The following is a 57,671-nucleotide window of genomic DNA, read 5'->3' as shown; positions in this document are numbered from 1 at the left end:
CGTTGTACAAAAATGGCTTCACCGTGCCATACGACTACATGGTGACGCAAAATAAGTACACCAATTTCATCCAGTACTTGGTCAGCCACCGCACCGGAGGCAGTGCGGCCGCATCGAATTGGTCGAGGTTTACCGCTACTGGCGTTGCGTACGCCAAACCCGACCCCAGCCGACAAATTAATTCACATTACCCACCTCCCTTCTATGTCGACTGGAACGGCATTCCGCAACCTTCGAAATCGGTTATCAAGGAGGACGACTTCGTCAAAAACATTCAAAACAGCTACGTACTGAATTTTCAAATAAAATCTGCGAACGAGATCGAAGCCGATGATTTCATCGATATCTACCTGTACATTAACGGCTATGAATACAAGAGCGATGCGCGCAATTCAGGCGTCGTGTTCCTGGGAAGCCACCGGTACGGTGATTTGGAAAACGGTATCTTTTCAATTCGCAAGAGCCTGGTGAGCCAATATTGCCAGAGCCTTTGGGACGATCCCGGTTCGCTGCTGCTGACCTATCAAGTGAACAACGCAGCATGGTCTTCAAGCAAATTCTGGCGGACCGAGTTCACCGGGGACTGGAGCAGGAAGGCGAATAGGATGAGCGCATAGCGCGCAGCAAAGACCGCCGGGCTACCCGCGCAAACGCGCAGGCCCGGCGGTGCGAAACGTTGGAATCAACGATGTTCTGCTTCGAGAGTGCGGACGCCGTCGCGTCCTCATGCGTTACCAGACAACCCGCACGCCTCCCGTACCACGCCAACTCTGACGGTAAGGCCCGGCGATACTGGTGAGATAAGAAACGTTGGCCCACAGGCCGACACGCTGCGTCAAAGGCGTCACGAGGCCAGCCGTGAATTCGGCCGTCGTCAAATTCGTTCCGCCGGACGCCAGCGCCTTGTCGGCAAAAAACGTCTTGTCCGTCCCAACGAATTCCTGCCAGATATTAGTGGTCAGATAGGGCTTGAAAACATAGCGCCCGAGCGGAAAGGAGCCGGCAAGCCGCACCCCGATGCGCGCCGAGACGGCATCCGGCGTGCCGTAGGAAATGCCCGAAAAGCGATCGTGCGTGGTATCGAAGCTCAGATGCTGCCAGATGAGTTGCGCCTGCGGTTCAAGCGTCAGCGACCGGCCCAGCACGATTGGATAGCCCGCTTCCAGCGAGGATGTCACCGCATAGCCGCTGATCTTCGCACTGACCCCTCGGTTGGAGGACGGCGTGCCGTCGTATTGCGTGCCCATCAGCACCGCATCGGCGTACCAGCCCGAGCGATGCAAATGGGTCCAATTGACACCGACCGAATAGGCATCGAAGTTCAACTTGCCCGCATCATAGCCTTGCTGGCCAAGCGCAAAACCGCTGACCTCGCCTTGGCTGTGTCCATAGGCGAAAAAGGCGCCGATGCGATCCTGGCTGCCGTTCGCGCGTTCGCGCCGATAAAAGTCCGCACCGGTCTGCAAACCCGTGGTGGAGCCATCGTAGTTCGGCGATAACGGGCCGCCGATCGAGATCTTCGTGCTCTGCCCGATCAGGCGCCCCCATGCACTGGGCAGTTCACTCAGTTCACTCAGGTCACTCAGCTCACTATTGCCGAACAGCAACGCCTGATTGCCGACTCGCTCGTCGAACGTGCCCAGCATCGCCATGTTGAGCCGGCGCGCCACGCCCGGCAGGGCCGTAAAGATCGGTACCTCCGGACGGTACATCGGCGTGGGCGGTGTCGGCGAGTTCCCTTGGGGGGACACAGACGAGAGGAACCAATTATTGGCTTGAATCGGATCGGACACGCCCCATTCCGATCCGCGGTAAAGCCGATATTCGTAAGGGCCGGCAGCCGCCGGAGCGCCGAGCGCGAAAGCGTGCGTGCCGGTCGTGCCGCCGTGCGTGACCACGACAACGGGGATGCTGTCTTGCAGGCTGGGAGTCAGTGCTCCGTTTCCTCCTACCGTGGTGACGAATACTTTGGTTTTCCCGCTGGCCGTCGCGCCGTCGATGACAAGCCGATCGACGACGGAAGTCCTGCTGTCGTTCAGGCTGCCCTTGAGCGCTAACGCACTGCCGCTCTCGCCGACATAGCCGCCTGCGATCGTCAACGTGTTGCCCGGTGTGGCGGAATGGCCCGGCGCTACGGTACCGAAATTGTCGACCGCTCCATAAACGGTGCCGCTTCCGCCGAGGGTACCCGCCGCAGCCACCGTGGTAGCCGAGTCGATGGTCCCATCCACCGCCAGTGTGCCGGCGGAAATCGTGGTGGGGCCCGCATAAGTATTCACACCCGTCAGGTCGAGCGTGCCCGTACCTGTCTTCGTCAAGCCGCCCGCGCCGGCAATCACGCTCGAGACTTGCGCGTCGAAGCCATTCGTATCGAACGTTCCACCGCCTCCGGCGATCGTAACAGGCGTCGACAAAACAAGATGATCGGCCCCGGCCTGGACCGTACCGCTGTCTAAAGTGAGCGCATCGAGGCCGGTGGGGTTGGCGGTCACGGTCCAGATTCCGGCATCTTGCAACGCCACGTCGATGCCCGAGTCGCCAATGGTCGTGCCGGTCCAATGCGCCACGCCAGCCAAGCCGACCTGTGCCGAAGATCCTCCTTGCACAGTCAGATCGCCCTTCCATGTCGTGCTGCCATCGAGGTTCATCGTCAACGCCTGGGCGCCATAGGCAGTAGGCGCTTCAACCAGGGCCTGGCCCGACAGGGTGGAATCCGTGGCGTTGAAGTGCAGGCTTCCCTCGCGAGGGCTGGCAGACAACGGGTTGGACCTCGCGACCGAGAGCAGCGAGCCAGGGGCGGCGCTGTCGAAGGGAGTCAGAACGGAGCGGTTCAAGGTGACGAAGGCGTCGGCACCCTCAACGCCGATGACGGAGCCTGGCGAGCCCATCGTGATGGAACTGTTGATCATTGACACATTCGCCACCAATGTGGCTACGTTGTCCGCCTGCAGAAGGAAGCCGTTGCCCGTACCGACGCCCGTATTGCGATAGTCGACCGTCGTATCCTTGAGAGCGAACCTGCCAGCGTCATTCACCCAAAAGGCCGCCATCGATGCGATGGCGTTATCGCCGTTGGTCGCAACATCGATAGTCATACCGTTCAGTAGGGCTGCCGCCCCGAGCGATGTTTTGAAAACCGCTGATGTGCCGGCCGGCGTCGTACCTGCGATCGTTCCGCCGCCGTTGAAGGCGACTTGGGTTGCATCCGTGCCGGTGTACACCCCACCCACGACCCCCGAGAGATCGGCAATGGTGACGCGACCATTGAATGTGACCGAACTGCCGGCAATGGCGGTGTTGATGAACCCGCTGACCGTGCCTCCCCCCGTGCCCATAAATTGCAGCGTCGTCGGATTATTGATCGTAATCGTGCCGCCGTTGGCGTTGACGGCATAGCCCCCCCAATTGACCAGATCGAGCGTCAGAGGCGGCTCGGTAGGCGTGCCTACTCCGGCTGTGATGATCCCGCCGATGCCCACGGCAAGATCGGATTGCCCGGTGATGACTCCGCCCGCCGCCAGGGAGATGACGCCTTGATTCCGCGCGAGAAATGCCGTTCGGTTGCCGGCGTTTAGATTGACCGACTCACCCACGTTGCTGTACCAGCCGTCTCCTGGCTGAATGGCCTCATAACAAGGCACCGTGACGGTGGTGCAAGCGGGAGTGGGGAAAGGAATGTGCTGATTGGCGGCAAGCGCCGATTCCGGCCTGCCAACGATAAGGAACCAAGCTGCAACGGGGGCAAAACGCCGGAGTGGCGTGCAGCCCCCGTGTCGTCGCACAGAAATCTCGACATCTACTCGGGCGAAGTAAAGAGGTTGCAATGCGACAAACAGGCTTTTTAACCTACGTTTCATTTTTTCGGCCTCTCCCACTTGAATTCTGAGTTTTTGATTTCCATGGCGATTCATGAGACACCAACAAGATCAATTGGCGCATGGGTGCGTAAATGCCGTAGAAAAACTCAGCACCAAGTGAAAGATTTTTCATCGCGACTCGCAGGCAACATCGCGCCATCCACGATGATTGTGGATAGGATTTCGCCACGCTTCTGCCCGAATTTTCCCAAAATTCAGCGCGTTCTCACGCGAACCGACGACAACCCATTTCAAGGCAGAAGATCGCATCATCGGCTGGCGATTAGCCGATATTTGCCTTCACGGTATATATTTTTAGATTCAAGATAAATATGTATGGATCGTATAATCCACCGGCCTTTTTTACTTTGCAAGCACTTGCCAGCAATGGACTGTACACGTGGCAACCTGACGCTTCCGGTTTCCCAATTGTTTGGAATTCAGCGCCGACAGCGTCGGAATTGCCTCATTTCACTTCGCGGTCGGCCAGGGCAAGCCGTGAAGCAATTCCTGTCACGCATTTCAGGAGATCCTTACGCGTTCGGTGCTGAAAAGAACGGCCCGTGCATCCGTTAACGATGGAGGATGCGCTGGTGCAATGCGGACGCTTGCATGTTCGAGCAAACGTTTGCGGCCCTGCCTCCGGCGCCCTCTCCGGGCGTACCGGCTGCGTCCCACAGAACGGCGCATGGCACATTCATTCGCCGATTCAACATTCGAGTCACGCCCCAGCAACCCAAAAAACGGCATATGGACAACGACAAAACCACACTCAACGAGCGCAGCGTCGTCGCAGCAGGCATGTCGCGGCGTACCTTCTTACATGGCCTCGGGGCGCTCACGCTGAGCGCTTGCGGCGCGGGCGGCGGCGGGGGCGGCACGACCGCCGCGAGTCGGTCGATCTCGACATCGATCAATGCGGCAACGGTCGTGCTGCCCAGCGCGGGGACCGGCGCAGCGAGCGTATCCACGAGCGGTGCGTTCGTGCATCCGGGCCTGCTGCACACGCAAGCCGACTTCCAGCGCATCGCGCAAAAAGTCGCCGCCCAAGCACAGCCCTGGTATGCCGGCTGGCAAAAACTGACGAGCAATGGCCATACGAGCCTGAGCTGGTCGCCTCGCCCCGCCACCACGGTCTATCGCGGGGGCACGGGACCGCAGAACTATCCGCAGCTCTACGGCGACATCGCGGCCGCCTACGCGTGCGCGCTCAACTGGATAGCGACGGGCAACACGGCGTATGCCGACAAAGCGGTGCAAATCATGAACGCGTGGTCGTCGACGCTGCAGGGTCTGGCCGGCGACAGCAACGTCGATCTCGCGGCGGGCATCTACGGTTACGAGTTCGCCATCGTCGGCGAGATCATGCGCGGCTATTCGGGGCTGAGCGCGGCCAACCTCTCGGCGTTCCAGTCGATGATGGTCAACTGCTTCTATCCGATCAACATCGATTTTCTGAATCGCCACAACAATACGGATATCACGCACTATTGGGCCAACTGGGATCTGTGCAACATGGCGTCGATCATGGCGATCGGCGTGCTGACCGACGACCATGCGATGTTCGACGAGGCAGTCAACTACTACCTGAATGGTCTCGGCAACGGCGCGATCGCCCAGGCCGTCTACTACCTGCACCCGGGTTATCTGGGTCAGTGGCAGGAGAGCGGCCGCGACCAAGGGCATAACAATCTCGGCATCGCGCTGTGCGGGGCGATCTGCGAGATGGCCTGGAACCAGAACATCGACCTCTACGGCTACGACAACAACCGCTTCCTCGCGGGTGCGGAGTATGTGGCGAAGGCGAACCTCATACAGCCCGACGGGACGTACCTCGCAGTGCCGTATGAAAGCTACGCGAACGTCGATGTGACGCAATCGGTGTTCTCGACCGCCTCGCAAGGCGATATCCGCCCGATCTGGGCGCTCGTCTATAACCACTACGTCAATCGCAAGGGGCTGGCCGCGCCATGGTCCGAGAAGTTCGCGCTCTCGATTCAGCCCGAAGGTGGCGGCGGCAACTACGGCACGACGAGCGGCGGCTACGACCAGCTCGGCTACGGCACGCTCGTCTTCACGCGCGACCCGGTCACGGCCGCTGCCGCGCCGAGCGGCGTCACCGCCTGGCCCGCGGCCGGCCAAGTCGTGCTGTCGTGGTGGGGCGTGGCGAACGGCACAAGCTATAACGTCAAACGCTCGGCAACCTCTGGCGGCCCATACACGACCGTTGCGAGCGGCATCGCCGATCCGCTGACCTACACCGATAGCCCCGGCTCAGGCACGTGGTACTACGTTGTCAGTGCCGCGACGGCATCGGGCGAAAGCCAGAACTCGAACGAAGTGCTGGCCGTTACATCGGTTCAACTGCATACGCAATTGACGTTCGACGAATCGAGCGGCACCACCGCAGCTGATGCAACCGGCAACGGGCATACAGGCACGCTCACAGGAGGCGCATCACGCACGGCAGGCAAGTCCGGCAATGCCGTGTTGCTCGACGGCTCGACCGGCTATGTGAGCTTGCCGAACGACATTGTCGCGGACGTCTCCGACTTCACGATCGCCGCGTGGGTGTTCCGCAATTCCGCCGCCACGAAGCAATGGGAGCGCATCTGCGATTTCGGCACGGGCACCGGCCGATATCTGCTGCTCACCCCCTGCGGGACCAACGGCAATGTGCACTTCGCGATCACGCTGAACGGTTATCACAACGAGCGGCAAGTCACCGGAACTGCACCGCTGCCGAGCGGTCAGTGGACCCACGTCGCCGTGACGCTCTCGTGCACGACGCTCACGCTCTACGTCAACGGGGGGCAGGTCGGTCAAACCACCGGCGTGGCATTCGCACCGTGGCGCCTCGGCCCGACGGCGCAGAACTGGATCGGCCGGTCGCAGTTCCCGGCAGACCCGCATTTCAATGGGGCGATCGACGACTTCCGGATCTACCGCGGCGCGTTGCCGGCCGATCAGATCGCGACACTGGCGCAGAGCTGATCGTCGGTACCTGCGGCGAGCGCGCGCTCGATCAGTTGCCCCACCGTACCGTCATGCCGGAACCCCAATGCCGCCGCACGGCTGTCCGCCAGCGGCGGCTGGCACCCGAACAGCCGTTCGATGGCCTCCACCGGCGCGTAGTCGATCTGTGCCTCGCCGAAACGCCGCGCCAATGCATCCACTACGGCAGTCACCGTCAGATGCAACACGGGCGGCGTCCAGACCCGCGCACCACCCAGGCCCTCGATGGGCAGCCGAGCCGCATGCAGCAGGTTATCGATGCAACATGCTTGCGACATCCACCATGCTGTGGCCGAAGGAGAAACCGGACAGGTATAAGGCTGGCCTTGTTGTGCGGCGCGAAAAATCGCGCTCATGAACGCCGAACCGTGACCCGCGGAGAGCCCGGGCCGCGCCACGATCCCCGGCAGGCGCAACGAGCGCCCATCGAGCAGACCGCGCCGCGATGCATCCCCGAGGAGCTGTTCGCCGATCAGCTTGTGTACACCGTAGCTGATCGTCGGATGCGCCGCTGTGTGCTCGTCCACCCGCTCCGGCAGCCGCCCGCCGTACACGGCGACACTGCTGGCGAATACGACGCGTGGCGCTCGAGATCGGCGTTTCGTCTGCTGCGCGAGCCTATCGAACAACGCGAGCATGCCGTACAAATTAACTTGATCGCCCAGATCCGGATCGGCTTCCGCCTGTGCGCCCGGCACACTGGCCAAGTGGAAGACGAGATCGACAGGCTCGGCGAGCGCTTCGTCCAGTGTTTGCGGCGCGCCAAAATCGCCACAGATGGCCTGCACCCGATCGTCCTCGGGCATCGCGTCGATGCGCCGATCGAGCAGCAGGAGCGTCTTCACGTCACCAGCGGCCAGCACCCCCTCGCTCAACAAGCGCCGAACCAACGCCGCACCCACGAAACCATTGGCACCCGTCACCAGTACTCTCATCGCGGCGTCTCGTCCACGTGGCTGACGCCGGCGCACACGACTTGCTGATCGATGACACCGAACGGCTGCGTACCGTCCGCGTCCCGCGCCGCCATCCTGACCCGATCGCCGAAGCGCATGAACGCCGTCTTGGCCCGTCCCTCGTCGACGATCTCGATGACGCGCCGCTCGGCGATGCAAGCCGAGCCAGCGCTGCGGCTCGCATTCGACACCGTACCCGAGCCGACGACGGTACCTGCCGACAAGCGGCGCGTGCGCGCAGCGTGCGCAATGAGGTCAGCAAAGCTGAAGTTCATTTCGCTGCCGCTAGGATGACCGAACCATCGGTTATTCCATTCGACATGCAACCGCAGTTGCACACGGCCGTCACGCCAATTCGAGCCCAGCTCATCGGGCGTGACAGCGACAGGAGCAAAGCTCGTGGACGGCTTGGCCTGCAGGAAGCCGAAGCCGGTCTTCATTTCACGCGGGCCGAAACCGCGCAGGCTCCAGTCGTTGATCTGCACGATCAGGCGCACATAGTCCAATGCCCGTTCAGCCGGCACGCCCATCGGCACGCCACCGACTACCACACCGAACTCGCCCTCGAAGTCGATACCCTCTGCCTCGTCGGGCAGCGGCACATCTTGCGAGGGCCCGAGAAAATCGTCGCTCGCCCCTTGGTACATCACGGGAATCGTGTCGAAATCGGGAATCGGCGGCGTATTGAAAGCGCGCTCCATCAGCCGGCCATGGTTCAGGAACGCAGAACCGTCGCACCATTGCGGGCTGCGGGGCAAAGGCGCCCGGCAAACTGCGGGATCGAACGCAAAAGCATCCGCGGCCCGCCCCGCATTGAGATCGTCGTAGCGCGCCTGCAACTGAGGCGCAACATCATCCCAGCGCTCAAGCGCATCGATCAACGTGGCAGCGATCGGCGCCGCGTCCAACGCGAACCGAAGATCGCGCGATACCAGCACGAGACGGCCATCGGCTGTCGTGCCGGGCAAAGTGGCGAACTTCATGATGCCTCCATGCGAGTGCGGATTTGCAATGCCTCGGCAATGCGGGGATCGTAGACGCCGTCGATCAGCACGAACAGCATCCGGCAAGGCCGCCCCGATCGGTTCGCCCAAGCATGATTGGTGCCGCGTTGAATGACGACGCTGCCGGGTTTCAGGGGCACCTCCGAATCGTCGAGCACCAGCGTCATCTCACCGTCGATCACCACGCCATAGTCGATCGATTCCGTACGATGCATGAGCGGGTGCGGCGAATCGGCACGAACGGTCGAAGCCTGTGCATCGCCTGCCTGGATAAACGCTTCTTGCATCTTGGCCGCACCGTGCGCAAGGAACTCCGATGTATCCGGCGGGATATCGACAAAACGAAAACGCGTGCCTTGCTCGGGCGGCGGCAACGTCAGCGCGCCCAGGGTCGGGTCCGGGCCGTTATCGATGGCGGGCCGATTGCCCGACGTACTCCACACCTCATGGAAAACCGTGCCCGGAATGGCGGCAAGCTCCACCACGTTCGGCAGCGGCCCTTGCGAGACGATCACCGCACGCCCCTGTTCGTCATGACCGGTCACGATCCGTTCAATGGCGGGAAAGCTCATACGCGGTCCTCGGCGGCGTCAAAGATGGCCACCGCGCGCGTCCAGCCGGCGGACGCGCCGCGAATCTTATGGGGAAAACAGCTGATGAAGAAACCGTTCGGCGGCAGAGCTTCGAGATTGTGCAGCTTCTCCAGATGGCAATAGCCGATATCGCGCCCGGCCTTGTGCCCTTCCCAGATCAACGACGTGTCGCCGGTCTCGGCTATTTTCTTAGCGGTATACGAAAACGGTGCATCCCAGCTCCACGCGTCGGTGCCGGTCAGGCGCACGCCCCGCTCGAGCAGATACATCGTGGCCTCGTATCCGATGCCGCAGCCAGCGTTGACGTAATCGTTGTGCCCATAACGCGAACCCGCCCGCGTGTTCACCACGACGATGTCGAGCGGCTGCAGCGCATGACCGATGCGCGCCAATTCCGCTTCCACATCGGCGGCTGTGACGACGTAGCCATCGGGCAGATGCCGAAAATCCAGCTTCACGCCCGGCTGGAAACACCACTCCAGCGGCACCTGATCGATCGTGATCGAAGGCTTCGCCTCGCCCAGGGTGGCATCCATTGTCGAATGGAAATGCCAGGGCGCATCGAGGTGCGTTCCGCTATGCGTCGTCAGCGTGACCCATTCGGCTGCTGCCGCTTCGCCATCGGGGTAGTCCTCGGGCTTCGTGCCGGGCAGCATGGCCATGAACTCGGGCAGCGTATCGGCGTGCTTCTGATAGGTGATCTTCGGCGCGAGCGGCGGCGGATCGGAGAGTACGTCATTCTCGAGATAGATCGAAAGATCGACGAATCGGCGAATGGGCTTCATGGTTGAACTCCGGACAAAGACGGGCGGCGCGCGAGGCGCGAGAAGCACAGTACCGCCGCGAGCGCGATCAGTACCGCGGCGATGCCGAGGCTGCCGTAGCCGGCCTGCTTGACGAGCGTGCCACCGAGTACCGGACCGATCGCCGCCCCTGTCATCAGCATCGCAGGCGTGGCGGCGACAGCACGGCCCGTTTGGTCGATACGGGCCAGCACGCCGAACGCGAATGTATGGGCAAAAATCATGATCGCGGCGAAGACAGCGGTAGCCGCCGCATACGGCACGAACGTGCTGCTTTCCGTGATGATCAGGGCGATCGCGGCCTGTACGACGGGCGCCGTTTGCAGCACGGTGCAGGCCGGCAGCCGCGTTTCGAGCAGCCCCGCAATGGGCGCTGGAAACAGATTGACGAGGCCGCAGGCGACAAGCGTTGCAGTCACGGCATTGAAGGCGAAGCCACGGTCCAGGCCAATACGCTGGACGAAGCTGAACAGCATGGCCTGCGTCAGCGCCATACAGGCGACCCCCAGCATCCCGAACCATACGGCGCGCTGGAAACGGGGCTCGTCGGCCTTCGCCGTACTGTGCTGACGGCCGGGCGCCGGAAACGCGAATGCGCAGGTCATCGTCGCGGCGCCCATGACGCCCGCAAAAACGCGGAACAGCGTCGGGCCGCCATGCGCCGCGATAAGCCCAGGCGCCGCGCCCATAAAGGCGATGGCGAAAGTACCCAACGCGAGCCCGGCGATCGCGAACAGGCCATGGGGATTGCGGCTGCGCCCGATCGTGCCGTGCGTGAAGCTCAGGCCGCATCCCACGGCGAGCCCCGCGACGCCGTGCAGCACCGCCATCGCCGGATAGCCGCCGATCGACACGACGCCGAGAAACGCGAGCGCCGCGATGCCAAAGCCGGCCGTGGCCATCGCGCGAGCCGGCAAGCGATTCAGACGCGGCGAGAAGAACAAGCTGCTCAGGACGGCGCCGGCCAGAAACAGCGTGGCCAGCAAGCCCGCTTGCTGGGGGTCGAGCCGATACGAGCCGATCAGCGTGCCGACCCAAACCGGCAAGGCAACCAGATCGACCATGCCCGCGCAATGCGCGACCATCAACGCACCGGTGCCGAGCACGCCAAGCGGTGCAGCGATAGAGGATTCGGCAGCCGAATCGGCATACGCCGGGCTCGGGCGGGAAAGATTCGTTTCCATCGTGCCTCCGCTCAGGTCAGATCGGCTGCGCGAGTCGCGTATGCGTCTCGTGCATGATCCGCGTGTGTTCCGCTTTGTCGCCGCCGGCAATCTCGATCTCGCCGAGACGCCCGGAATTTTCCACGACTATGCGGCAGCGTTCCCAGCGACGCGCCTGGAACGCTTCCAATGCGCCTTCCATCGTCGCGCTCCGCCCCAGTTCCTCGGCAAGCACGATCCCATCCTCGATACCGATGCCCGCGCCCGCCGCCATATGCGGCGTCGTCGCGTGCACCGCATCGCCGACGAGCACCACGCGCGAGTTGAACCAGGGCTGAGGCAGCAGCAGGCTTTCCAGCGGGCGATAGTTGCAACGCGATTGCGGCCCGAGTTGCTCGCGGATCGATTGGAGCAACGGCACGCCGAACGGCGCCAGCAGATCCGACAACATGCGCGGCCACGCGGCGGGATCGATGTGTTCGTTGGTCGGCCGGTCCTCGGTGACGAAGAGATACATCTCATCTTGAGAAACCGGATTGACGCCGGCCTTGACCTTCTGCCCGAGCCACATCGTCGCGCAGACGATGTCCGCAGGCCGCGGCACCACGGCGCGCCACACGCCTTGGCCGGTGTAGCGCGGCTTGGGCGAATCCGGGAACGCCGTTTCCCGTACTTTCGAATAAAGACCGTCGGCGCCGACCACGAGGTCATAGTTGCCTTGCGTGCCGTCCGTGAATGCGACGTGAACATGGGCGTCGCGCTGTTCGATCTGCGAGAACGTGCAGCCGAGCCGCACGTTCACTCCGGCCGCCCGCGTGGCCTTGGCAAGCATGTCGGCCAACACCGGGCGCATGATCGCGCCGCCTCCCGGCACCTCTTCCCCAGCTATGCGCGGCGTCGGCAAGGTGCCGATCGGATGGCCGCCCGCGGTGAACAGGTTCACGCCGTCGCCGCCGTAGCCGCGCTCCAAGAAGGCGTCGAGTACACCGATCGTACGCAACGCGCGCAGCGTCGGGCCGCCGATGCTGATGCCGGCGCCATACGAGCGCCAGCCCGGGTCAATCTCGACGAGCTCGACAGCCAGGCCGAGCTTCGCGCACTGGATCGCCGTCGCCATACCGGAGAAACCTCCGCCGATGACGAGGACGCTTTGAAGAGGGGCGATCATTTTGGTGTCTCCTTCCTACATCCGGTTCTGATTCTGGTGTGGGGTTGTCACGTTGCGATCAGCATGATGTCGCCGTCGCTCGTCACCTCGATTGCGACCGGCGTGAGCCGCTGGCCGAGGCAAGGCCCGAGTAGACATTCCCCGCTCGCGATGTCGAACTGCGCACCGTGTGCGTGACAGACGATGCGGGTGCCATCGCCGTTCAGATAGGCGTCCTTGCGCCAGGCCATCGGCGTATCGCCGAAGTGAGGACAAGCGTTGCGATACGCGCGAAGCTCGGTGCCGCGGCGCACGACGAACAGCGTGTCGCGCCCCGTTCCTTCGGGACCGAAGCCTCGCGCGCCGGGATCGCATAGATCGTCGACATGAGCAAGGCGAATCGCGGAGAGTCGCTCCGACATGGCTGCAGGGCGCGCGATCAATCAGCCTTGGCGCCCGCCGGCGGCGGACCGCCCGGCGCCCATTTCTCGCGGTGCTGGAACAGGAACAACTGGGACGCATCGGCGCCCATCGGCACCTCGCGCGCGGTCCACGCCTCGTCGTGCAGGTCCATATCGGCGTCGTACTCGACATGGCAACCGAGCGGGCTGTTGAAGTACCAGAACCAGTTCGAGCCGAAGCGATGGCGCCCCGGTCCCCAGAACGACTGGTAGCCCTTCTCGGCGAAGCGCGTACCGGCTTGCAGGACTTCGGTCGGCCCACCCATATGGAACGTGAAGTGTTCGCAGCCCTTCATGAACGGCGGCGTCTGGATCATAAAGAGCGTGTGATGATCGAGTGTGCCGGCCGGCTGCAGGAACGGGCCGACACCCGTAAAGCGATCTGTGCAGCGAAAGCCGAGACGGTTCACATAGAACGCCTCAGCCTTGGCGGCGTCGGGCACGAAGTAAACGACGTGCGAAAGCGTGCGTGGCGTGAGCACTGCATCGTCTCGCACGGCCACGATGTTCGGCTCACGTTGCGCCGGCGCACCCGGTGCGTTCACCGGCTCGGCCGGCAGGGATAGCGACCGGCGTACGGTGACTTGGAAGCCAATCGCGAAGCCCGCGTCGTCGACCGATTCGATCGAACCGTCGGCGAGTTTGCGCACTTCGCGGTCGCGCAGCAGTTCATCGGCGATCGCATCGAGCGTTGCGGTGTCGGCGACACCGTAGATCGTCTTACGCAACATGCTCGCCGTGCCGAGCGGGGGCGGCAGGCTCGCGTCGTCGCGGTGGGCAATGTCGATACCGGTGCCGTCGAGCGCCTCGAAGCGGCCGCCCGTATCGTCGCAACCAACCGGCAGCAGTCCATAGTCGATCAGATACTGGTAGCAGGCGGCGACATTGTCCACGCCGAAGACGAGCGTATCGGGTCCGATGATATTCATTAGATATGCGTGCTTGAAAAAAGTAGAGGGATCAAAGCGTGGTCCGGCCGCCTAGCGTTTCGGCGATCCAGTCGGCGATGAAGTGTCCCGCGTTGATCGAGTTGTCGAAACTCGAATGCTGCACGCCACCTTCGCGCTCGGTAAAAATCTTGAGCGCTCGCTTCGGGCTGTTCACGAGCTGCTCGTAAGTGCGATGTGCCCAGGCAACGGGGATCTGCGAATCCTTCGATCCATGCGTGACGAGGAATGGCACCTTGATGCGATCGAGGACGCCGTCGAGATGCACGTCTTCGGCGATACGCATGAAGTCGTCGATATCCTCGGCGCCCCACACCCAGCAGACGTGCTTCCAGTAGTGAGGCACGGGGAAGTTGCCTTCGCGTTGCAGGCGCTTTTTCTGAACATCGCGCCAATCGTGATTGGCGCCCCACACCACGCCGCAGGCGAAGCGAGGTTCGAAGGCGACCGCTCGCGGGCAGTAGTAGCCGCCCAGCGAGACGCCCTCCATGCCGATTCGCTTCGGATCGACATCGTCGCGGCCTTCCAGCCAGTCGACGATCCGGCTTGCCCAGACTTCCGAGTTGTAGACGGCGTGCATGCCATGCAGCCGCAGCGCCTCGCCGGTGCCCGGCTGATCGACGATCAGCGAGGACACGCCACGCTCCGCCAGCCACGCCGGCAGGCCCACGAGGTACTTCATTTCCTTGGTCGAATCGAGGCCATTCACCTGCACGAGCAGCGGGCTGCGTGCACCGGCATGCTTCGCTTTGACGAGCAGGCCGGACAGATGCTTGTCGCCGCACGGGATGCGGACACGTTCGCAGTTGTCGCCGCGCAAAGCGACGCTTTTGTCGAACGCATCGAGCGAGCGCCGGTATAAATCGATGCGGCCCGGCTCATCGTGGGCCAACATGCGCTCGGCAGTGATCAGATAGATCGCGGCCCGCTTGTACTTCTCGCCCGCCGATAGCAGCCGCCCTTGCGATTCGTCCTCCACCGCTAAATCGCAAAGCCGATCGGCCGTCTTGACCCACGCCTCGCGAAACGCACGCGTGCCGTCCGCATCAGGTTGATTCGCCGCCTCCTGCAGAGGCGCGCACATGTCCGCTATCTCGCCGATACGTGCGCCCATTTCGATGGCGAGATTGACGGACAGATCCCAGACATAGTTGGTAGGAAAATAGCGAAACATGACTGATTGCCTTCGTTGAAATTGCGGATGGGCCGATGACGGCGCTCATGACGGCGCATTCACTTGCGCGGGCCCGCCACGGATTGACGATGCTCAGCCTTTGCGCCCGAAGCCCGGCCAGAGCGGGATGGCGATGTTCAGCCACACGCTGTTGCTCCTGGCCGTGTTCGCGGCATAGACGCCTTGCTGGTAATTGAGGTTGACGTTCCAGCTTCTGGCGTCGTAGACCACCGACGGACCGATGCCGAAGGTCCTCATGCGGTTGCCGACGGTCACGCCATTCGCTTTGTCGTCGCTGAACTGGTTCAGATACGCGCCGACCACGCCGAGCTTCCACGGGCCGAAGTTCCAGCCGGCGTTGAACTCGCCGACGTAGCCGTCTCCCGAGCTGTCGTTCGTCGTGCCGTTCTTCGAGTTGAGCAGCAGACGGTTGGAAAGGCCGACGTCGATGCCGTTGGGAACGTTGTAGCGCACCGAGAACACCGGTTGCACCGAGGTATAGCCCACCGCCACGCTCGCCTTGACGGGACTGTAGGAGCCCGTTTCGAACGCGAAATCGATGCCCGACGCGATCGCCAGGTTCTGCGAGAGATGCCATTGCAGCAGCACCGGCGTCAGCGTGATGTTCGAGAGACCGTTCTGCGTGCTCGACTGTCCGAATACGCTCGTATGCAAAGAGACGACAGGCACAACCAGTTGCGTATAGACGTTTGCGCCGAGCAGATGAAACGGATACGACACCAGCAGACGCGTCGTTTCCGAATACACCGAAGTGCTGAACGGAATCGGCAGCTTCTTGCCGTCGTTGCCGTACAGGCCGTTCGAGAAGGTGTAGTTGAACTGCTCCAGCGCGAACAACCCGGGGATCGGCGGCAGGTTGGCGATGTTCGTGCCGACCGCCCCCGCCGGATACGGGGAAACCCCGCCTTCGAAGGCTCGGGCTTCGTTCATCGAACCGGCGGCCAACACCGTGCAGCCGACGACGGCCGCGATCAGTTTCCTGGACATGCTGTCTCCTCAACCTAGGGGCGCGGGCGCCTCCTGGCGTCTCTCTAATAGTGAAAGCGCGGTGCGAACGGACGGCGCACCAAGGTACGTTCCGATCCGAAAGTGCCCTGACGCTGGCCTCCCGATGCGATGTCTTTGCCGAGATCGCTTCGAGATGTGGCCTAGGTTAAGATAGGCCGAGGTATCCTAAAAATGGATTCGATCCATTGCCGATATCGATAGCGTGAATACTTTCAGGCTAAACCCTGATACGCGTGACCGGAGACAGCACGCATGCGGTTCAACAAGCTCGACCTCAACTTGCTCGTGGCGCTCGACGCGCTTCTGACCGAACAGAACATCAGCCGGGCTGCAGAAAAGATTCACTTGAGTCAATCGGCGATGAGCAATGCGCTGGCGCGGCTGCGTGAATACTTCGACGACGAGCTGCTCGTGCAAGTCGGCCGCAAAATGGAGCCGACACCACGCGCCGAGGCGCTCAGAGACAATGTGCGCGACATCCTCGTTCGCGTCGATGCGACGGTGGCTGCCCAGCCCGAGTTCGTGCCGGCGCAGGCCAATCGCCTGTTCCGCATGTTCGTCTCGGACTACACGATGACAACGCTGATGCCGCACCTGTTCAAGCTCGCCTACGAGCAAGCGCCCGGCATCCGCTTCGATCTGCGTCCGCAGATCGCCTATCCTCACCGCGTACTGGAGCGTGGCGAAGCGGATCTCCTGATCATTCCCAAGGAGTATTGCTCGACCGAGCATCCGGCCGAGCTGCTGCTCGAAGAGACGTTCTGCTGCGTCGTGTGGGATCGCAGCCCACTCGCGAAGGGTGTCATGACGAGCGAGCGCTACATGGCAGCGGGTCATGTCGTCGTGCAGGTCGGCGAGGGGCAAACGGCGCTTGAAGCCTGGTTCATGCAGCGGCTAGGGGTTGTCAGGCGTGTGGAGGCGAGTACGTACAGCTTCGTATCGCCGGCTCATCTGCTGGTCGGCACAGACCGCATCGCCACCATGCATCGGCGGCTCGCCGAGGAGGCCTCGCGCAGCCTGCCGATTGTGCTGCGCGACGTACCCGTGGCCGTTCCCACGATGGAGCAGTCCATGCAATGGCATAAACATCGCACCTCGGATCCTGGGCTCACCTGGTTGCGCGGGCTGCTGAAAGAGGCCGTCGCGGCGATGGACCAAGCGTGTCATGACGCCCGCTAAGCCCGCTCGATCCGGCCCAGGCGGTCGAACCGGTCACATCGTTCTGGCTCATCACCCCGCGCCCGGCGCACCGACCATCGTCGATCCACGCTGGCTCGTGTTCCTGCAAGTGTCTACCTCGGGCAGCTTGAGCCGTGCGGCCGCGGCGCTCGACATGCCGCAATCGATGGTGAGCCGCAACATCGCTCAGCTCGAGCAGCAATGCGGCGAACGCCTGTTTCGCCGCACGGGGCGCGGCGTCGTCCTCACGGAGTTCGGCGAACAGATGCTGCCGCGCGTCACGCGTCTCGTGGCGGAAGCGGATGCGCTCGCCGACGACATCCGCAGCGCACGCGGCCAGCCCGCAGGAGAGGTGCTGCTGGGGCTGCTGCCGTCGGCGGTCAACCACTACGCCGGGCCGCTCTTCACGGCCGTGCGCGCCGAGCTGCCCGCCGTGCGGCTGCATTTGACGGAAGCGGCCAGCGCTCAACTCGACGAGCATCTGCGCGAAGGCCGCCTGGATATGGCCATCGTGTTGAAGGAGGACGAGGCGAGTATCGGTAACTGCCCTCTGCTCGCGCGTGTCCCGCTGCATTTGGTTGGCCCTCGCGGCGATCCCGTCGTCGAGCATGGCGACGTCCCGCTGGCCTCGCTATCCGGCCTTTCGCTGGTAGTACCCGGACGGCCGCACCTGCTGCGGGCGCGGCTCGACCGCCTCGCTTCGCAGCACGGGCTCACGGTGCAAGCCGCTGTCGAAGCCGATTCGGTACGGCTCCAATACGAAGTCGTGGCCGCCGGCGGCGGCTATGCGATTGCGTCCGTGCTGCCCGGCAAGCTCGATGCGCGGCTTGCCTCCGCGCGGATCGTCGAGCCCATCCTCGAACGATACGTCGTGCTCGCCGAGTCGCCCCGCCGTCCGCATACGCGCGCAACCCTCGCTGTACGGAGCTTGATTTGTCGGTTGGCCGCAGCGCTGGACGGCAGCGCGGGCGGCGCCCCGAGCCAGGGCACGAGCTATCGATCTTCGTCATAGCTGCTTTCGACGTCAGGCAGTGCCCGAAACGGGCCGCCCGTTCTATTGTGTGCCGGCCACCTACTTTCAGGCCCGCACCATGTCAGACGCCGTTACGGCTATCGCCGAATCCCCCTCTCCCACGCTTTTTCTGAGCGATGCCGACGTGGCCTCGCTCGCCGACTGGCCCTCGGCCGTCGCCGCGCTGGCCGACGCCTACGCCACGGCCCTATCGCCCGCGATGGTGCCGCCCCGCTCGATGGCTCGCGGTGACGGCATGTGGCTGCGCAGTCTGACCGCCGTCTCGCCGAGCGGCGGGCAGATGGGCTGCAAGCTGATCGCCGCGAATATGCGCTCACGGCGGGCCAGCTATCTGATCTCGCTGTTCGACCCGCAAACAACGGAATTGCGCGCACTGATCGACGGCAACCGGGTGACCGGTCTACGGACCGCGGCCACTGCCGCCCTCGCCGTCACGTTGCTCGCGCCGAGCAGACCGCTGCGTGTCGCCGTGATCGGGTCGGGCTTCGAAGCGCGCGGCGCACTCGATTGCCTGAACGCCGTGCGCGAACTGCAAAGCGTGCGTGTCTTCAGCCCGACACCGGCCAGCCGCGAGCGCTTCGTCGAAAGCTTTCGCCCCGCCCTCGACATTTCTGCCGCGGTTCACCCCGAGGCTGCCGTGAAAGACGCCGACGTCGTCATTTGCGCTACGCGCAGCCGCGACGAATCGCCGGTGCTGCAAGGGGCATGGCTGCCGCCAGGCGCCACCGTCGTCTCGCTCGGCTCGACCTTGCCCGAGCAGCGCGAAGTCGACGAAGAGACGATGGCGCGTGCTGTGTGCATCGTCGCCGACATGCCCGAGGAGGTCGAGCACGACACCGGCGACGCCCTCGCCGCCGCGAGCGCCGGTGTGGTATTCGCCGACCGGCTCGTCCCGCTGAGCGCACTGGTGGCGGGGCACCTGGTGCCGCGCCGTGCCGATGGCGACATCGTGCTGTACAAGTCGGTCGGGTCGTCGCTACAGGACATCGTCATCGCCGAGATGCTGCTGGCGCGCGCCCTTCGGCAGGGCGTCGGCGTGGCGCTTCCGGTCAGCATCGCGCCGGTCGCGAAATAACCTCGCACTCGCTCTGACTCACTCGAATTCATTCGAACCAGCTTGAATTCAGTCACCGATTCGCCGCGTTCGAAAACCTACTCAAGTACTCAATCAAGGAGCCGCCGCCTCATGGCAAGCTACAAGAAATCCGATGCCCGCGCCTGGGCGCGCGAATACCTCACCGGCTGCTCGGCCGTCACGATCCCGAGCTACAGTGCGGACCTGAAACGCCTCAACGAACGCGGCATCCGTCACGACATCGAACTGGCGATCGAATTCGGCTTTCGCTATACGTTGCTTTGCAGCGAAGTCGCGATCACACCCGAAGAAAACGCGCAGTTCACGGCATGGGCCCGCGAAACGGCCGCCGATCGGCTCGGCCTGTTCTTTCATGCCGCGTTCGGCACACTCGCCGAAAACATCGAGGCCGTGAAGCTCGCGGAAAAAGCCGGCGCCGACATCGTACTGCTCTCGTATCCGCCGCAGTTTTGGCCGATCACCGAGCAGGAGATCTATGACTACACCAAGGCCTTCTGCGACGCGACCGATCTCGCCGTGATGCTGTTCCCGATTCCACTCTGGGGTTTCGAGCGCGTGCATCCCGCCGGCATGTCGTTGGAACTCGTGCGCCGGCTGCTAGACGATTGCCCGAACATCGCCGCGATCAAATCGGAACAAGGTTTTCCGCTGCCGGCCGGCATCTGCGAGATGTACCACCATTTCCGCGACGAAGTCGTGATCAGTTGCCCCATCGAAGGCGATGCGATTCCGCTGATGAGCCTCATGAAACTCCAGTTCTCCGGCACCAGCAACACCGCGTGGATGAGCGGCTACTACCCGAAGGCGTTCGAACTCGCACGCAATGGGCGATGGGAGGAAGCGATGTCGATGTACTGGAAGGTGAACCCGGCTCGCGGCGCCAACGGTGCCGCGGCTCAAACCTATGCGGGCGGCACCGGCGTACTGAACCGCACGATGTGGAAATACCAGGATTGGCTCGCTGGCTTCAACGGCGGCCCGCTGCGCGCACCGGCGATGCGCGTGCCGGACCGCATCATGAAGACACTGCGGCAAGGGCTCGTGGCGTCGGGATTGCCCGTGACCGCCGATCCGGATTCCGCCTTCATGGCGGGCCGTTTCCCGTGTTGAGCGAGCGATAACGATGGAATCTCTACTGAGAGATGCCGCCTTGTGGCGCGAAAGCGCGTTCATCGCCGGCGAGTGGATCGACGCGTGCCTGGAAGTCCGATACCTGTGCCGGGACGGCTTTAACGCGGTTTAAACTTATGGAACCGCCGGGTTTTCCGGCGGCTGGACACGAGTCAAGCTCAACAAGGAGTCAACCCCGCTCCAACCCTCATCACCGCCGATTCGGCAAAAAACGACTCGCACTTGCACCCTGCCGACAAGAAATAAAAAGCGCGCGTCCGAGGGTCGTTTACAGCCAATTTTCGCGCGCATGACGGACGATGCGACGTCATTCCGCTCCATAGACTCGACCAGTGCGGCGCAGCCGGTCTCCATCACCGCTGCGACATGCACGGCACGATCGTGCCCCGACGCCGACTGTCGCCTCGTGCCGGTCGGCGCATGGCTGCTCCCTATCGCTCGATTTCAGGAGGTGTGAAGTGAGACATGTGCGGAACAACATCGCGACCCGGCGGCCCTGCCGCGAAAAAAGGAGGGACGCATGAGTTCGTTAGAAAAGGAAGCGGCGCTCGCCGCCGTAGCGAGCAAGAATGCAACATCTTCGGCGTTCAAACGACGCTTCATGTTGCGGATGATCCTCGTGCTGACCGGCGGGACGTTCCTGGATGGCTACATTCTCGGTATCGTCGGCCCCGTGTCAGGCAAGATGACAGCCGAGCTGGGCATATCGCCGGTTTGGGAGGGCCTGATCGCGGCCGGCGCTTTGTTTGGCATCCTCGTCGGATCGCCGTTGGGCGGGTGGGCCGGCGACAAGTTCGGCCGTAAGCCGCTTTTCATGCTCGACATGGGCATGTTCGTGATCGCATCGGCCATGCAGTTCTTCGTCGGCTCCATGCAGTTCTTCATCGATTCGCCGCTGCAACTGTTCGCCGTTCGGTTGCTGATGGGCATCGCGATCGGGGCGGAATACTCGGTCGGTTGGCCGTTGCTGTCGGAATTCTCCCCTTCGCGAATCCGCGGACGGCTCATGGGCCTCACGCTCATCGCCTGGTATGCCGGTTTCATGATTGCCTTCGTGGTGGGCTACCTGCTTGACCGCTATACGAACCTCGGCTGGCGGAACATCCTCGGCACCAGCACCTTTCTCGCGATTGCATTGTTCCTCGGGCGCCTGGGCATGCCCGAGTCGCCGCGCTGGCTGTGGAGCAAACGTCGTATCGATCAGGCGCGCAGCGTCGCTCATCGGTACATGCAGAACGCATCGGATATGGCCGACGTCGAGCACGAAACGGCCCATTCGGGGAGTGGCTTCGGGATGCTGTTTTCACGACAGTATTGGCGGGCCACGGTATTCGTGTCGCTGTTCTTCTTCTGTGTCGTGACGCCATACTTCGCGATTGCTACGTTTGCCGACAGTGTGCTGAAGAAATTCGGTCTCGGCGGCGGGCTCGCCGGAGGCGTGGGATTGTCGGCGGTGGCATTGGCCGGCAGCGTCGCCACGGTCCTGCTGATCGACAAGGCCGGACGTCGTGTGCTGACCGTACCGCCACAGTGGATCATCACGGTGATCCTCGCGATTCTCGGCGTGTGGACCGATGCGCCGGGGGCCGTCGTGCTGGGGCTGTTCCTCGCGTTCTCGTTCTTCAACGCGGGCTGCGGCACGCTGACGTGTATCTATCCGGGCGAGGTATTTCCGACGGAGATCCGCGGAATCGGAACCGGCTTCGCCGCCGCGTTCAGTCGGATTGGGGCCGGCCTCGGTACGTTCCTTTTGCCATGGTCGATGGCAAACCTCGGCGCCTCGGTCACCATTCTGATCGCTGCGGGCATCGCCGCTGTCGGCGCCGGCGTATCGCAATGGCTCGCGCCCGAAACCAAGGGCAAAAGTCTTAGCGAAACAGCGTCCGGGTTTTCGCACTAGCACGCTGGCGTTTCTGGCGAAGTATGCAATGGGGAACGGCGCGCTTGATTAAAAGGCGTCGTTCGTTTCGTTGCATACTGCCAAAGGTCTCGAGTCCCGCTGCCCCACTGTTCTTGCGCCCGCCCCTCACAACGGTATCGATCGATCCTCTCGCACCATTTTCACGAGGACGTCGGCAAGCGCACGAATCTTCGGCTGCGGGGCGCGTTGCGGCGGGTAGACGAGAAAGTAACCCATGCCATTCGGCGCCACCTGATCGAATGGCCTCACGAGCGCGCCGGTCTCAAGCCGCTCGATCGCCATCCGAGGATCGCCGATAGCCACACCGTGCCCATGGGCGGCCGCCGTGAGCGTGAGTTCGAGCGTATCGAAAACGAGGCCGCCAGCGGCGTCGACCTGCGTCGCGCCAACACGATCGAGCCAGCATCGCCATTCGTCATGACGAGGCCCCGGATGCAGCAAGGTCATACGCGCGAGATCGGTTATCGATTTCAGCGATGACGCCAGCTCGGCCGTACACATCGGCGTGAGGGTCTCCGCGAACAACGGTACAGCGTCCAGCCCCACCCACTGCCCCGTCCCCCGCACGATGATCGCGTCGATATCGGGTGTCGCGAACTCCGGCGTATCGTCGGCCGATGTCGAGATGCGCAGTTCGATGCCGCTCAGCGCCCGGCTGATATCCGGCAGCCGTGGAAGCAGCCATCGAATCGCGAAGGTCGAAGGTAACCTGAGCGTCAAGACCTGCACGCTTCCGGTATGCAGGTCGGCGTGCTGAGCCAACCGAGTCAGTACGTCCAACGCGACCGTCAGCAAGGCATGCCCTTCCGTCGTCAATGTGAGTCCAGACGCATGGCGCACGAAAAGCGCGCATCGATAGTGTGTTTCCAGCTGCTGGATCTGACGGCTGACCGCGCCTTGCGTGCGGCATAGGTGTTCAGCGGCCTTGCTGACACTGCCGAGCTGCGCCGCCGTCACGAGCGCCTGGAATGCCGCTATCGGAGGCAGCGGGCGCGTCAGATCCGCCAGCGGGTATGCAGGCGCCGCATACCCGCCTTGCGAATTTCTCGTTTGTTCGGTCATCGGTACGTCGCTATCGTATCCATACCCGGTTCCCGTTCAGTGAACAGACGGACGCGCGGGAACTCAACGTATGATCGGAGGAAGACTATGGCTTTATCGTCGGAAGCACTATACACGCGGCAAATCCAGGCTTACCTGGCGGCGCTCGAACGCGGGGAGGTGGCGGCCATTTGCGCGCTGTTCAAACCCGACGCGCAAATCCTGTCGCCGTTCCTCGGTTGGATGACCCCGGCGCCGTTCTTTGCGAAAGTCGATGCGGCGTCCGGTGCGAGCACGATCACCCCCATCGATATCTGCGTCAGTTCCACAGGCGCACGCCGCGCAACGGGCTACTTCGTCTACGACTGGAAGCTCAAGGATGGTTCGGCCGTCCGGTTCGAGTGTGTCGATGTATTCGAGTTCGATGAAGACGGGCTCATCGAGAAGATGATCATCGTCTACGATACGCATCCGATTCGAAGCACGGTCGGCGATAAATACGCGTAGCGGTAAGCCCTGCGGTCAGGGATCTGCGTAACGCGTTCATTTCTCTCGGCGCTTGGCACCGCTCCCCCCGATGCCAAGCGCTCTGCGACGCTCGCTCGCACGGCGTCCTTTTTTCTTTGCGTTACCGTCATTGCCCGGCAGAAGACGATTTAGCCGGCTGCGGGAAGGCCGGCCCTATACCCATCGTCAAATTTGCTTCGGAATGACGATCGAATTCGGGCAACTGACGGTTGCTCCCGAATCGTTGATCGGTACCACGCGCCCGTTCGTGCTCAAAGACGTGGTAACGCTGCTGTGATTTCCCAACTGCAGTTCGCCGTTCGTGATCGAAAAGCCCGTGCCGCCCGAAATCATCGTGTTGAGCATCCGGATGCCGGTGTCATCCGACGTTGGAATACCCATCAGACTGTTCGCGAGTCCGATGATCGCACCCTGCGTCTTGGCGCCCGTCGCGATGACGTTGTCGATTGTCACATTCGCGATGATGGGCAATATACCTCCGGTACCGGACGCATAAGTGTACGTAAACAGGAACGGCTGCGTGACATTGCGCATGCAAGTGTTCTGGTATGTCACGCCCGTCGTCGCCCCGCTGTCCTTCGACGTCTCGTCGGTCTTGATCCGATAGCCGTAGTCCGTCCCGCTGAACTGCACAGTATCGACTGCCACCTGCGATACGCCCGGGTTCGAGATCGTATGCCCCGCGGCCTCCTGTCCGCCGATCGAGATTCCATGACCGCCGCCAACCACACAGTGGCCAATGTTGACACCAACCGTCGCAGCACCGCCGGCATTGGACTTGATTGCGATGTCGTCATCGCCGGTGTCAAGCACACAGTTCTTGATTGTCGTATTCCGCGTGCCGATGATGTCGATCGCATCCGTGTTCGGCGCGAGGTTCTGCCCACTGCTGTTTCGCTTCGGATTCGCGTAGATCCATACTCCGTCGATCGTCACGTTCTGCGAGCCGGACTCGATGACCAGCTGCTCCTTCGGCGAGTTGCGGATGATCAATGTATTGCCGGTGTCGTTGGTCGCGGTCGGGAAAACGGCCAACGATTGCGGTTGGCCCGCGTCGGTAAAGTTCGAGCCAATCTGGATGTGGGACCCAGTGATCTTGATGAGTTTCGGCCTGGCGGTGTTGCTTTTGCCGACGGCACTCGGCCAGTACGCTCCTCCATCGCCGTCGATCGCGCCAGTACCCGTGATCGTCACATTGCTGATCTTGTCACCGACCAGCATCGCGCCGTCGGACGGCAGATTCGCGCTGCCTTTCAGCGTGAATCCCTTCTCGACCTTCAGCACAATGTTGCTCGCGAGATTGACTGTCGTGATGACCGCGGTTGAGATGCCGTTGTTGGCCTTGAGGTCGACAAGACCGATGCCGCCTGAACCCGAGCACTGGTTGATCGCATTCTGCAGGTTTGTCGTATTCGTGTCCGCCGCCGACGTCCATTGCGGCACGCAGGGGCTTGCGTGAGCAGGAACGTGAACCAATAGGCCGGCAAGCAACACGATCGAACCGATTCCGGGGACTTTACATTTTGTTTTCAACATCGCCCTATCTCCATTACCTCCGTCCTTTGAATGGACGGAATAAATTAGATTTCTTAATCGACTTTGGACGCCGGCGCGATCGTTCCGACGGATAGCGATATCGGCCGACACCGTACGCTATCACATGTCTGACAACTTAAAAATAGATTTTACATATTGAGCATACTGGTCATGATAGTGAACAAGTTGCGCCTGGTTCGCCTGAGCCGCCGTCATTCGGTCCGATGGGTTTTCGCGCGTCCTGATTTCCGGCCGTGAGGGGGTGATGCGCTCAAGCTCGATACGGATACGTTGAGCGGCTACTCCTGTCTCCGGGCGCTGGCTCGGGAACGCGAGACGCTGGCTGGAAGCTCAAGGATGGATAGTGCTGTGCACTTTGAGTCTGTCGATGTGTTCGACTTCGACGAAGGCTGCTTGCCATTCGACGCCGGGCGCCCTGAATCAGGACGATTTTCGCTGGCTTCGCGGGCCTTGGCCGGCTGCGTACCGCCCGCAATGGCGGAGATATTCGGCCTCATGCACAGCGATGAGGTCGGCGATGCTGTGCCACAGCCATGACGGTACATCGTTGGACTTCGGGCTCCGGCGACGAATTTCTCTGAACCAGGCGCGGCGTGTTTCGATGTCCATCTGTTGCGCGTGTGCCTGCCCGACGACGAGTGCCAGAAAACGCGCCGCCTTCACCGCATCGGCTTCGGCAAGCCGTTCCGTCTCCAGCTTCAAATCCTCCGGCATCAGTTCGCGAATGACGACCGCGCGGTCGTCCACGCGTGCCGCGCACATTCGGTCGCCCAGCATGGGAGAGACATGCTGTGCACCCTCGATCACCCTTTGCGCGGCGTCTCGCGGGATACGCGCGCCACCATGCTTTGGCGCGGCGGCGACGGCGGCCTCCTTGATATCCATCAGGCGCGGCGGCTTTCCGTTCGAACATGCGCCGTCGATATCGAGCAAGACCGCAAAACGGCGCCGGCCCAACGAACTGCACCCCTTCACCCAATACGCGGCGTCAATCACCTCCATGGCCCCTTTCCCAGGCGTCTCTTGGCAAAGCGCCTGGTAGATATTGGACGCGGAGTCCGATTCGAACAATGCGCCGATCGACGCTTTTTCCTGCGCCGACAGAGGCCAGAAGCGCTTACCCAAGGGAATGTGGGGTTTGGCATCTCCCGTGGTCTGCCGGTTCAGCGACCGCCATGAGCGGTGCATCGCCGCCTTCATCGCGATCTTGACGATAGCGGGCCGTTTTACATTCGCCAGAGCACCGTCATGACTGCCATCGAACGCCTGGCTGTAGCCCTCGACCAGCGCGCCCATCATGCGGCAAGTGACGATCCCGGGCAGATCCGAGCTGCGCGCCGCGGTCGCTAAAGACAAGCCGAGGCGCAACAAGTCGTGCACTGGATTGCCAATCGTGGTTTGGTCCAGGTCGCGAATCTGGACTGCCACGTCGCCGTTCGCTCCGACTATCGGACCCAGATTCCCGTGGTGGCAGTCGCCGCAGATCCAGATGGGCGGGCCCTCCGGCAACGTGCCGCCACGCTGATCGGCGAGCCACGCGTAAAACCGGCCCGCGCTGCCACGCATATAGGCGTGCGCGGACCGCGCCATTTTTGCATCGCGCTTGGCTGATAGAACACTTTGCCTCTGGTCGGGCGTTGGGTACTTCCCGGCCCGCTCGGTCTCTTTGCCCACGCGCCTCCCTTCAGGTTGTATGTGCGACCCGTTTTGGGTAGATCCAGCGTAAATCGTGCCTGGGGCGGCCCCCCTGCGGGTGCCGAGGGCGGAACATCCTGGGACATCCAAGCTGCGGAAAACCGTCCGGTCCCTCCTAGTTCCCGAGCCGTAAAGGCAGTCTGAGGCTGCTCGCAGTCGGCTGCGCCGATCCCGGATCAGGCTCCGATTGCACGCGAGCGGTCACCCGCATCCGCTTCCCCTGCTCCACAACAAGGCACAATACGGGTTTTGACGGATGTTCCGGGCGGGCGCTACGTGTGGCCCCGCCTCTCCGTCCCTCCTGCGGCCGAGCCCCGCTGCCGGTCGCAGCCGTAGCCAGAACAAGGAGTCTCTCTCATGACCGACCCGAATCTTTCGTGGCCGCGCAGGCTGTCGCTTGCCATCGGCGCCTTCTTCAGCATCCTCGGGGATCGCGACTTCGCCGCGGGCGTTGAGCGCCTGCGCAGTGGCGCCGCCCCCGCCGCGCAGGCCCCGGTGGCCACGCACGCCCCGGCCCCCGCCCCCGCCCCAACGCTGAAAGAAGCGTCCCCCGAAGCCGCGCTCCAATTGCTCGGCCTGCTTCAACGTGACGCCCGCTTCATCGACTTCGTCGAGGAAGATATCGCCAACTACTCCGACGCCGATATCGGCGCCGCCGCACGGCTCGTGCACGATGGCTGCCGCGCGACGCTACGCGAGCACTTCACCATCCAGCCTGTGCGCGACGAAGCCGAAGGCAGCCGCGTAGCGATCGCCGAAGGTTTCGATGCAACCGCCATCCGTCTGACCGGCAACGTCGTGGGCAAGCCACCCTTCAACGGCAGCATCACGCATCGCGGATGGCGCGTCGCCGACGTGCGCCTGCCGAAACTCACGCAAAGCCACAACGCCAGCGTGCTCGCGCCCGCGGAGGTCGAACTGTGAACGAGCCCCGCTATTCGATCGGTATCGATCTCGGAACCACGCACTGCGCGCTGTCCTACGTCGAACTCGCAAGCAGTGACGGAGAAGCCCTCTCCCAAGGCGTCATGCGCATCGCGCAACTCACCGCCCCCGGCGCAATCGAGGAACGCGACCTGCTGCCTTCGTTCCTCTACCTGCCGCATGCGGATGAGTTGCCGCCTGGCGATCTCGCGCTCCCGTGGACGAGCGATCGTGACTTCGCCGTCGGCGAAATGGCACGCAGCCGCGGCGCCGGCACGCCGATTCGCCTCGTCTCGAGCGCGAAAAGCTGGCTCTGCCATCCAGGCGTCGACCGTCGCGCAGCCATCCTCCCAGCCGATGCACCAGCAGAAGTCGCGCGCATTTCGCCGCTCGAAGCCTCGGTTCGATATCTGAATCATCTGCGCGAGGCGTGGAACCACGCGCACCCGGACGCCCCATTCGACGAGCAGGACATCACCGTCACGATTCCCGCGTCGTTCGATCCCGCCGCCCGCGAACTGACCGGGCAAGCCGCGAGCGCTGCCGGCTACAGCCGCATGACGCTGCTCGAGGAACCGCAAGCCGCGCTCTATAGCTGGATCCAGACGAGCGGCGGCGCGTGGCGCAAGCGGGTCAAGGTGGGCGACATCATTCTTGTCGTCGATGTGGGCGGCGGCACGACGGATTTGTCGCTGATCGCGGTGATCGAGCGCGAGGGCAATCTCGAACTGCATCGCATCGCGGTCGGCGATCACATTCTGCTCGGCGGCGACAACATGGATCTCGCGCTTGCGCACGTCGTCGCGCGCAAGCTCGCTCAACAAGGCACGCAGATCGATCCATGGCAGCTGCGCGCGCTCACCTATGCATGCCGCGCAGCCAAGGAAACGTTGCTGTCCGATTCATCGGCAGACACCGTGCCGCTCGTCGTGCCGAGCCGCGGCTCCAAGCTGATCGGCGGCTCCATCCGCACGGAACTCACGCGCGATGAACTCACGCAGACGATCCTCGAAGGATTCTTCCCGCAAGTGGAGGCAACCGCGCGGCCTGTGAGCCGTACACGCGCGGGCCTCACACAACTGGGCCTGCCGTATGCGCAAGACGCGGGCATGACCCGCCATCTCGCGGCGTTTCTGGGCCGCCAGATCGGCGCGCTGTCTGAGTTGGGCGGCGAACCGCAATTGGCCGCGCAATTCGCGCTCAATGAGAACGCGACGTTCCTGCATCCGACCGCTGTGCTATTCAACGGCGGCGTGTTCAAGTCGCCGCTTCTCGTCGAACGCGTCATGTCGGCGCTGGGCGGCTGGCTCGCTGCCGATGGCGGTGAGCCGGCGCGGCTGCTCGAAGGCGCGGATCTCGACCTCGCGGTGGCGCGCGGCGCCGCCTACTATGGCTTCGTCAAGCGCGGCCGCGGCGTGCGGATCCGTGGCGGCACCGCGCGCTCGTACTACGTCGCGATCGAATCGGCGATGCCCGCCGTGCCGGGCCTGGAACCGCCTATCTCGGCTTTGTGCGTCGCGCCGTTCGGCATGGAAGAAGGCACCGACGCCCCGCTGCCGGAGCAGGAATTCGGGCTCGTCGTCGGGGAACCCGTGCAGTTTCGCTTTTTCGGTTCGTCTGTCCGTCGGCAAGACCAAGTCGGCACGATGCTCGATTACTGGCCGCCCGAAGAGCTGCAAGAACTCGAAGCGATTCAAGCAACGCTGCCGGCCGAAGGCCGCAGTGCGGGCGACGTCGTACCGGTCAAGCTGCATGCGTACGTGACCGAGACAGGCATGCTGCAGCTCGAAGCCGTGCCGCGAGGCTCGGCTGAGCGCTGGAAGGTGGAGTTCGACGTTCGCGGTAGCACCGCTCAGGGATGATCTCGTTGGCAGGCCACCGATGAAGCGCTATGTCGTCGGCATCGACCTTGGTACGAGCAACACGGTCGTCGCGTTCAACGAAAAGGGCTCGGACGACATTCATGTGTTCGAGGTCGACCAACTCGTCGGTCTCGGCGAGGTGAGCGCGCGGCCGCTCTTGCCATCCGTGCGCTATCACGCCGCCGCAGGCGAACTGAACCCTGGCGATCTGCAGTTGCCCTGGCAGCGTGCCAAGCCCAACGCCATGGATGCGACACCCTCCCCGATCGTCGGGCAACTGGCGCGTACGCTCGGCGCGCAGGTGCCCGGGCGGCTCGTGGCGAGCGCGAAGAGCTGGCTCTCCTATTCCGCGGTGGACCGCCTCGCGGCGATTTTGCCGTGGGGGGCGCCGGACGATGTCACGAAAATTTCTCCTGTCGAGGCGAGCGCGAGCTACCTCGCGCACGTGCGCGCCGCCTGGAACGCGCGCTTTCCCGATGCGCCGCTCGAAGCTCAGGAGGTGGTGCTCACCGTACCCGCTTCGTTCGACGAGGGCCCGCGCGCCTTGACGCTCGAAGCGGCGCGGCTCGCGCAACTGCCCGGCTTGCGTTTGTTGGAAGAACCGCAAGCCGCGTTCTACGACTGGCTGTATCAGCACCGCACCCATCTGGCCGAAGCACTCCCGGACACGCGGCTCGTGCTGATCTGCGACGTCGGCGGCGGCACGACCGATCTCACGCTGATCCAAGTGCAGCGGGATGACGATGGCACGCCGCAACTCACGCGCATCGGTGTCGGCAATCATTTGATGCTCGGCGGCGACAACATGGACCTCGCGCTCGCGCGGCTCATCGAGATGCGCCTCGCGCAGGGCCAACCGGAAAACGCGGCAAGCGCGGCAAGCGCGGCAAGCGCGGCAAATGGTGCAGGCGCGCGGCTGTCCGCATCGAGCTTGTCCCAACTGGTCGAACGCTGCCGCGTCGCGAAGGAGCAGTTGCTGGCCCCCGACGCGCCCGCATCGGTATCGATCACGCTGCTCGGAGCCGGCTCGCGCGTCATCGGTGGCGCGCGCACGGCTCAGCTCACGCGCGAAGAAGTCGAGCAGGTGGTCGTCGATGGGTTCTTTCCGTCGGTGGCGGCGAGCGAAACACCGCGCCGCTCGCGCGCCGCGATCGTCGAGTTCGGTCTGCCCTATGCGAGCGACCCCGCCGTCACGCGTCACGTCGCCGGATTTCTGACGCGCCACGCCGCGCAATCGCGACAGGCGTTGAACCTCGAAGCGGATGACGACAGCCCGTTGCCGATCCCCGATACGCTGCTGCTGAACGGCGGCGTCTTCCGGGCGCCGGCGTTGACCGCGAGACTGGCACAGACGCTGGGCGCATGGCGCGGCGCACCGCTGCACGTCCTGAACAACGATCATCCCGACGTTGCCGTGGCGCGCGGCGCAGTCGCCTATGGCCTCGCGCGCGCGGGCGCCGCGCCGCGCATCGGCGGTGGCTCTGCACGCAGCTACTTCCTCGTGCTCGATGGCGACCAAGGCATCTGCCTGCTGCCGCGCGGAACGCAAGAAGCGCATGAGGTCCATCTGGACGATCGCATGTTCGCACTGCGGCTCGGCCAGCCCGTGCGCTTTCCCCTCGTCTCGACGGTAGCGGAAACCCCGTTTCACGCGGGCGAGCTTGCCGATCTATCGCAGGGCGATTTCGTCCGTCTTCCGCCGCTCGCGACCGTCTTGCGGCGACAGCATGCGTCCGATCCCGAGGAACGTCGCGTGCGGCTCACCACCTCGATCACAGAGGTGGGCACGTTGGAGATGAACTGCATTTCGGTCGACGATCCAGCACAACGCTGGCTGTTGCAATTCGAGTTGCGACGCGATGAAGCCGCAGCATCCGCCGGGGGGAGCGAGGCGCGCTCGCCGCTCGAGCGGCATCCGTCGCTCGATCAAGCCATCGCAGCGATCGAGCGCGCGTTCGGCGCGCGTGCCGCCGGCGTGGCACCCACGGAGGTCAAGCGCCTGCGAGCCAGCCTGGAGCAGATGCTCGGGCCAAGCGAGACATGGGACGTCGCGCTGTTGCGCGAGCTGTTCGGCAGTCTCTGGGAACGGGCCAAGCGCCGGCGGCGTTCAGCCGATCACGAGCGCGTCTGGCTCAATCTCGCCGGGTTTTGCCTGCGGCCGGGGTTCGGCTATCCGCTCGACGATTGGCGCATCGATCAGATCTGGTCGATCTTCGACGACGGCATCCAATACATCCACGAAAGCCGAGTATGGTCCGAGTGGTGGACGTTGTGGCAGCGTGCGGCGGGCGGCCTCAACGAAGAGGCACAGTCGCAGTTATTCGACGCGATGGACTTTCTGCAGGCGGCCAATATCGAGAAACGAAAGCTGCCGTTCGATCCGGCCAAGGTCGGCTACGCCGGTATGATTCGCGTGCAGGCTTCGCTCGAACGCATTGCAGTCGAACGCAAGATCCAACTGGGCAATCACTTGCTCGAACGGTTGCGCAAGCCTTCCGAGAATCCGCAAACGTGGTGGGCCGTGGGCCGGATCGGTGCGCGCCGCCCGCTTTACGGCAGCGCACATGAGGTCGTGCCGCCCGAGGTGGCGCAACAGTGGCTCGATGCCGTGCTTTCGCTCGATTGGAAGAAAGTGGAGCCTGCCGCCTTCGCCTCGGTCCAGTTGTCGCGGCTCACAGGCGATCGGTCGCGAGATTTGCCTGAAGACGCACGTGCAGCTGTCATTCGCCGGCTCGAGGCGCTCGGTGCGGCGCCCGCTTGGATTCGGATGGTACGCGACGTGGTGGCGCTCGATGAGGCCGATACCGGGCGCGCGTTCGGCGAGTCGTTGCCGGCTGGGTTAAAGCTGCTCGGGCAGAGCCGGTGAACAAAAGCGCTGGCTGCGCGCGCATCTTGCATCAGCGCGCTCGAACGGAGCCGCCGTTCTCCAACGGCGGCTCGATGCGGCGTTAGTCGTTCGTCCCATCGAAATCCACGACTTCGATCCAGTTCGCTCCTTTGCCCACCGGGTACTGACCGATCGTCTCGAGCGCACCTGTCTTCGAATCGATGCGGTAGGCGCTCAGCGTCGGTGAAAGCTGCCCCACGGCGAACAAGTATTTTCCGGACGGCGCGATGTTGAAGCCCCGAGGCTGCTTTTCCGTGGGATACGTGTTCACCCGAGTAAGTTCGCCGGTGGCCGTACTCACCCGGTAGACACTCAACGTGCTCGACGTGCGTTCCGACGTATAGAGGAAGCGGCCGTCGGGCGTCAAGTGCAAGTCCGCGCCCCAAGGCTTGCCCGCAAAGCCAGGAGGCAAGATCGAAATCGTCTGGATCGGCTTGACCGTGTCACCCGAAGCGTTGAATGCAAGCGCGTGCAGCTTGCCGTCCAATTCGTCGATCAAATAAACGAAACGCCGATCGGGAGAAAAGACAAAGTGACGCGGCCCCGAGCCTTTCGGCAGCGAATACGCCGGGTTGGCATCCTCGGTCAGTTCGCCGTTGCTGCTGTCGAACTTGAGTCGCAGCCAGGCGTCGGCGCCAAGCACCGAAGCGAACGCATAGTGGTTATCGGCCGACGTGCGGATGGCATGCGCCATCGGCCCCGTCTTCACGGTCTGCAGAACATTGCCGGCCACACCATCGCCGCCGATCCGGTTCACGGCCAGCAGATTGCCGCCGTAAGACGCGGACAGCAGATAACGCCCTGTCCCGTCGACCGAGATATAGGCCATGCTCTGCGCGAGCGGCGCGCGGCCGAGCTCGATCAGCCTGCCGTCCAGCGGATTGATGGCGAAGGTCACCACGCTGTAGGGCTCGGAGCGCAGCGCCGCGTAGAGTTTGTTATGGTCGGGCGAAAGCGCCATCGGCATCACTGTGCCGCCCACGGGTACGGTCTCGACGCTGGCGAGCGCGCCGCTTTGAGCGTCGACGCGAAAAACGGAAATGTCCCGGCTATCGGCATTGGACACGTATACGTACGTGGCCGCGTGCACTGCGACCGATGCCGTCACGCCGAAAACAGCGCCCATCAGACTGCGCACAATCCCCTTTGTGTTCATCACGTTCCTTGTTGTCTCGTTGTCGTTGCAGATCGTTCGATCGTTCAGGCTGGACTACCGGTATTCGCTGCTCAGCCCACGCGAAATACGGACACCGCGTCCTTCATCGATTGCGCCTGGTGCTCGAGCGCGCTTGCCGCCGCAGCCGCCTGCTCCACCAGCGCGGCGTTCTGCTGAGTGACCTGATCCATCTGGCCGATGGTCATCCCGACCAGCTCGATCCCCACGCTCTGTTCGGCGGTGGCTGTGGTGATCTCGGCCATGATCGCGGCGACGTTGCCCACTGCATCGACGATCTCGCCCATCGCCTCGCCCGCCTGAGCGACAAACTCATTTCCGCTGCGCACGTCGTCGATCGATCTACCGATCAGCGCTTTGATTTCACGTGCGGCGCTCGCGCTGCGCTGGGCGAGCGTCCGTACCTCGCCGGCCACCACGGCAAAACCGCGGCCCTGCTCGCCGGCCCGGGCCGATTCCACCGCTGCATTGAGCGCGAGAATATTGGTTTGAAACGCAATGCTGTCGATCATGCCGGTGATATCGGCAATCTTGCGCGAGCTCACGCTGATCTCTTTCATCGTCTGCACGGCGCGCTCCACGACCTCGCCGCCGCGCCGGGCGCGTTCGGCCGCATCCGCTGCGATCACGCTCGCCTGCGAGGCGTTCTCCGAGTTCTGCTTCACCGTCGACGTCAACTCCTCCATGCTCGCTGCCGTCTCTTCGAGCGAGGCCGATTGCTCCTCCGTCCGGCTCGACAGATCGAGATTGCCCACCGCGATTTCGCGTGCCGCGACATGGATGGCGTCGCAGCTTTCTCGCACCCCGGCCACCGTGTGCGCAAGGCCCGCCTGCATGCGGCGCATGGCGGCGAACAGCAAACCGATTTCGTTTCGCCCTGCCGCGGGAACGTCCACCGTCAGATCGTTCGATGCAATCCGATCGAGCACGGTGCAAGCATCGGCCAGCGGCCGCGAGACGATACGCTGCAACGCGAAATGCGTCCCGACGATCAGCACGAGCGCAAGCACGACCCCGAGAACCACGAGGCGCCTCACCCATTGATAGTGCGCGCTGCCTTGCGCAAGCGTCGCTTCCGCAAGCTGGTTCGCAAGCCGCTGAAATTTCTCGACGTTGACCGAATAAGCCGCGCCCGCGGCGGTGATCTCGCGATCGTTGATGGCCACGTACGCGCTCGTATCGCCACCACGTAGCGCGTCGGTCGCGCGCGCAAGCGTCATAGCGAGGTTCGCCGACGATTCGATCAATTCGCGCCTCAGGTCTTCGTCCATGCCGTCAAAGCCGGGCGCATTGCGCAGCGCCTCCGTATCGCGCGCCGCGAGCTCAAAGCTCCGGCCGGCGCTTTGCAACGCCGAATCGCGCGTGGCCGTATCGTTGCGCTCCTTGAGCGCACTGTAGGCGCGCACGAGTGCGGAACGCGTACGCGTCGTCTCCTTGTATCCGTCGTTAACGAGAATGGTCTCGCGCGCGATTTCGTGCAGGCGCTGGCCGTTGGCATTCGCGTCTGCCAGCGCCATCACCCCCGCTACCCCGCCGATCACGATCATCGCGCCAAAAAGAACCAGGACCGCCAACAGGCTGGTCCGCACCGTCATGTCGCGCATTGCGTTCGATCCCGAATTTTGTGTTTTTGTGTGTGCGGCTCGCCGCCATGTTGTCTAACAATGTGGCGCCATCGTCTATCGCATCAGGTGATTGATGAATTCACGTTTACCCTTAAATCCCCCGGACACCCGCTGATTTGCGTTGATTCCACGCCAGGCGGCAGCTACGATCGCATCTTACAAGTAATATGCATGTCAGACAACATTAGTCGTCGTGCCGTCGTTCGCACAAAAGGTCCGTGAAATGTCTTTGAGCCGCACCGCAGCCCCCACCGACGTCGCCAGGCGCACCAAGGTCCGTTACCTGATCCTTGCGTTGATCTTCGTCATCACGACGCTCAATTACGCGGATCGTGCGACGCTTTCCGTCACGGGTTCCGCAATACGCTCCGAGTTCGGATTGGACGCCATCCGGATGGGCTACATCTTTTCGTCGTTCAGTTGGGCTTACGTTCTTTCGCAGGTGCCGGCCGGCTGGATATTGGATCGCTTCGGCGCTCGGCGCGTCTATGCGGGCAGTATTGTCCTGTGGTCCGCCTTCACGTTGCTGCAAAGTTCTATCGGCCTGCTCGGCAGCGCGGGCGCTGCCATCGCGGCCCTGTTTGCACTGCGTTTCTTGATGGGCGCAGCCGAAGCGCCCGCGTTTCCGGCCAATGCAAAGGTCGTCGCGATGTGGTTTCCGGCTCACGAGCGCGGCACGGCATCGGCGCTGTTCAATTCGGCGCAGTATTTCGCAGCCGTGATTTTCACGCCGCTGATGGCCTGGCTCACGCACGCCTATGGATGGCATGAGGTGTACGTCGTGATGGGCGCGCTCGGTCTTGCGCTGGCCTGCGTTTGGCTGAAGACCATGAAGCATCCGGCCGATCATCCGCGCGTGAATCGCGAGGAACTTGAGCACATCGTGCAAGGCGGCGGCCTCGCGAACGGCCATCGACGGACGACGCCCGCCGAGCGCAAAGGCGCCAGCTGGACCATCGTGCGCCAGTTGCTCGGTAACCGGATGCTGCTGGGCGTTTATCTCGCGCAGTACTGCATCAACGTGCTCACCTACTTCTTCCTCACCTGGTTTCCGATCTATCTGGTGCAGGCGCGGCACATGACGATCCTGAAGGCGGGCCTCATCGCATCGCTTCCGGCCATCTGCGGTTTTCTCGGCGGTGTGCTGGGTGGAATCGCATCGGACGCGCTGATCCGCTCCGGCCGCTCGCTGACTGTCGCGCGCAAAGTGCCGATCGTCGGCGGCATGGTGCTCTCGTCATGCATCATCGGCTGCAACTACGTGAACAACGATTGGATCGTGGTGGCGCTGATGTCGCTGGCGTTCTTCGGCAAGGGGTTGGGTGCGCTCGGCTGGGCCGTGATTGCCGATACCGCGCCGCAGGAAGCGATCGGCTTGTCCGGGTCGATCTTCAACATGTTCGGTAACATCGCGGGCATCGTCACGCCGATCGTGATCGGTTACCTCGTCGCGACACAGCATTCTTTCAACGGCGCGCTCGCGTTCGTCGGCATCAACGCGATCGTCACCGTGTCCAGCTATCTCGTGATCGTGAAGGAGATCAAGCGGGTGGAGTTGACGCCGGCGCCGGCTGGATCGGGGCATCCGGAAAGCTGAACCAGCGCCGTCGCTGCCGGCACTCAGCGGATAGCCCCCGGACCGTTATCCCACCAGCCGCGCTTCAAGCTCGCTTCGAACAACGAGTTCGAACCGTTCAGGCCGAATGTGGAACACGGTCGCCTCGCAAGCGCGCCCGTCCGTCAGCCGGGACGTACGGCGCAACACCAGCAGCGGTGATTGGGGCGGCACCTTCAGACACGCGGCGATATCGCTCGCCGCCGCGACCGCGGTCACCGACAGGTCCGCGTCGACAATATGCCAGCCCGGCAGCCTCTCAAGCATCTCGTACGATGGCAGCACCTGCGCCTGCTCGCGAGAAATGACACGCGCCTCAGGCAACATGCAGGTCTGCGCGAGTGCCACCGGCGCGCCATCAACGCAATGCAGACGTTCGAGATAGAGACAGCGGGCAACCTCAATGCCGAACGTTTCCTGCAACCCCGGCGGCACGTCACATTCCTCCATGCGAAGCAGTTCCATACCCGCTCGCGCGCCCTGCTGCGCCAGTGAGTCGTAAAAGCCGCGCAGCACGTCGAGCCGGTGCCGCAGCCGTTGCTGCTTCACGAACGTCCCCTTACCCTGCTTGCGCTCCACGACGCGCTCATCCACCAGCCGCCCCAGCGCCAGCCGCACAGTCACGCGGCTCACTGCGAAGCGATCGCTCAGTTCCGCCTCCGACGGCAACTTGCCCGTCGGCGCGAATCGGCCTTGCTGGATTTCTTGCCGCAGTGCCGTCGCGATTTGCTCGTAGAGCGACGTGGCGTTTTCTCGCTGCAGTGTCATCGGTGCTTCCCGTTTCCGTCGCAGAAAGCCTTCCGCGCGATCCGTCATATCGATATGAAAACCAATTGGATAACTCAACTTGTATTAATACGTATTATGCCGTTTCGGACGGTGCCTTTGCGCGACATCGGCTCAAACGAACAAAACGACACAAACGACGAACGCCAACAATCATCATCGTGACAGAAAAAACGTTAGACGCGCTGTCGCGCGAACATCCGTCGCTCGACATCGGCAATACATCCGAGCGTGCCATCCGTGTGCATCGCGGAGCGCGCACACCGGCCGCGCTGTTACGCGCCCGCGTGGGCTTCGCGGCGGCATGGATCGCCTTCTTCGCGATCGCCTGGTTCATGCCGGCGCCAGCCGGACTCAGCCCAACCGGCAAGGCTACGCTCGCCGTGGTCGCCTGGGTGGCGATCGTCTGGGTGACGGAAGCCATTCCGGTCGGTGTGAGCGGCATCCTGCTCCCGCTATTGCTGACGCTCTCTCACGCCAGTCCGACATTCTCCAGCGCGGCGAGCGGCTTCGCCGCACCGGTCGTATTTCTGTGCCTTGCGGCGTTCCTCTTTTCGGCGATCATGCAAGCGAGCGGATTGGACCGGCGCATTGCCCTGACGCTGCTCGACTGGCTCAAGGTAGGAACGGCGAACGGTGTGATCTGGGCCATGTTCGTCGTGAACCTGGTGCTATCGATTGTCGTGCCGGCGGCCAACGCGCGTTCGGCCACGCTGCTGCCTGTCGCCAACGGCATCGTGCAATTGTTCGGCCAGTCGCCTCGCGAACAAGCCGCGAAAAAAGCCATCGTGATTCAAACACTGGTATACGGCGCGATGATCAGCGGCATGTGCATTCTCACGGCGCATCTGCCGAACATGGTCGTTGCCGGCCTGCTGCAAACGCAGTTGGGGATCCACATCTCGTATATGACGTGGTTCAAACTCCAATGGCCTTATCTGGGCATGTTTGCGATCACGCAATGCTGGGTTCAATACTATTTCCGTTCGCGCGCCGTGCAGATTCCAGGCGGCAGAGCGGCGCTCGCGGCCATGCGAAGCACCCTGCCCCCGGCCTCGCGCAATGACTGGACTGTTCTCGCCTTGTTCGCGGGCGTCGCCATCTTGTGGGCGACGGAGCCGCTTCACCATCTGTCTTCGGAGATCGTCGCGCTGCTCGCGCTCGCCGCACTCTTCGCCCCCGGCGTTCTGCGGTTCGGCTGGGCCGAGGTCGAGCAACGCACCATCTGGGGGACGCTGTTTCTGCTTGCGGGCGCACTGTCGCTCTCATCCGCAATCAGTTCGTCCGGCCTCGCACGATGGGCCGCGGAGCACATCTACCTCGTCGCGCATGGCCACGGCTGGTGGCTCGCCATCGGCATCGTCATGCTCGGCACGCACATCATCCGCATCGGCATGTTGTCGAACGTTGCCGCGGTGACAATGATCGCCCCGATCGCGCTGGCCCTTGCGCCCCGGCTCGGGCTGCATCCGGTCGCCTTCACGATGCTGATCAGCGACACCGACAGCTTCGCCTACCTCTTGCCCACGCAAATCACGGCAGGCGTGATCGCCTACAGCAGCGGCACATTCACGACGGCAGACTACGCCAAGGTCGGCAGCGTATCCGTGCTGATCGCCATCCTTTATGGGCTATGCGTGATCGCACCGTGGTACGCGTTCATGGGTCTTCCCGTCTGGGATGGATCGGCGCCCTGGCCTTTCGCGCATTGATCACGCCTTCCCTGTTCCGCAGCATCCTTTGAGTTCCCGATATGAGCGACACGAAACAAACCGATCTGCACGCCCGCGCGCGTGCCATGCGTGAGCGCCTGGGTGCTCACGTCGCCCCCGCCGGACTCTACGAAGACATGAAGCAACGGCCGTTCGCCGGCAGCGTGCGATGCAATGTATCGCGCCTGGAAGCCGGCAGCTGGGCTGAAGTCATACTCGATTACGAGGTGGGTTCATCGGGCATCGCCGACGGCGGATGGCTCAAGGCCGCCTTCAAGTTCTATTCCGACTGGGCGCTGTTCCAGACGAGCGACCCAAGCGCCGCGAACTACATCAGTGCCGAATATCATGCAGCCCCGCTGGCACCGGGCCAAAGTCCGGCCACGGTTCAGTCGCTCAGCGTCCGGTTCGATCAGAAGGGCCACGAACGGCCCTATCAAAAAGCCGTGATCGTCGATATCGTCGACGGGTATCTGAACGCGGGCGATCATATCGTGATCCGGCTGGGCGACCGCCGGCGCGGCCCCGGCACGCGCATCCAGACCTTTGTCGAAGACGATTTCCGCTTCCGCCTCTATGTGGATCCATTGGGCACGTCGCGGTTTGTCGCCGTGCCGGGCGATGTCTCGATCGACATCCACGCGGGGGAGCCGTCGCACGTCTTGCTGCACGGGCCGCGCTTCGTCCATCCCGGCGAACGCGCGCCGTTTCGGCTCTCGTTGCAGGACCACTGGGGCAATGCCTGCCGCGACCTCGGTACCCGTATCGGCACAAGCACGAACGCGCAGACGGCGGTGGTGCGAGTCATCGCCCGTAATGAACGCGATGAGCCGATCTATCGGCGCGACCATAGCGTGCCCGCTTCGGGCTTCGCCACGCTCGCGCTTGACGACTTGCCGACAGATCAAGGCACCTTGCGCATCGTGGCCGATGTCCCCACCCGGCCCGACATCCGCGCCGCCGAAGCCCATCTGACCATCGACGCCGCACTGCCCGCGCCGCGCTCACTCTATGCGGACCTGCACGTGCACGCGCACGATACGGTCGGCACAAACAGTCCCGCCTACAACGCGCAATACGCACGCGATATCGGTGGTATCGACGTGCTCGGCTATACAGCCAACGACTTTCAGATCACCGACGCAAACTGGCAGCTCGGTGTCGACACGGTCGAGCAGTTCAACGAGCCGGGCCGCTTCGTCGTCTATCCCGTTCAGGAATGGTGCGGCAGCTCGACGGCGGGCGGCGATCACAATGTCGTGTTTCTCGGCGACGAGCGCCCCGGCTTTCCCTATAACGCGCGCGGCGAGCACAACCGCACGTTGGTGTGGAACGAGGACATGAAAGACAAGGCGGTCGAACTCGGCCGCTGGCCCGTCGAAGAGTTGTGGGACGCCTATGTCGACGATGCGGAGCACCACCTTGTCATTCCGCATGTGGGCGGCCGACGCTACATTCCCGACTGGCATCATCCGAAACTGGAACGGCTCGTCGAGATCGCCTCGACGTGGGGCCATTTCGGTTGGCTCTATCAGGACGTCATCGCGCGCGGCTATCAGCTTGGCGTCGCCGCGAGCGGCGACGAACACCGCGGACGCCCCGGCGGCGGTGCGCCCGGAGCACAGGTCTTCGGCGTGCACGGGGGGCTGACGGGCGTGCTCGCTGCGTCGCTCGACCGAAGCACTGTCGGCCGCGCGCTACGCGCACGCCATACCTGGGCGACGACCGGCGAACACAGCGCACTGCTCGTGCGCAGCGGCGATCACTGGCAAGGCGACGCGTTCGCGCAGAGCGGTCCTGCCACCATCGACTACCGTCTACTCGGACGGGCTGGCTGGGAGTATGTAGCCGCGTACGACCACACTGGCCTGATTTGGGAACGCAACCTGCACGAAGAGCTCGGCTATGCCGCGCCTCTGATCCGGGTACGCTGGGGCGGCGCACGCATTCGCGACCGATATCGATGGGCGGCCTGGCGCGGGCGCATTCGCATTGTCAACGCCACGATCCATGACTTTGGTTCGCATGGTTTCGAACACATCGAGGAATCCGCGTGGCGCACCGGTGCGACCGATATCGAGTTCCGAAGCGACACTTATGGCGACGCGGACAGCATCGAGATTAACGTAAGCCATCTCGCGACAGCGAAGATCGTGATCGAAGGCACGATCGATGGCTTCGTGAAAGTCGGCGACCCGCTCGCGGGCAATCCGTTTGCGCATGCACCGGCGTTTCACTTCGAGATCAGCGGCGCCGAACTGCTGGCACAGGGCAGCGCCACGTATGCACTCGGTGGCACGGAGCTGTTCGTCGCGGTCGAACGTTTGACCGATAAGCCGCTGCCTGTCGATCTTTCCGGCAGCGTCGAGATCGATGCGAAAAACGGACCGTTCGGCTTCCGCCCTGTGTACTTTTTCGGCCGGCAGCGGGACGACAGCAAAGTGTGGTCGTCGGCTCAGTTCATTACGTTCGGGTGATGGCGCCGATAGCGCGTATCGACATTGAACGACATCGATCGACATCGGGAGGCCGCGCGCCTCCCTATCGACGCCTGCGCACGCTGCTGACGCTCGATTCCCGTCGAAATCGCCAAGCGGCGGCTTCGACGGGCCCTACTCCCCTGCTCCCTACCCTACCTGCTCTTAAGGCTAACCGAACAGACGGCGGCGCTGCTCTGCTGTGACAGCATCGCTCAGTGCCGAGGGCTCCCCGGACTGGAGCGCCATCGCGAGGGTCCCGAGTGCTTTGTCCGACAGCGTGGGCACGGCCTCAACGGAAGGCAGAGGCGGAGGCGGCGTCTGAGTCGGCGGCGTCGTATTGTTCAGATCGACATTCGATGCCTGCCCCTGGCCTGTCCCCCGCATGCCGCCACTTTGCGCCCGCAGTTTCTTCTCGTCGCGCAGCCCCGTTTTGATGCCGATATTGCGGGCTTCGGTATGGAACATCGCGGCGGAATTGATCGCCCGCGTATTCGAGACGATCGCCACAAACGCGTCGAGCAACGGCCGCCCTTCGTTCGCGAAGTACTCGACGCGCTCCTGAACCGTCTTCATCTTGCCCAGGTCCGCCTTCGCCCTCTCGAGATCGATGCCCGGAATATCCACGTCTTGTGAAAGCGGTGCCGCAGTCTCGAACAGTTGAGCACCCGCAACCGTCGAACCTGGCGCGTGACTTTGCACGTGCCGGGAGACCTGGGCAACCCGGTCAAACGGAGCCCGCGCGTAGTAGCGGACAAATTCGTTGCTCATCGGCATCTCTTCGAGCGGCATGCCTCGTTCCGTTGCCCGAGCCTTGGCGCTCAAGAAATCCGCGTAACGCGAGACGGTCTCGACGATCGTCGTCGACGTGCCGAAATAGCCGTCGCGTACGCGCGGATTCGCGTCGAGCAGTCGCTTGAACCGGGCCGGTACTTCGCTGCCCCGCCTCTCGAGCAAAGCGGTCAGCTTCGGATGCTGCAGCATCAGATAGCTCAGATCCGGGCCAATGACCTCGCCCTGGAATCCCTGCGCCGAATCGGTGTGCGAGATGCCGGGCGTGAACGCGCCCACATGCGTCGGCACCGTAATCGATGCATTCAAGCCCGAATTGTTATCAGTCAGCACACGCATGTACTGCAGATCCGTCGACGACACCTTCGCACCCGGCGCCTGCCGGAACTTCATCACAATACTGGTGCCGTCCGTGGTGTCCAGCACGAGCCCCTGCACCTGACGCAGCGCTTCTTGCGGATCGATCTTCGGTTCGTCGGTGGCCAGTGCCGAGTTCAGCTTTTTCACTGCTTCGTACACCGCCTTTTGCACCGCCAGCCCAGCCAGCGGCGCACCGGCCTGCGCGGTCAACGTGATCTGCCAGAATTTGCCGACGCGGCTCGGGTTGATTTGACGGTCCGCATTGAGGAACTTCGCTTCCGCGGTGAGGGTAACCTCACCCGCTTCGTTGCTGATACTGACTGGGGCGAGCGACTTATGCCAACGTCCTACGATCGCGTTGAGGATGCTGGATAGCGCGCCGCCCGAAGCCTGAAGTCGGACCAAGGCATCCCAGCGCTGCCATACCGCTTTGTCCTTGAGCGGGCCGCCCTTCTGCACATCGTATTTCTTCATCGGCAGATAGAGCTTGTCGAACAGCTCACGCGTTTTCGAATAGGCAAGATCAGCGTTCATGATCGAATCGGCATGGCTCGGATCGGGGTTCTGCGCCAGCCGCTCCTTCACGATGCCGATATGCGTGCCGACGACGCCCAGGCCAAGGCTCAATGCGGCGTGTGTGCGCGCGACGAACTCTTCGGGATTCGCCAGCGCTTTGGCTTCGTCATATTGTCCGTTCCACACTTCCTCGTTCAACCGCGCGAATGCCTCCGAACGGGCGCTGTTCAACAGCGAGCGTGCCCCGCTCGGCATGAACTTGTCGGGCTTCGCCAAGATTTGCGCGCCGTCCTCGACGAAGTTCAAGTACATCGCTTCGAGGCGCGACGCCTGCTCAGCCGCGCGCTCGAGATGCTCGGGGCTCGGATGGGCAATGGCTTCGTGAAACTGCGCCGGGATCGACGCCTCGTCGCCGTACAAAAGGCGGTCTGCCGCCGACAGCTGGCCCAATGCCTGCGTGCCACCCAGGTGGCGCTGCATGGCCGCGTAGAGATGAAGCTCGGGCGGCGGCGTCTCGGCCGACAATTCATCGAGCTTGCGATGCAGGCCGAGTGTCGCCTTCAAATCTTTGTGATACCCCGGGTCCAGCAATTGGTGTGGCGCGTTCGCCGTTTCGACGAAGAACTGAAGCAGGTCACCCTTGCCGACGAAGCTGAACGTGGCACCCGCTTCAAGCGCCGTTCCACCTTTCGTTTGATTGCCGAGATCGCCCTCGACGCCAAGCGTGTATTCCCGGAATGCGACGCGACGGTCGGCATACGCAACGGAATCCGGCACATCGGCGCGCGTAGCAGGCGGCAACGGCTGTCCGTTCCCGACGCGCTCGCGCAGCGTGTCGCCGATGGCCGGATACGCCTTCTCCATGAGTGCGGAGAACGACGTGCCGGGCAGATGCTCGTCGAGCGTCATCGCAAGAAGCGCTGTCTTGACGCCATTGAAGCCCTTTTGCAGTTTCTCGTCGGCGGCGAAGTAAGGTGTCTTCGTCGCCTGCACGTAGTTGCGGCCCAGCAGACGCGAGGCGCCGGCGCGGAAACTCTCCCAACCGTGCACGAGCTTGCGGGTTTTCGGGCCAGCGGAAGTGATCCACGATTGATTTGCGTCGTGGTTCGCAATGAGTTTGACGAGTTGTTTCAAATCGTCGTGCTCGAGGTAGGTACCGCCGCCGGAGAAAGCGGCTTGGCCCGTCAAGCTGGCCGCCCATTTCTTGATCTTGCCGCCGATGCCGCCCTTCAGGGCGACGCTGTACGACGTCCAGAAGTCGATGTCCCGATCGTCGTCGGAGAAGATGGTGCGGCCGGCCGAGCCGCTGATCGACGCGTTCCCGATACTGTGCGTATAGCTCAAGCTGCCGCCCGTGTTCGTCGCGACGTTGGGCCCCGAAACCCCATGGCTGATACCCGGTGCCACACGTTCCAGCTTGGCGACCTCGCGCGCTGCGTAGTCGTCCACCAGGGCCGCCGCGGCCATGCTCAAATGAGTGCGTTTGAGTTCGGTGAACAGGCCCGCGATCAGATAATAGGCCTTGGCCTCGCGCCGGTCTCCGCTTCCGGCAACGCGTTCGCGGTCGAGGTAGCCGGCCAACGTGGTTGCCACTTTCGACGCTCTGGCAAAGCGGTCGCGAACGGCCAGCCCCTGCTCGCCAGGACTCAACCGTGTATCGTCGGCCGCGGCGGCGTTGATCCCTTCGAGCGCCTCCACGAGTTTGCCGTGAAGCTTCGCGGCCGTCGGATGCTGCGCCGCTATGTCATCGGGAATCGGCGGCATCCGGCTGATCAACCCATTCGCCAGCTCGCGAAGATGGGCATTGTTTATCTCGCCGGTCTCCACATCGACGACGGAGCCTTGCGGCAAAGGGGCGCGCACCCCGGAGGCGCCGCCAGCCTCCGCGAATTGCCCTGTCGTGATTAAAGCCCGTTCGCGCCGCACCGCTTCACGCTGTGCGGCGCGAAAGGCGCGCCCGGACAGCAAGCCCGCGTGGGCCAACTGCGAAGCGAGCACGTCGTCAGGCATTGCTGCGATCTCCGCGGTTTGCGCTTTTGCAGTCACACGATCGAGCGTTTCGCGAACCCGGTCCGGCAACACCGATGTCTTGCGCAGAGCCGCCGCTTGCGTGAGCTCGGGCTGCTGCGGCGAAGCCTGCACCGGCCGGACCTGACCCGGGCGGGTCTGCGTGAGGGCATCCGGCACAGCGCGCCTGCGCTCTCGCCGCGCCGCCTCGCGCACTAACGCGCGCGTGGTACGCCCGCCCCCGTAGTTAGGGTCCGCAAGCGCCGTCTGGAGTTCGGCGTCGGGAAGATCCTTCACCCTGGCCGTTTGCGCGCGCCCAGTGAACTTGTCGGCGAGATCGCGCAATGCCCCAGGCATCTTCGATTTCGCCCGCGCGCCGGAGTTCGCCGTTGCGGATGCCTGCGGCGGTGCGGTGTTCTCAGTGTTCGGGGTTTCTGACGTAACGGGCACCGACGATGCCCCGCTTCCGCTTACACGTCTCATGGCTCTGCTCCATCGGCGCGGTCGGTGTCTGCGACGCACCCTAGTTGATCGTTTTAAAAGGGCTTCTTTTGATGACAGCCGATTTTCGGCGCATCGCGCTTCGCTATCGCCAACGAGCGGCGAAATAGCGCATCAAGCGGCGAACGTATTAACAACGATCAAATAGAACCGATCCCATTCGCCCATTTCGCTTTTCCCCAAGCGGCAGCGCTTCGATTCATCTCACGGCTTGTCACGAACACGACATACGAATGCGGCGAAATGTGCGCCGATCCGCCGATCTGGCTTTTCTCAACCTCTTTTGGGAATGGCGACTAAAAAATTCTTATGTATCCCGCTCGACCTCTCGCCCCTGCATTCACCTCTCGCCCGCTCGAACAGGCGCGCGTCCAAGCGCGTTTTTTGAACCTCAGTGACCTGCCCGCCCTGCTCGATCTCGAACGCGAGAAATGGAACGACCTCCAGGCCGCTTGCCAAGCGCAGCTTCGCGCGCGCATCGAGGCGCATCCGGATCTGGCCGTCGGTGCCTTTTGCGCGCGCTCCGATCGTCTGCTCGCCTCGCTGTTCATGCGTCCCGTGGCCGACGATTTTTATCGCCGCGAGCTGACTTGGCAGGACTGCACATTGCTGCCGGCACCGCACAGGAGTTCGACGTTGTTCGGCGTTAGCCTCACGAGCCGCGATCAAGCCGGTGTAAGCGCGTTGTTGAAATTCTTTTGGCCTTATGCCCTGAAACGCGGCTGGCGCCATATCTATCTCGGCTCCCCCGTCCCGGGACTGCGCGATTGGCTGGCCGAACACCCCGAAGGGCGCGTCGAAGACTACGTCCAGGCACAGCGTGCCGGGCTCCCGCTTGACCCGCAACTGCGCTACTACCGATCGCGCGGGTTTTCGAAGATCGTCGCCGTCAAGGCAAACTACTTCCCGCATGAACGCTCACTCGATTACGGCGTCCTTCTGCGCGGCACGATTCCTCTCTCCATCTTGAACCCCCTGTGGTCCGCCATGCCGCTGCCTTCCTTACGGCGCGTCACGCAGCCGCTCGCGGGTTTGCTTTGAGCGAAATGGCCATGCATGCAAGGATTCGACCGTCCGCTCGTCGAAGGCACAGCGATTGGCCGAGCGCGCTTTTTCTGGCCGCAGTCCTGACGAATACCGTCGCCGTCGCCATCGCCGCCACGTCGAATACGTGGCTCGTCTGCCCGCTCGTGCTGCTTCAGGCATGGCTGATACTCGGCTGCCAGGAAGCCAAGCATCTGAGCGTGCACGGTACCTTCATCGGCAACCGGCATCTCAACGATACGATCGGCATCGCCTTCGCCGCGCTGTTCGGCGTGAACTTCGTCGCCTATCGCTATTTTCACCTCGCGCACCATCACGCCACCTGCACCGAAGCCGATCCGGAAGGCAAGCTCTATGCGCTCAGTTGGCGCACGCGCTGGATCTGGCTGCTGGCGCCGCTCGAATTGCCTTGGGTGGCATGGCATATCGGCCGAACGGGCTGCCCGATGGTTCCTCCGTCCAAGCGCAGGCTGCGCAACGCGGCGTTCGTCTGGATGGCCGCATTCGCTGCGCTCGTGGGGATCGGGTTGTACTATGCGCCCAGGACCATCGCGTTCGCTTATCTGATCCCGCTTGCCCTCTTCGCGTGGTTCGATTTCATGCTGACTCAGGCCGAACATTACGACACTTCCATCGCCCCAGCGTCGAACCGGCGCGAGCCGGGATCCATCACCTACGACATCGTGTTACCGCTCTGCCTCGGCTGGATGACGCTGCATCGAACGCTGCACCGGGTTCATCATCGCGAACCGGGATCGCCGTGGTTCCAGGCGCCGCGCCGCCTCAACGAAGACCCGACCGCAAGACCGATCGGATATATGACGTTTGTTCGCCGCTGGCTTGCCGGCGGCCCCCGGCTCTGGCTGACCGAGCATGGCACGCTGGCCGGAACGACAGCCGCACAGCCATCCCGACCAAGGGGCCGCGCATGACGCACTCCGTCGATGCGAGCAGTCTTCCCGATCGTCCCCGGTACTGGAATCGCACTTGCGTGCGCAGCCGGTTTTTCGATGCACTCTCGCTCCTGCTGCCGCCCGGCGAAGCCTTTCTTATCGATACGCTCGAAAAGTGGCGCGCTCGATCTGCCCTCCCGGCCGATACCGCACTCCATGCCGAAATCGATCGATTCATTCGAGAAGAGACCGCTCACCGGCAAGCACACGAGCGCTATAACGAATCGCTCGCGGCCGAACGCCCGGCGATGGCAGCCGTCGCGCAGCGCGCGAGCCGAGTGACCGACGAACTGACGAGGCTCGGTTTGCCGATGCAACTCGCGCTGGTGGCCGCGTTCGAGCATCTGACGACGGTGCTCGCGGAGGAGATCGGCTCGCACGCGTACTTGATCGTCGACGACGAATCGCGGCCGAGCAGGCTATGGCACTGGCACGCGCGAGAAGAACTCGGGCATCGCGATGTTGCCATTGACGCCGCTGCGTGCGCCGGTATCGGCCGCGGCCGCCTGATGCTCGCCCTGCTGCTCGCCACGGCGTACCTGGCCACCGACGTGCTGCGCTATACCTTCGCCCTATGCCGCAGCGATATCCGCGCGGGGGCCAGCCGCACGGCCATGCTCGCCGACGCAGTGCGGTTTGCTATCGGCGCCGTGCCGTCGCTCCTGCGCATGACGCGAGGCTGGTGCCGCTATCTGCTGGCGCCGGCCGGGTAGCCCATGGCGTACGGTGCCGGATATGCGATTGCATAGGGATGATGGCCCGCATACCCGCCGCCGTAAAAGTGATGGCCGACATAGGGCGATGCGTACGCGCCATAGCCCGCATAGCTCGTCGAAGGCGGTGCATGATAGACGACGGGCCTCAGTAAGCCACTGCTGAACCCCTTCAAAAACGAAGTCATCGAATCCGATACGCTGAAGCGGAACGTATGGTGCCGTCCGAAATAATGAAAGCCGACGTGCGCGTGCGTGCCGCCGAGTGCGTCTCTACCGTGTCCGTATGAAAATCCTATCGGGCGATGCGCGCCGAACTGATGGGTTCGATAAGCCGGCGCAGGTAAGTACGGAGAATGAACCGGATAGCCATACGCCGGTGCGGGCGCGGCCGACGCGGCGGGCGCATGGGGAGCCGGCGCCGATTGAGCGTCTTGTTGCGGCGCGGGATTCGGCTTCGATGACGATGACGATGGCGATAACGATGCCGCCGTCGATACCCCTGGCTTCAAGCCGTGCTTCGCGGGCGTTGCATCGGACGCAGGTGGGTTTTCAGCCGGATGCTCGATATCGCGCGAAGCGAGCAGGCTACCCGCTTGCAACCGCGCTCTCGATGTCGTCGGCAATGATGTCTGCCGCTCGAGCACCGCACGCGAAAAGTCGGCAAGACGACTCGTCGAATTCGAGCGACGCAACCCGGTAGCACCGGCTGATGCGGGCCCGGCACCGGTGCCCGTCCTTTGTGCAAGCGCCCCTCGCAACACCTCGTTGCCGCGCAACCCAGCGCGTGCCGATAGCGGCGGCGAAGCAGCCGAACCGGGTTTGCCGTCGTTGCCCCCGGCGGGGAAATGTTCGCCAATCGGCGCAGTGGATGATCCAATCTTGGGGGGCATGATTCGCTCGTGCGGCCTTGGAAGACACCGTGCGGGCGCAGCAATCGCGCAGCGCCTACGTTCACGGTACCTTAATCGATGCAGCGAACATCCCGCATATCGAGAAGCGACAACACGGGCCACCGAGCGAAATATCGATGCCTGCCGCCGAATCCATCGCTTAGGACAACCAACTTGTCACAATGTCACAATTGTTGCAACAACGCCCCTGTCGCTGAGCATCCGCTTCGCCTATCATTGGCCAGAAAATCCCTACAACAAAAACAAGCCATTCCTACCGTTACTATGCGCTTGTTTCTATCGAGCCGGGGCCTGTACTCGCGTAGCATAAACCTTCGAGCAAACACGCCCCACTATCGCGTGACCCGTGATAGTGGGATTCGCAGCTTAACAATCGGAATAAAGGAGCACTTCGATGATGAACGTCTCGATCCTCGACCCCGATGCACAGGGGCTGCCGGAGCACGAGCTGGCATTGCGGCAATGGATGCTCGACTGGTATGACCGTGCCTTGATGGAAGGCCACATTTACTCGACATTCGAACTCGATCTGCCAACGGCGGAACGCCTCGAATCGTATTTCAAGGTAGGCCTGACACCCGGCGACGGCGTCGACGCCCTGTTCGGCACACTGCATTGAAGCTCGAAGCGAGCCGGCACGACGTGCCGGCTCGTCATCAAACGGTCCTACGCAATGCGCTCACTGCGCCGCAAGACCATGACGGATCGAATAGCGGAATAGATCGGCGTTGTTACTGACGCCGAGCTTCTGCATCAAACGCCGCTTATGTGTGCTGATCGTCTTCGCGCTCAGTGCAAACGCTTCCGCGATGTCGTTGACGCTGCGCCCGCTTGCGAGCATACGCAGCACTTCAAATTCCCGATCGGACAAGATTTCGTGCGGCGGCAAATCGGAAGAATGCCGCTCGAACACCACCGCATCGACCAGCGTCGGATCGATGAAACGCCCGCCCGTTACCAGTTTTCTAACGGCCGCCAGCAATACCTCGGGATCGCTGTCCTTCGTGACGTAGCCGCTCGCGCCCGCGCGCCGGGCGCGCGACACGACTTGCGGCTCGTTGTGGATGCTCAAGATCAGGATGGGCATCTCCGAGTATTCGCCGTGTACGCGGCGAATCAAATCGACCCCGGAAATCCCCGGCATCGTGATGTCGAGCATCAGCAGATCGACTTCGGCGCCGCGCAGCTTGCTCAGGACGTCTGCGCCGCTCGCGGCCTCATCGATCACTGCCATATCGGCAGCTGTCGCCACGATTTGTTTTAATCCGCTGCGGACCACTGCATGGTCATCCGCGATTAGAATCTTGATCATCTTCATTTCCGTTTTCCACGGGGATACTAATGGACACCACCGTCCCGGAGCCCATGACACTGTCTATCTGCAGCGACGCCCCAATAAGCCGTGCCCGTTCAAACATGCCAAGCAATCCGTACGAGCCACGCTTGGAGGCCGCCGGATCGAAGCCGCAGCCATTGTCGCTCACGTTCAAGACCAGCCCGCCCTCGTCGCGCATCATCGTCACGTGCACACGCGTGGCGCGCGCGTGACGCGCGACGTTCGTCATCGATTCCTGCACGACGCGGAACAAGGCCGTCGCATGGGCATCGCTGAGTTCGGGCTCGTCGGCATTCAGCACGAGTTGGCAAACCATTCCCGTTCGTTTGCCAAAATCCTCGGTCAGCCATTCGAGCGCCGACACCAGCCCGAAGTTTAGCGCGGCCGGACGCAGGTGATTGGCGACGTTGCGCACCATCAACATCGTCTGCTCGACGAGATCGCGCATGGCGATGACTTTTTTCACGAGATCCGGCTGACCAACCAGGCGCATCTTGAGCAACGATACATCCATCTTCAGCGCGGTCAGCAATTGCCCCAGTTCATCATGAATCTCGAGTGCGATGCGCTTGCGCTCCTCCTCGCGGATGGCTTCCATATGAGCACTGAGCTGACGCAGCTGCTCGCGCGATTCGAGCAGTTCCTGCTCCATGCGCTTGCGCTCCGTTACGTCATGGTAGCCGACATAAATCGCGGGCTCGTCCTGAAACCTCGCCAGCCGCGCCGAGATTGTCGCCCAGAACGGGGCCCCATCGAGCCGGCGCACCGGCACCTCCGTATCGGTCACCTTGCCGCCCTGCCGAGCACGTTCCAGCAACTGGCACCGCCCGTCCGGCTCCAGGTAGAACTCGTCGAGCCGAACATGCGGCAACTCGGATTCTGTGACGCCGAACAACTCCAGCCATTGCTCGTTCGCGTAGAGCACGCGCGGCTCGGCCACCGATCCAATGGAAAGCGGAACGGGGCTCACTTCGACGATTTCGCGCAATCGCGCTTCGCTGAGCGCCAATTGAGCTTGCGCACGTTCGCGCTCGGCGATCTGCTGCCGCAGTTCGTCGTTTGCGCGCGCGAGTTGCTCCGTGCGGCGCGCCACGCGCAATTCGAGTTCGTCGCGCGCGGCTTCGGCCGCGTACCGCGCCTGACGTTCGGCCGAGGCGTAGCGCTCGTCGAGATAGGCGCGATAGACGCGTGCGGCCATCGCGTTGATTGCCGACACCACGCGATCGAGTTCATCGGGAGCAATCCGGTCCCGGCGATCGAGTCGCAATGGCATCGGCAGTTCTCGATGATCGTACCGCGCGACGGCGCGCGCAATCGCCGCCAGGTGCCGCGTCACGAGCCGATTCAGCAGCCAAGTGATGAACAGCGCCACGAGAAACGTATTGGCAGCCTGATTCACGAGGATCAGCGCGGCCGTATTCGCGAGCGAACGATACAGATCGCCGAGCGTCGCCTCGACGTGCAGCGTGCCGATCATCCGTTGGGCGCCCTGCACTTCGCGCATGATCGGAAAATCGCGCGAGATGACGGCCGCCCCGTGGGCGAGATGGCCGGCCGACACCACGAGCGGGTCATTACCCGATTCGCGCACCTGCACCGCACTGATATCGGCCAGCCGCAGCATCCCTTCGAGTTCCAGCGACACCTGCGCTTGATCGAGCCGCCACAGCGCTTCGGCCAAAGAGCCGCGGTAGATGCGATCGACCTCGCCCAGCTGATCCTGCACGCGAGCCACGCCACGCACATACTCGCAATAGAGTTGCACCGCCGTCAGCGCAACCGTGACAGCGCAACTGAAGACAAAGACGATGACGAACAGCCGCAACACGACGCTGTCGCGCAAGCGCTCGATCGGGCGCCGGCCGGACACCGCTCCGTTCGATTTCATATTCGCGTCAGAAAAAGCGTCGCGCTCGCGCTGCCACCGCATCATTGGGGCATCCAGTATTCGCTGGGAATGTCACGATCAGCCTCCGACAAATAGCGATTGTCGAGATAGATCACGGTCCGATGAGCAAGCCGGGCCTGCTCGATCGCATGTTGGATGCAGGGCTGCGAATCGAACAGCCGCATGTACGATCCGTCCCGATAGGCAGCGCGCAATCCCGCCTCGATCGTTCGCGCGAGCCGTTCGTCGTGCTTGCTCGTGTAGAAGATCAGGTCGGAACGGTAAAGGAGCAACAAATGGCGCTCGACGGCAAGATCGGGCGTCTCCGCGTGCCGCGCCTTCAATTCGTTCCACGCTTCAACCACGCCGCGCGGAAAATAATCGATGCGGCCGGCCTCCGTCATTCGGAACAGCGAATCGTAGGTCGCCATATCGACATGCAAGCCCGCATCGCGAAGCACGCCCGCATCGACCCAGCCCAAGCCCTGACCGCCCGTCAGCGCTCTCAGTTGATCGAGCGTATCGATCTTGTCGAACTCGGGCTGGCGATCCTTGCGAATCAGCAGGACGCGATAGCCGATCAACCCACGATAGACAGGAATATGAACGGGCCGCAAACGCGCCTCGTCCGCAGCCGACATGCTGAACCAGCCGAGATTGATCGCTTTGCCGGCCGCCAACTCGCGGATGGCTCGCTCACGCTGCATGACGTCGCCCGACTCGTGAATGGTGTACTCCGCGTGCGCTTCGCGCATCGCGAGATCGAGCACAGCCATCACGAAGACGGGCCTCGGATCGCCCCCATTCGCCGCGCGCGGATAGACGATGTCGAAATGCTCCGCGCACGCCGGCGCGGCAACGAACCCGAGAGCGACTGCCGTGGCCATGATCGCGATGAGGGTGCGTAAGCACTTCATGGCAAACGCGCACACCGCGGATCATTGCGCATTGCGGGCGGCACCGGCGGGCTCGACGAAGCGCACGCCCGGCGCCGCGCGCAATGCCGCGGTGTCCTTCTCGATGTCATGGCCGCGGCCGAGCACGCCGAGTGAATAGACACCGTCTTCATTCGGGCCCGCCACGATCTGTAGATGCAGCGGCACGAGCAACGCCTGCAGTTGGTTGGCCGTCATCGACGGATCCACGACGAGGCGGATCGCCGCCTGCGGCAATCCCGCATCGGGAGAGGACAGCGTGTGATAGGTGCCGCCGCGCGGGGATGTGCTCAGGCCGACGAGGCCACCTGCTTCAAGCAGCACCATAGCGGCCAGGCCGCATGCAACCCACGCCCAACGGCTGCGCCCCATCTTGCCCGGGCGAGCATACCGGGCCGTTTGCTGCTCGTGCGCGTCCACGCTTTCGAGGAGTTTTTTGAGCCCCCGTTCGACCGGCAACGTCACGTCCGCGTCGGCATCGGCATTCACGGCCGCATGCACGCGCTGCTGGCGGACGAGTTCTTCTCGACAATGCACACACTCGCTCACATGCGCGTCGACATCGCGGCGCACCGATTCGGAAGCGGTTCCATTGACGATCCATGGCAGCAGATCCCACACCCGCAGATGAACACGCTGGCTGCCGTCGTCGATAGAAGGATTTTTCACTCGTTGTCCTCTGCAAACCCGGCCAGCGCCGGCATTACGTTGCGCAGCTTCACGCGAGCGTGAAACATTCGTGCTTTCACCGTACTCATCGGTGAATTCGTCATCTCGGCGATCTCTTCGAGCGAATGACCCATGACGTAGGCCATTTCCATGACCAGACGCTGCTCGGGCGTCAGCCGTGTCATTCCTTTGCTGAGCCAGTCGATCAGTTCATGATCGATCGTGGGTTCGCTCGCGACCGCGTCATGCTCGATTGCCAAAGGCTCGAACGGCAAGTGCCCCTGTCGCAAAGCCTTCAGCGTCACGCGGTAAGCGATACCCATGATCCAGGTAGAGACCCGCGCTTGGGCCTTGAACTCATACGCCTTCTGCCAGACGACGAGAAAAGTGTCGTTGATCACTTCCTCGATCAAATCCTCGCGGCGCGTAAAGCGAACGAGGAAGCGGACCAGCCGCCGGTGGTATTCGCGGTAGAGCGCCGCCAGCGCAGCCTTGTCGCGCGCGACGATGCGCTGCAGCAACGCAGCATCGTCCGCGTCGTTGCTGCGCGAGGCCGCAGGCCGCGCATGCCCTGCGGTGGGTTCGACAATCGGCAACATGCAGTTCTGAATCAGCCCGTTTCGATATTTCACCGTAGGTACCCGCCCGCGAGAAAAAAGTTGCAACGTCTCTGCATCGTTTCGATGCACGCTTCACTTTGCCGTCACCCGCATGCCCTTCTGAGTCAGATAACGCGGAATCCTTCGTAAGGACATCCTGACATCGCACACACGGGGCGCGGCTCAAACCCACGCCCTGCACATTGTGCCGCGTAGGGATGTCGGTGGTGGCGTTTTTTGAGGCGTCACAACCTTCCGCATCCTTCCGCGCGATACTCAGCACTAACGGACGACAAGACCTCACCGGTCGATGTCGTGGTGGAATGACTTCGCAAAATCAAGCGAGCGTTCCTTAAGAACGAAACGACTGTCATAGACGAACAGGAGTTTCACCGTCCGGTTGGACGACGCCGATGCGAAAGGCGCAGCGGCGACGCCGTTAGTGCACGTGACGCTTCACGTCGACGATGCGCGCTGATTGGAGAATAAAGTGCGATTCGCTCTTGTTACCGACGATTCCCAACTGACTGCCAGCCTCTCGGCCTGCTTCGCCGAGGAGGCCATCGAGCTCGACGCGTTCAACGCCGAGCTGGCGTTGTTCCGCACGATGCGCACGACCGCATTCGACGCCGTGCTGATCGATGCGAAGAACAATTCCATGCTCGTCAATTCACTGCTTTCCTGGCGCAATTGCAACGCTGACCTGTCGACGCCCGTCATCGTGTTGACGCCTTTTTCGAACTGGTCTGCGATGTTGCGATGGATCAACGCGGGTGCAACCGATGTGGCCAGCCGGTTCGATCTCGAACAAGTGCGGCTGCGCGTGCATGTTGCGTTGCAGCGCCGCACGCGGGAACATCGCGACGATGTCATTTCGCTCGGCCCCTATACATTGCGGCGCGACGTGGGCACGCTGGAAATCAACGGCGAGGAAATCCCGATGACACCACGCGAGTTCGCCATGGCTTGGCTGTTTTTCTCCAGCCCCGGAAAATTCTTGAGCCGCGCGCAGATCGCGAGCAGCGTCTGGGGCTCGTGTGAAGACATTGCCGGCCGGTCGATCGAACAACATGTCTATAAGTTGCGGAGAAAGTTGCGCCAATGCGGCAGCGCGGGCGCCACGCTGAAGACCGTCTATGCGCTCGGCTACAAGCTCGATCTGTGCACATCCGAGGCGGCGCCGGATGAAGTACCGGTTCCGGCCGAGGCTTTGCGCCGCGCCCCAACGCCTGCCGACATTTCGATGAGCCGCACGTCATCCGCCATGAAGGTCGCGTAACTTTAAAGCGGCCTGTCTTTCCTTTCGCTTTCGCGCCTGCCTTTCCCCCTTCAGTGTATTCCCGCATCGATCGTCGATTTTTGACGATCGATGCACTCAATTCCGCCTCCCATCCGATTGACCTCCATTGCGAAGCCGGTGACACGGCCAGCGATGATAGCGGGCGATCCTTAACGCTTGCTTATGGATGACGTCGATCCATCGATATCGCCGATAGCGTCAATTCGTTTCGCCGACGTCCCGTGTAGTTCGCCGGCAAGCGCGGCCGGCCCCTTCGCAGCCGCGTATCGTCGAATCCGAGCGATGCGCCATGCCGCCACGTTCCGGTTGGAATGCGCCCAGGTGCTTCGTCGCGCGGCGAAACATTCAAGGCACTGCTTCACGGCAGTGCGACCCCCCTATTTATGTCACGAGGCTATTCATGAGCGTATCGATCGACAACTCATTCGGCACCAGCCTGAACTCGCTCGACTTTTCGAACTCGTCGTCGTCGAGCAGCAATAACCCGGCGCAACAACTCGAGCAAATTCTGGCTGAAGTGCTGCAGATGATCGAGGACCTGCTGCAACAGGCCATTCAAAAACAGAACGCGCAAACCGGCATGGACACGAAGGGCGGCGGTGGTGGCGGCGGCGCGCCCGCGGGCGGCGGCGGTGCCCCGGCCGGCGGTGGCGGTGCCCCGGCCGGCGGTGGCGGTGGCGGTGCGCCGTCGGCCGGCGGCCCGTCGGACGCAGGCGGCCCCACGGGCGCCGGTGGTCCGGCCGATGCCGGCG

The 57,671-nt window shown here is 63.0% G+C and carries 44 protein-coding genes (1 of these 44 running past the window's edge); 20 read left to right on the top strand and 24 right to left on the bottom strand.

The window, feature by feature from the left end; genetic code table 11:
- Positions 1-617 carry the 3' portion of a hypothetical protein gene (locus ACTHL0_RS10810; protein ID WP_440566728.1) on the top strand. Its footprint begins 607 nt before the window's first position, so the window shows 617 of its 1,224 coding nt (coding positions 608-1,224); the start codon falls outside the window, past its left edge; its stop codon occupies positions 615-617.
- Positions 618-731: 114 nt separating this feature from the next.
- On the opposite strand, the gene ACTHL0_RS10805 is transcribed toward ACTHL0_RS10810, so the two are convergent.
- Positions 732-3,593, bottom strand: a complete 2,862-nt coding sequence (locus ACTHL0_RS10805; RefSeq protein ID WP_440566727.1) for an autotransporter family protein — start codon at positions 3,591-3,593, stop codon at positions 732-734.
- A gap of 1,014 nt (positions 3,594-4,607) precedes the next feature.
- Here ACTHL0_RS10805 and ACTHL0_RS10800 point away from each other — a divergent pair.
- Positions 4,608-6,851 (top strand): LamG-like jellyroll fold domain-containing protein, encoded by a 2,244-nt coding sequence (locus ACTHL0_RS10800; RefSeq protein WP_440566726.1) that lies wholly within the window; start codon positions 4,608-4,610, stop codon positions 6,849-6,851.
- On the opposite strand, the gene ACTHL0_RS10795 is transcribed toward ACTHL0_RS10800, so the two are convergent.
- From ACTHL0_RS10795 to ACTHL0_RS10750, 10 genes are all read right to left on the bottom strand, one after another.
- Complete coding sequence (locus tag ACTHL0_RS10795; RefSeq protein ID WP_440566725.1) at positions 6,824-7,807, bottom strand: NAD-dependent epimerase/dehydratase family protein; 984 nt, start codon at positions 7,805-7,807, stop codon at positions 6,824-6,826. The two genes, ACTHL0_RS10800 and ACTHL0_RS10795, sit on opposite strands and share 28 nt — an antisense overlap.
- Complete coding sequence (locus ACTHL0_RS10790) at positions 7,804-8,811, bottom strand: fumarylacetoacetate hydrolase family protein (protein WP_440566724.1); 1,008 nt, start codon at positions 8,809-8,811, stop codon at positions 7,804-7,806. Before ACTHL0_RS10790 ends, ACTHL0_RS10795 begins: the two co-directional genes overlap by 4 nt.
- A complete protein-coding gene (locus ACTHL0_RS10785) occupies positions 8,808-9,404 on the bottom strand; it encodes a cupin domain-containing protein (protein ID WP_440566723.1) in 597 nt (198 codons plus the stop codon). Before ACTHL0_RS10785 ends, ACTHL0_RS10790 begins: the two co-directional genes overlap by 4 nt.
- Positions 9,401-10,210, bottom strand: a complete 810-nt coding sequence (locus tag ACTHL0_RS10780; protein WP_440566722.1) for a cyclase family protein — start codon at positions 10,208-10,210, stop codon at positions 9,401-9,403. Before ACTHL0_RS10780 ends, ACTHL0_RS10785 begins: the two co-directional genes overlap by 4 nt.
- Complete coding sequence (locus ACTHL0_RS10775) at positions 10,207-11,412, bottom strand: MFS transporter (protein WP_440566721.1); 1,206 nt, start codon at positions 11,410-11,412, stop codon at positions 10,207-10,209. The genes ACTHL0_RS10780 and ACTHL0_RS10775 overlap by 4 nt, the downstream gene beginning before the upstream one ends.
- A 16-nt stretch (positions 11,413-11,428) precedes the next feature.
- Positions 11,429-12,559, bottom strand: a complete 1,131-nt coding sequence (locus ACTHL0_RS10770) for an FAD-dependent oxidoreductase (RefSeq protein WP_440566720.1) — start codon at positions 12,557-12,559, stop codon at positions 11,429-11,431.
- A 47-nt stretch (positions 12,560-12,606) separates the two neighbouring features.
- Positions 12,607-12,960: a Rieske (2Fe-2S) protein gene (locus tag ACTHL0_RS10765; RefSeq protein ID WP_440566719.1), complete on the bottom strand. Its 354-nt coding sequence runs from the start codon at positions 12,958-12,960 to the stop codon at positions 12,607-12,609.
- A gap of 17 nt (positions 12,961-12,977) precedes the next feature.
- The gene (locus tag ACTHL0_RS10760; protein ID WP_440566718.1) at positions 12,978-13,928 is read right to left on the bottom strand and encodes a VOC family protein; all 951 of its coding nucleotides are present in this window, start codon (positions 13,926-13,928) and stop codon (positions 12,978-12,980) included.
- Between the two features lie 31 nt (positions 13,929-13,959).
- Entirely contained in the window at positions 13,960-15,120 is a 1,161-nt protein-coding gene (locus tag ACTHL0_RS10755) for an alpha/beta hydrolase family protein (protein WP_440566717.1), read from the bottom strand.
- A 93-nt stretch (positions 15,121-15,213) separates the two neighbouring features.
- A complete protein-coding gene (locus ACTHL0_RS10750) occupies positions 15,214-16,128 on the bottom strand; it encodes a SphA family protein (RefSeq protein WP_440566716.1) in 915 nt (304 codons plus the stop codon).
- A 273-nt stretch (positions 16,129-16,401) separates the two neighbouring features.
- Between ACTHL0_RS10750 and ACTHL0_RS10745 the strand changes: the two genes are divergently transcribed.
- The 5 genes from ACTHL0_RS10745 to ACTHL0_RS10725 all read left to right on the top strand — a co-directional run bounded on the left by ACTHL0_RS10745 (position 16,402) and on the right by ACTHL0_RS10725 (position 22,488).
- Positions 16,402-17,328, top strand: coding sequence for a LysR family transcriptional regulator (locus ACTHL0_RS10745; RefSeq protein WP_440566715.1), 927 nt, complete (start codon positions 16,402-16,404; stop codon positions 17,326-17,328).
- Positions 17,315-18,340, top strand: a complete 1,026-nt coding sequence (locus ACTHL0_RS10740; protein ID WP_440566714.1) for a LysR family transcriptional regulator — start codon at positions 17,315-17,317, stop codon at positions 18,338-18,340. The genes ACTHL0_RS10745 and ACTHL0_RS10740 overlap by 14 nt, the downstream gene beginning before the upstream one ends.
- Positions 18,341-18,419: 79 nt before the next feature.
- Positions 18,420-19,436 carry an ornithine cyclodeaminase family protein gene (locus ACTHL0_RS10735; RefSeq protein WP_440566713.1) on the top strand — a complete coding sequence of 339 codons (1,017 nt, stop codon included), beginning with the start codon at positions 18,420-18,422 and terminating at the stop codon, positions 19,434-19,436.
- Between the two features lie 111 nt (positions 19,437-19,547).
- Complete coding sequence (locus tag ACTHL0_RS10730; protein ID WP_440566712.1) at positions 19,548-20,567, top strand: dihydrodipicolinate synthase family protein; 1,020 nt, start codon at positions 19,548-19,550, stop codon at positions 20,565-20,567.
- A 541-nt stretch (positions 20,568-21,108) separates the two neighbouring features.
- Entirely contained in the window at positions 21,109-22,488 is a 1,380-nt protein-coding gene (locus ACTHL0_RS10725) for an MFS transporter (RefSeq protein ID WP_440566710.1), read from the top strand.
- Between the two features lie 126 nt (positions 22,489-22,614).
- On the opposite strand, the gene ACTHL0_RS10720 is transcribed toward ACTHL0_RS10725, so the two are convergent.
- Positions 22,615-23,571 (bottom strand): LysR substrate-binding domain-containing protein, encoded by a 957-nt coding sequence (locus ACTHL0_RS10720; RefSeq protein ID WP_440566709.1) that lies wholly within the window; start codon positions 23,569-23,571, stop codon positions 22,615-22,617.
- Positions 23,572-23,658: 87 nt separating this feature from the next.
- Between ACTHL0_RS10720 and ACTHL0_RS10715 the strand changes: the two genes are divergently transcribed.
- Positions 23,659-24,057 carry a nuclear transport factor 2 family protein gene (locus ACTHL0_RS10715; RefSeq protein ID WP_440566708.1) on the top strand — a complete coding sequence of 133 codons (399 nt, stop codon included), beginning with the start codon at positions 23,659-23,661 and terminating at the stop codon, positions 24,055-24,057.
- Between the two features lie 186 nt (positions 24,058-24,243).
- Here ACTHL0_RS10715 and ACTHL0_RS10710 read toward each other — a convergent pair whose 3' ends face one another.
- Positions 24,244-25,614, bottom strand: coding sequence for a glycoside hydrolase family 28 protein (locus ACTHL0_RS10710; RefSeq protein WP_440566707.1), 1,371 nt, complete (start codon positions 25,612-25,614; stop codon positions 24,244-24,246).
- A gap of 441 nt (positions 25,615-26,055) precedes the next feature.
- Positions 26,056-27,309 (bottom strand): DUF2252 family protein, encoded by a 1,254-nt coding sequence (locus tag ACTHL0_RS10705; RefSeq protein ID WP_440566706.1) that lies wholly within the window; start codon positions 27,307-27,309, stop codon positions 26,056-26,058.
- Positions 27,310-27,687: 378 nt separating this feature from the next.
- Between ACTHL0_RS10705 and ACTHL0_RS10700 the strand changes: the two genes are divergently transcribed.
- From ACTHL0_RS10700 to ACTHL0_RS10690, 3 genes are read left to right on the top strand one after another with little or no spacing between them, the layout of a single operon-like run.
- The gene (locus tag ACTHL0_RS10700) at positions 27,688-28,254 is read left to right on the top strand and encodes a DUF2760 domain-containing protein (protein ID WP_440566705.1); all 567 of its coding nucleotides are present in this window, start codon (positions 27,688-27,690) and stop codon (positions 28,252-28,254) included.
- Entirely contained in the window at positions 28,251-30,116 is a 1,866-nt protein-coding gene (locus tag ACTHL0_RS10695; RefSeq protein ID WP_440566704.1) for an Hsp70 family protein, read from the top strand. The genes ACTHL0_RS10700 and ACTHL0_RS10695 overlap by 4 nt, the downstream gene beginning before the upstream one ends.
- A gap of 19 nt (positions 30,117-30,135) precedes the next feature.
- Positions 30,136-32,982: an Hsp70 family protein gene (locus ACTHL0_RS10690; RefSeq protein WP_440566703.1), complete on the top strand. Its 2,847-nt coding sequence runs from the start codon at positions 30,136-30,138 to the stop codon at positions 32,980-32,982.
- Positions 32,983-33,064: 82 nt separating this feature from the next.
- Here the strand turns inward: ACTHL0_RS10690 and ACTHL0_RS10685 are convergent, their stop codons facing one another.
- Positions 33,065-34,159 carry a lactonase family protein gene (locus ACTHL0_RS10685; protein WP_440566702.1) on the bottom strand — a complete coding sequence of 365 codons (1,095 nt, stop codon included), beginning with the start codon at positions 34,157-34,159 and terminating at the stop codon, positions 33,065-33,067.
- A 71-nt stretch (positions 34,160-34,230) separates the two neighbouring features.
- The gene (locus ACTHL0_RS10680; RefSeq protein WP_440566701.1) at positions 34,231-35,781 is read right to left on the bottom strand and encodes a methyl-accepting chemotaxis protein; all 1,551 of its coding nucleotides are present in this window, start codon (positions 35,779-35,781) and stop codon (positions 34,231-34,233) included.
- A gap of 244 nt (positions 35,782-36,025) precedes the next feature.
- Between ACTHL0_RS10680 and ACTHL0_RS10675 the strand changes: the two genes are divergently transcribed.
- Entirely contained in the window at positions 36,026-37,399 is a 1,374-nt protein-coding gene (locus ACTHL0_RS10675; protein WP_440566700.1) for an MFS transporter, read from the top strand.
- A 45-nt stretch (positions 37,400-37,444) separates the two neighbouring features.
- On the opposite strand, the gene ACTHL0_RS10670 is transcribed toward ACTHL0_RS10675, so the two are convergent.
- Positions 37,445-38,185: a GntR family transcriptional regulator gene (locus ACTHL0_RS10670; protein ID WP_440566699.1), complete on the bottom strand. Its 741-nt coding sequence runs from the start codon at positions 38,183-38,185 to the stop codon at positions 37,445-37,447.
- Between the two features lie 179 nt (positions 38,186-38,364).
- On the opposite strand from ACTHL0_RS10670, the gene ACTHL0_RS10665 reads away from it, so the two are divergent.
- Together ACTHL0_RS10665 and ACTHL0_RS10660 are read left to right on the top strand one after the other, a co-directional pair.
- Positions 38,365-39,915 carry an SLC13 family permease gene (locus ACTHL0_RS10665; RefSeq protein WP_440566698.1) on the top strand — a complete coding sequence of 517 codons (1,551 nt, stop codon included), beginning with the start codon at positions 38,365-38,367 and terminating at the stop codon, positions 39,913-39,915.
- Between the two features lie 41 nt (positions 39,916-39,956).
- A complete protein-coding gene (locus ACTHL0_RS10660) occupies positions 39,957-42,392 on the top strand; it encodes a hypothetical protein (protein WP_440566697.1) in 2,436 nt (811 codons plus the stop codon).
- A gap of 171 nt (positions 42,393-42,563) precedes the next feature.
- Here the strand turns inward: ACTHL0_RS10660 and ACTHL0_RS10655 are convergent, their stop codons facing one another.
- The gene (locus ACTHL0_RS10655; RefSeq protein ID WP_440566696.1) at positions 42,564-46,550 is read right to left on the bottom strand and encodes a type III effector protein; all 3,987 of its coding nucleotides are present in this window, start codon (positions 46,548-46,550) and stop codon (positions 42,564-42,566) included.
- 402 nt (positions 46,551-46,952) lie between these two features.
- On the opposite strand from ACTHL0_RS10655, the gene ACTHL0_RS10650 reads away from it, so the two are divergent.
- The 3 genes from ACTHL0_RS10650 to ACTHL0_RS10640 are packed head-to-tail and all read left to right on the top strand — an operon-like array spanning position 46,953 to position 49,278.
- Positions 46,953-47,609 (top strand): hypothetical protein, encoded by a 657-nt coding sequence (locus ACTHL0_RS10650; RefSeq protein WP_440566695.1) that lies wholly within the window; start codon positions 46,953-46,955, stop codon positions 47,607-47,609.
- 11 nt (positions 47,610-47,620) lie between these two features.
- On the top strand, positions 47,621-48,544 hold the full coding sequence (locus ACTHL0_RS10645; RefSeq protein ID WP_440566694.1) for a fatty acid desaturase family protein: 924 nt from the start codon (positions 47,621-47,623) through the stop codon (positions 48,542-48,544).
- Positions 48,541-49,278 carry a metal-dependent hydrolase gene (locus ACTHL0_RS10640; protein WP_440566693.1) on the top strand — a complete coding sequence of 246 codons (738 nt, stop codon included), beginning with the start codon at positions 48,541-48,543 and terminating at the stop codon, positions 49,276-49,278. Before ACTHL0_RS10645 ends, ACTHL0_RS10640 begins: the two co-directional genes overlap by 4 nt.
- Here ACTHL0_RS10640 and ACTHL0_RS10635 read toward each other — a convergent pair.
- Positions 49,254-50,171, bottom strand: a complete 918-nt coding sequence (locus ACTHL0_RS10635) for a hypothetical protein (RefSeq protein WP_440566692.1) — start codon at positions 50,169-50,171, stop codon at positions 49,254-49,256. The two genes, ACTHL0_RS10640 and ACTHL0_RS10635, sit on opposite strands and share 25 nt — an antisense overlap.
- A gap of 415 nt (positions 50,172-50,586) precedes the next feature.
- On the opposite strand from ACTHL0_RS10635, the gene ACTHL0_RS10630 reads away from it, so the two are divergent.
- A complete protein-coding gene (locus tag ACTHL0_RS10630) occupies positions 50,587-50,811 on the top strand; it encodes a hypothetical protein (protein WP_440566691.1) in 225 nt (74 codons plus the stop codon).
- Between the two features lie 60 nt (positions 50,812-50,871).
- Here the strand turns inward: ACTHL0_RS10630 and ACTHL0_RS10625 are convergent, their stop codons facing one another.
- Genes ACTHL0_RS10625 through ACTHL0_RS10605 form a run of 5 tightly spaced genes read right to left on the bottom strand, consistent with a single transcriptional unit; the run spans position 50,872 to position 55,652 of the window.
- On the bottom strand, positions 50,872-51,504 hold the full coding sequence (locus ACTHL0_RS10625; protein ID WP_440566690.1) for a response regulator: 633 nt from the start codon (positions 51,502-51,504) through the stop codon (positions 50,872-50,874).
- Complete coding sequence (locus ACTHL0_RS10620) at positions 51,479-53,416, bottom strand: histidine kinase (protein ID WP_440566689.1); 1,938 nt, start codon at positions 53,414-53,416, stop codon at positions 51,479-51,481. Before ACTHL0_RS10620 ends, ACTHL0_RS10625 begins: the two co-directional genes overlap by 26 nt.
- Positions 53,417-53,457: 41 nt before the next feature.
- The gene (locus tag ACTHL0_RS10615; RefSeq protein WP_440566688.1) at positions 53,458-54,333 is read right to left on the bottom strand and encodes a substrate-binding periplasmic protein; all 876 of its coding nucleotides are present in this window, start codon (positions 54,331-54,333) and stop codon (positions 53,458-53,460) included.
- A gap of 21 nt (positions 54,334-54,354) precedes the next feature.
- Positions 54,355-55,020: a hypothetical protein gene (locus tag ACTHL0_RS10610; RefSeq protein WP_440566687.1), complete on the bottom strand. Its 666-nt coding sequence runs from the start codon at positions 55,018-55,020 to the stop codon at positions 54,355-54,357.
- Complete coding sequence (locus tag ACTHL0_RS10605; RefSeq protein WP_440566686.1) at positions 55,017-55,652, bottom strand: RNA polymerase sigma factor; 636 nt, start codon at positions 55,650-55,652, stop codon at positions 55,017-55,019. The genes ACTHL0_RS10610 and ACTHL0_RS10605 overlap by 4 nt, the downstream gene beginning before the upstream one ends.
- 457 nt (positions 55,653-56,109) lie before the next feature.
- On the opposite strand from ACTHL0_RS10605, the gene ACTHL0_RS10600 reads away from it, so the two are divergent.
- The gene (locus ACTHL0_RS10600; protein ID WP_440566685.1) at positions 56,110-56,898 is read left to right on the top strand and encodes a response regulator transcription factor; all 789 of its coding nucleotides are present in this window, start codon (positions 56,110-56,112) and stop codon (positions 56,896-56,898) included.
- A 421-nt stretch (positions 56,899-57,319) separates the two neighbouring features.
- Positions 57,320-57,671, top strand: a 352-nt coding sequence (locus tag ACTHL0_RS10595) for a hypothetical protein (protein ID WP_440566684.1), incomplete at its 3' end; no start/stop codon positions are given.

This window comes from Trinickia sp., assembly GCF_051961175.1.
Taxonomy (GTDB): Bacteria; Pseudomonadota; Gammaproteobacteria; order Burkholderiales; family Burkholderiaceae; genus Trinickia.
This window is presented reverse-complemented; position numbering and strand designations above follow the sequence as displayed.

Coding starts and splice junctions, on each gene's coding strand:
- ACTHL0_RS10780 (WP_440566722.1), bottom strand. CDS start 10,210: ATGAAGCCCATTCGCCGATTCGTCGATCTTTCGATCTATCTCGAGAAT.
- ACTHL0_RS10715 (WP_440566708.1), top strand. CDS start 23,659: ATGGCTTTATCGTCGGAAGCACTATACACGCGGCAAATCCAGGCTTAC.
- ACTHL0_RS10790 (WP_440566724.1), bottom strand. CDS start 8,811: ATGAAGTTCGCCACTTTGCCCGGCACGACAGCCGATGGCCGTCTCGTG.
- ACTHL0_RS10670 (WP_440566699.1), bottom strand. CDS start 38,185: ATGACACTGCAGCGAGAAAACGCCACGTCGCTCTACGAGCAAATCGCG.
- ACTHL0_RS10775 (WP_440566721.1), bottom strand. CDS start 11,412: ATGGAAACGAATCTTTCCCGCCCGAGCCCGGCGTATGCCGATTCGGCT.
- ACTHL0_RS10720 (WP_440566709.1), bottom strand. CDS start 23,571: ATGACCGAACAAACGAGAAATTCGCAAGGCGGGTATGCGGCGCCTGCA.
- ACTHL0_RS10770 (WP_440566720.1), bottom strand. CDS start 12,559: ATGATCGCCCCTCTTCAAAGCGTCCTCGTCATCGGCGGAGGTTTCTCC.
- ACTHL0_RS10655 (WP_440566696.1), bottom strand. CDS start 46,550: ATGAGACGTGTAAGCGGAAGCGGGGCATCGTCGGTGCCCGTTACGTCA.
- ACTHL0_RS10625 (WP_440566690.1), bottom strand. CDS start 51,504: ATGATCAAGATTCTAATCGCGGATGACCATGCAGTGGTCCGCAGCGGA.
- ACTHL0_RS10710 (WP_440566707.1), bottom strand. CDS start 25,614: ATGTTGAAAACAAAATGTAAAGTCCCCGGAATCGGTTCGATCGTGTTG.
- ACTHL0_RS10755 (WP_440566717.1), bottom strand. CDS start 15,120: ATGTTTCGCTATTTTCCTACCAACTATGTCTGGGATCTGTCCGTCAAT.
- ACTHL0_RS10800 (WP_440566726.1), top strand. CDS start 4,608: ATGGACAACGACAAAACCACACTCAACGAGCGCAGCGTCGTCGCAGCA.
- ACTHL0_RS10725 (WP_440566710.1), top strand. CDS start 21,109: ATGAGTTCGTTAGAAAAGGAAGCGGCGCTCGCCGCCGTAGCGAGCAAG.
- ACTHL0_RS10680 (WP_440566701.1), bottom strand. CDS start 35,781: ATGCGCGACATGACGGTGCGGACCAGCCTGTTGGCGGTCCTGGTTCTT.
- ACTHL0_RS10745 (WP_440566715.1), top strand. CDS start 16,402: ATGCGGTTCAACAAGCTCGACCTCAACTTGCTCGTGGCGCTCGACGCG.
- ACTHL0_RS10675 (WP_440566700.1), top strand. CDS start 36,026: ATGTCTTTGAGCCGCACCGCAGCCCCCACCGACGTCGCCAGGCGCACC.
- ACTHL0_RS10635 (WP_440566692.1), bottom strand. CDS start 50,171: ATGCCCCCCAAGATTGGATCATCCACTGCGCCGATTGGCGAACATTTC.
- ACTHL0_RS10785 (WP_440566723.1), bottom strand. CDS start 9,404: ATGAGCTTTCCCGCCATTGAACGGATCGTGACCGGTCATGACGAACAG.
- ACTHL0_RS10640 (WP_440566693.1), top strand. CDS start 48,541: ATGACGCACTCCGTCGATGCGAGCAGTCTTCCCGATCGTCCCCGGTAC.
- ACTHL0_RS10735 (WP_440566713.1), top strand. CDS start 18,420: ATGTCAGACGCCGTTACGGCTATCGCCGAATCCCCCTCTCCCACGCTT.
- ACTHL0_RS10750 (WP_440566716.1), bottom strand. CDS start 16,128: ATGTCCAGGAAACTGATCGCGGCCGTCGTCGGCTGCACGGTGTTGGCC.
- ACTHL0_RS10700 (WP_440566705.1), top strand. CDS start 27,688: ATGACCGACCCGAATCTTTCGTGGCCGCGCAGGCTGTCGCTTGCCATC.
- ACTHL0_RS10690 (WP_440566703.1), top strand. CDS start 30,136: ATGAAGCGCTATGTCGTCGGCATCGACCTTGGTACGAGCAACACGGTC.
- ACTHL0_RS10795 (WP_440566725.1), bottom strand. CDS start 7,807: ATGAGAGTACTGGTGACGGGTGCCAATGGTTTCGTGGGTGCGGCGTTG.
- ACTHL0_RS10645 (WP_440566694.1), top strand. CDS start 47,621: ATGCATGCAAGGATTCGACCGTCCGCTCGTCGAAGGCACAGCGATTGG.
- ACTHL0_RS10685 (WP_440566702.1), bottom strand. CDS start 34,159: ATGAACACAAAGGGGATTGTGCGCAGTCTGATGGGCGCTGTTTTCGGC.
- ACTHL0_RS10620 (WP_440566689.1), bottom strand. CDS start 53,416: ATGAAATCGAACGGAGCGGTGTCCGGCCGGCGCCCGATCGAGCGCTTG.
- ACTHL0_RS10760 (WP_440566718.1), bottom strand. CDS start 13,928: ATGAATATCATCGGACCCGATACGCTCGTCTTCGGCGTGGACAATGTC.
- ACTHL0_RS10765 (WP_440566719.1), bottom strand. CDS start 12,960: ATGTCGGAGCGACTCTCCGCGATTCGCCTTGCTCATGTCGACGATCTA.
- ACTHL0_RS10615 (WP_440566688.1), bottom strand. CDS start 54,333: ATGAAGTGCTTACGCACCCTCATCGCGATCATGGCCACGGCAGTCGCT.
- ACTHL0_RS10730 (WP_440566712.1), top strand. CDS start 19,548: ATGGCAAGCTACAAGAAATCCGATGCCCGCGCCTGGGCGCGCGAATAC.
- ACTHL0_RS10740 (WP_440566714.1), top strand. CDS start 17,315: ATGACGCCCGCTAAGCCCGCTCGATCCGGCCCAGGCGGTCGAACCGGT.
- ACTHL0_RS10630 (WP_440566691.1), top strand. CDS start 50,587: ATGATGAACGTCTCGATCCTCGACCCCGATGCACAGGGGCTGCCGGAG.
- ACTHL0_RS10660 (WP_440566697.1), top strand. CDS start 39,957: ATGAGCGACACGAAACAAACCGATCTGCACGCCCGCGCGCGTGCCATG.